The sequence below is a fragment of the Flectobacillus sp. BAB-3569 genome (assembly GCF_002270355.1).
Lineage (GTDB): Bacteria > Bacteroidota > Bacteroidia > Cytophagales > Spirosomataceae > Flectobacillus > Flectobacillus roseus.
This window is the reverse complement of sequence record NZ_NJFZ01000007.1, coordinates 1-57,671: the sequence shown is the minus strand read 5'-3', so window position 1 is coordinate 57,671 and position 57,671 is coordinate 1. Positions and strand designations below refer to the sequence as shown.

The 57,671-nt window shown below is 38.0% G+C and carries 47 protein-coding genes (1 of these 47 running past the window's edge); 19 read left to right on the top strand and 28 right to left on the bottom strand.

Features of this window, described 5'->3' with window-relative positions:
- The 6 genes from BWI92_RS08165 to BWI92_RS08140 form a co-directional block, all read left to right on the top strand.
- A protein-coding gene (locus BWI92_RS08165) for a cysteine desulfurase family protein (RefSeq protein WP_095161806.1) crosses the window boundary here: on the top strand, positions 1–854 show its 3' portion. It extends 295 nt beyond the left edge of the window; only the last 854 of its 1,149 coding nucleotides appear in the window; its start codon lies off the left edge, out of view; its stop codon occupies positions 852–854.
- A gap of 145 nt (positions 855–999) precedes the next feature.
- Positions 1,000–2,322: an ethanolamine permease gene (gene eat, locus BWI92_RS08160; RefSeq protein ID WP_229362833.1), complete on the top strand. Its 1,323-nt coding sequence runs from the start codon at positions 1,000–1,002 to the stop codon at positions 2,320–2,322.
- Between the two features lie 261 nt (positions 2,323–2,583).
- Positions 2,584–3,672 (top strand): hypothetical protein, encoded by a 1,089-nt coding sequence (locus BWI92_RS08155; protein ID WP_095161802.1) that lies wholly within the window; start codon positions 2,584–2,586, stop codon positions 3,670–3,672.
- Between the two features lie 9 nt (positions 3,673–3,681).
- Complete coding sequence (locus BWI92_RS08150) at positions 3,682–4,092, top strand: hypothetical protein (RefSeq protein WP_141234721.1); 411 nt, start codon at positions 3,682–3,684, stop codon at positions 4,090–4,092.
- On the top strand, positions 4,089–5,078 hold the full coding sequence (locus BWI92_RS08145; protein ID WP_141234720.1) for a hypothetical protein: 990 nt from the start codon (positions 4,089–4,091) through the stop codon (positions 5,076–5,078). Before BWI92_RS08150 ends, BWI92_RS08145 begins: the two co-directional genes overlap by 4 nt.
- A 176-nt stretch (positions 5,079–5,254) precedes the next feature.
- Complete coding sequence (locus BWI92_RS08140; RefSeq protein WP_095161797.1) at positions 5,255–5,629, top strand: PH domain-containing protein; 375 nt, start codon at positions 5,255–5,257, stop codon at positions 5,627–5,629.
- 89 nt (positions 5,630–5,718) lie between these two features.
- Here BWI92_RS08140 and BWI92_RS08135 read toward each other — a convergent pair whose 3' ends face one another.
- From BWI92_RS08135 to dusB, 10 genes are all read right to left on the bottom strand, one after another.
- Entirely contained in the window at positions 5,719–6,648 is a 930-nt protein-coding gene (locus tag BWI92_RS08135) for a carboxypeptidase-like regulatory domain-containing protein (RefSeq protein WP_095161795.1), read from the bottom strand.
- A 215-nt stretch (positions 6,649–6,863) separates the two neighbouring features.
- Positions 6,864–7,577, bottom strand: coding sequence for a GntR family transcriptional regulator (locus BWI92_RS08130; RefSeq protein ID WP_095161793.1), 714 nt, complete (start codon positions 7,575–7,577; stop codon positions 6,864–6,866).
- A gap of 313 nt (positions 7,578–7,890) precedes the next feature.
- Positions 7,891–11,481: a M1 family aminopeptidase gene (locus BWI92_RS08125; protein ID WP_095161751.1), complete on the bottom strand. Its 3,591-nt coding sequence runs from the start codon at positions 11,479–11,481 to the stop codon at positions 7,891–7,893.
- A 12-nt stretch (positions 11,482–11,493) separates the two neighbouring features.
- Entirely contained in the window at positions 11,494–12,366 is an 873-nt protein-coding gene (locus BWI92_RS08120) for an ABC transporter ATP-binding protein (protein WP_095161749.1), read from the bottom strand.
- Positions 12,367–12,694: 328 nt separating this feature from the next.
- A complete protein-coding gene (gene frr, locus BWI92_RS08115; RefSeq protein WP_095161748.1) occupies positions 12,695–13,255 on the bottom strand; it encodes a ribosome recycling factor in 561 nt (186 codons plus the stop codon).
- Between the two features lie 114 nt (positions 13,256–13,369).
- Positions 13,370–14,080 (bottom strand): UMP kinase, encoded by a 711-nt coding sequence (gene pyrH, locus BWI92_RS08110; RefSeq protein WP_095162017.1) that lies wholly within the window; start codon positions 14,078–14,080, stop codon positions 13,370–13,372.
- Between the two features lie 359 nt (positions 14,081–14,439).
- Positions 14,440–14,937: an acetyl-CoA carboxylase biotin carboxyl carrier protein subunit gene (locus BWI92_RS08105; RefSeq protein WP_095161746.1), complete on the bottom strand. Its 498-nt coding sequence runs from the start codon at positions 14,935–14,937 to the stop codon at positions 14,440–14,442.
- Between the two features lie 21 nt (positions 14,938–14,958).
- A complete protein-coding gene (locus BWI92_RS08100) occupies positions 14,959–15,846 on the bottom strand; it encodes a DMT family transporter (RefSeq protein WP_095161745.1) in 888 nt (295 codons plus the stop codon).
- 186 nt (positions 15,847–16,032) lie between these two features.
- Positions 16,033–16,590, bottom strand: coding sequence for a hypothetical protein (locus BWI92_RS08095; protein ID WP_095161744.1), 558 nt, complete (start codon positions 16,588–16,590; stop codon positions 16,033–16,035).
- A 100-nt stretch (positions 16,591–16,690) separates the two neighbouring features.
- Positions 16,691–17,689 (bottom strand): tRNA dihydrouridine synthase DusB, encoded by a 999-nt coding sequence (gene dusB, locus BWI92_RS08090; protein WP_095161742.1) that lies wholly within the window; start codon positions 17,687–17,689, stop codon positions 16,691–16,693.
- Positions 17,690–17,791: 102 nt separating this feature from the next.
- Here dusB and BWI92_RS08085 point away from each other — a divergent pair, with 102 nt between their 5' ends.
- The 4 genes from BWI92_RS08085 (at position 17,792) to BWI92_RS08070 (ending at position 21,035) form a co-directional block, all read left to right on the top strand.
- Positions 17,792–18,724, top strand: a complete 933-nt coding sequence (locus BWI92_RS08085; protein ID WP_095161741.1) for a CPBP family intramembrane glutamic endopeptidase — start codon at positions 17,792–17,794, stop codon at positions 18,722–18,724.
- Between the two features lie 25 nt (positions 18,725–18,749).
- Positions 18,750–18,971: a DUF2007 domain-containing protein gene (locus BWI92_RS08080; RefSeq protein ID WP_141234719.1), complete on the top strand. Its 222-nt coding sequence runs from the start codon at positions 18,750–18,752 to the stop codon at positions 18,969–18,971.
- A 161-nt stretch (positions 18,972–19,132) separates the two neighbouring features.
- A complete protein-coding gene (locus tag BWI92_RS08075) occupies positions 19,133–19,969 on the top strand; it encodes a phosphatidate cytidylyltransferase (protein ID WP_095161738.1) in 837 nt (278 codons plus the stop codon).
- A 334-nt stretch (positions 19,970–20,303) separates the two neighbouring features.
- Positions 20,304–21,035, top strand: coding sequence for a carboxypeptidase-like regulatory domain-containing protein (locus BWI92_RS08070; RefSeq protein WP_095161736.1), 732 nt, complete (start codon positions 20,304–20,306; stop codon positions 21,033–21,035).
- 354 nt (positions 21,036–21,389) lie between these two features.
- Here BWI92_RS08070 and BWI92_RS08065 read toward each other — a convergent pair whose 3' ends face one another.
- From BWI92_RS08065 to BWI92_RS08050, 4 genes are all read right to left on the bottom strand, one after another.
- Positions 21,390–22,208 (bottom strand): OmpA family protein, encoded by an 819-nt coding sequence (locus BWI92_RS08065; RefSeq protein ID WP_176464372.1) that lies wholly within the window; start codon positions 22,206–22,208, stop codon positions 21,390–21,392.
- Entirely contained in the window at positions 22,186–23,313 is a 1,128-nt protein-coding gene (locus tag BWI92_RS08060; RefSeq protein ID WP_095161732.1) for a PD40 domain-containing protein, read from the bottom strand. Before BWI92_RS08060 ends, BWI92_RS08065 begins: the two co-directional genes overlap by 23 nt.
- Positions 23,314–23,391: 78 nt before the next feature.
- Positions 23,392–24,021, bottom strand: a complete 630-nt coding sequence (locus tag BWI92_RS08055) for a 7-carboxy-7-deazaguanine synthase QueE (protein WP_229242304.1) — start codon at positions 24,019–24,021, stop codon at positions 23,392–23,394.
- 50 nt (positions 24,022–24,071) lie between these two features.
- Entirely contained in the window at positions 24,072–25,091 is a 1,020-nt protein-coding gene (locus tag BWI92_RS08050) for a glycosyltransferase family 2 protein (RefSeq protein ID WP_095161729.1), read from the bottom strand.
- Positions 25,092–25,784: 693 nt separating this feature from the next.
- Between BWI92_RS08050 and BWI92_RS08045 the strand changes: the two genes are divergently transcribed.
- The 3 genes from BWI92_RS08045 (at position 25,785) to BWI92_RS08035 (ending at position 30,041) form a co-directional block, all read left to right on the top strand.
- Entirely contained in the window at positions 25,785–28,058 is a 2,274-nt protein-coding gene (locus BWI92_RS08045) for an NADP-dependent malic enzyme (protein WP_095161727.1), read from the top strand.
- Positions 28,059–28,320: 262 nt separating this feature from the next.
- Positions 28,321–28,680 carry an Hpt domain-containing protein gene (locus BWI92_RS08040; RefSeq protein WP_095161725.1) on the top strand — a complete coding sequence of 120 codons (360 nt, stop codon included), beginning with the start codon at positions 28,321–28,323 and terminating at the stop codon, positions 28,678–28,680.
- A 149-nt stretch (positions 28,681–28,829) separates the two neighbouring features.
- A complete protein-coding gene (locus tag BWI92_RS08035; RefSeq protein ID WP_095161722.1) occupies positions 28,830–30,041 on the top strand; it encodes a glycosyltransferase family 2 protein in 1,212 nt (403 codons plus the stop codon).
- A 223-nt stretch (positions 30,042–30,264) separates the two neighbouring features.
- Here the strand turns inward: BWI92_RS08035 and BWI92_RS08030 are convergent, their stop codons facing one another.
- The 11 genes from BWI92_RS08030 to BWI92_RS07980 form a co-directional block, all read right to left on the bottom strand.
- A complete protein-coding gene (locus tag BWI92_RS08030) occupies positions 30,265–31,161 on the bottom strand; it encodes a glycosyltransferase family 8 protein (RefSeq protein ID WP_095161720.1) in 897 nt (298 codons plus the stop codon).
- 94 nt (positions 31,162–31,255) lie between these two features.
- Positions 31,256–32,419: a glycosyltransferase family 2 protein gene (locus BWI92_RS08025; protein WP_095161718.1), complete on the bottom strand. Its 1,164-nt coding sequence runs from the start codon at positions 32,417–32,419 to the stop codon at positions 31,256–31,258.
- Between the two features lie 63 nt (positions 32,420–32,482).
- Positions 32,483–33,376 (bottom strand): glycosyltransferase family 2 protein, encoded by an 894-nt coding sequence (locus BWI92_RS08020; RefSeq protein ID WP_095161716.1) that lies wholly within the window; start codon positions 33,374–33,376, stop codon positions 32,483–32,485.
- 197 nt (positions 33,377–33,573) lie between these two features.
- On the bottom strand, positions 33,574–34,788 hold the full coding sequence (locus tag BWI92_RS08015; RefSeq protein WP_095161714.1) for a glycosyltransferase: 1,215 nt from the start codon (positions 34,786–34,788) through the stop codon (positions 33,574–33,576).
- Positions 34,789–34,817: 29 nt separating this feature from the next.
- Positions 34,818–37,448, bottom strand: coding sequence for a hypothetical protein (locus BWI92_RS08010; RefSeq protein ID WP_095161712.1), 2,631 nt, complete (start codon positions 37,446–37,448; stop codon positions 34,818–34,820).
- A gap of 5 nt (positions 37,449–37,453) precedes the next feature.
- On the bottom strand, positions 37,454–38,062 hold the full coding sequence (locus tag BWI92_RS08005; RefSeq protein WP_176464371.1) for a TolC family protein: 609 nt from the start codon (positions 38,060–38,062) through the stop codon (positions 37,454–37,456).
- 318 nt (positions 38,063–38,380) lie between these two features.
- Complete coding sequence (locus tag BWI92_RS08000) at positions 38,381–39,514, bottom strand: sugar transferase (RefSeq protein WP_229362825.1); 1,134 nt, start codon at positions 39,512–39,514, stop codon at positions 38,381–38,383.
- A gap of 113 nt (positions 39,515–39,627) precedes the next feature.
- Positions 39,628–40,002 carry a response regulator transcription factor gene (locus BWI92_RS07995; protein ID WP_229362823.1) on the bottom strand — a complete coding sequence of 125 codons (375 nt, stop codon included), beginning with the start codon at positions 40,000–40,002 and terminating at the stop codon, positions 39,628–39,630.
- Complete coding sequence (locus BWI92_RS07990; protein ID WP_141234718.1) at positions 39,983–41,329, bottom strand: O-antigen ligase domain-containing protein; 1,347 nt, start codon at positions 41,327–41,329, stop codon at positions 39,983–39,985. Before BWI92_RS07990 ends, BWI92_RS07995 begins: the two co-directional genes overlap by 20 nt.
- Before the next feature lie 89 nt (positions 41,330–41,418).
- Positions 41,419–42,387, bottom strand: coding sequence for a hypothetical protein (locus BWI92_RS07985; RefSeq protein ID WP_141234717.1), 969 nt, complete (start codon positions 42,385–42,387; stop codon positions 41,419–41,421).
- 803 nt (positions 42,388–43,190) lie between these two features.
- A complete protein-coding gene (locus BWI92_RS07980) occupies positions 43,191–44,474 on the bottom strand; it encodes a cation:dicarboxylate symporter family transporter (RefSeq protein ID WP_095161700.1) in 1,284 nt (427 codons plus the stop codon).
- A 665-nt stretch (positions 44,475–45,139) separates the two neighbouring features.
- Between BWI92_RS07980 and trxB the strand changes: the two genes are divergently transcribed.
- The 4 genes from trxB (at position 45,140) to bshB1 (ending at position 49,516) form a co-directional block, all read left to right on the top strand.
- The gene (trxB, locus tag BWI92_RS07975) at positions 45,140–46,078 is read left to right on the top strand and encodes a thioredoxin-disulfide reductase (protein WP_095161698.1); all 939 of its coding nucleotides are present in this window, start codon (positions 45,140–45,142) and stop codon (positions 46,076–46,078) included.
- Positions 46,079–46,163: 85 nt separating this feature from the next.
- Entirely contained in the window at positions 46,164–47,282 is a 1,119-nt protein-coding gene (locus tag BWI92_RS07970) for a peptidoglycan DD-metalloendopeptidase family protein (protein WP_095161696.1), read from the top strand.
- 261 nt (positions 47,283–47,543) lie between these two features.
- Positions 47,544–48,653: a M23 family metallopeptidase gene (locus tag BWI92_RS07965; protein WP_141234716.1), complete on the top strand. Its 1,110-nt coding sequence runs from the start codon at positions 47,544–47,546 to the stop codon at positions 48,651–48,653.
- 143 nt (positions 48,654–48,796) lie between these two features.
- A complete protein-coding gene (gene bshB1, locus BWI92_RS07960) occupies positions 48,797–49,516 on the top strand; it encodes a bacillithiol biosynthesis deacetylase BshB1 (protein WP_095161692.1) in 720 nt (239 codons plus the stop codon).
- A gap of 247 nt (positions 49,517–49,763) precedes the next feature.
- Here the strand turns inward: bshB1 and fabV are convergent, their stop codons facing one another.
- From fabV to pdxH, 3 genes are all read right to left on the bottom strand, one after another.
- Complete coding sequence (gene fabV / locus BWI92_RS07955) at positions 49,764–50,957, bottom strand: enoyl-ACP reductase FabV (RefSeq protein WP_095162013.1); 1,194 nt, start codon at positions 50,955–50,957, stop codon at positions 49,764–49,766.
- A gap of 208 nt (positions 50,958–51,165) precedes the next feature.
- Positions 51,166–52,020, bottom strand: coding sequence for a glycosyltransferase family 2 protein (locus BWI92_RS07950; protein WP_095161690.1), 855 nt, complete (start codon positions 52,018–52,020; stop codon positions 51,166–51,168).
- A gap of 172 nt (positions 52,021–52,192) precedes the next feature.
- A complete protein-coding gene (gene pdxH, locus BWI92_RS07945) occupies positions 52,193–52,840 on the bottom strand; it encodes a pyridoxamine 5'-phosphate oxidase (protein ID WP_095161688.1) in 648 nt (215 codons plus the stop codon).
- A 260-nt stretch (positions 52,841–53,100) separates the two neighbouring features.
- Between pdxH and BWI92_RS07940 the strand changes: the two genes are divergently transcribed.
- Together BWI92_RS07940 and BWI92_RS07935 are read left to right on the top strand one after the other, a co-directional pair.
- Entirely contained in the window at positions 53,101–56,580 is a 3,480-nt protein-coding gene (locus BWI92_RS07940; protein WP_229362821.1) for an amidohydrolase family protein, read from the top strand.
- Between the two features lie 193 nt (positions 56,581–56,773).
- Positions 56,774–57,671 (top strand): hypothetical protein (locus tag BWI92_RS07935; protein ID WP_176464370.1); only part of this gene is annotated, 898 nt, incomplete at its 3' end.

The window sequence follows — 57,671 nt, the reverse complement described above, 5'->3', positions numbered from 1 at the left end:
AGCACCATGCCGTGTTGCATACCTTGGAGCATTTACAAAAGATTGGTAAAATTAAGTTGAGCTTAGTCAATGTGGATGAAAAAGGTCACATCGACTTGAATCACCTAGAGGAGTTATTGAAGACAAATCCTAATACATTGGTGTCGTTGATGCATGGCAATAACGAAATTGGTAATTTGTTGGATATGGAGAAGGTAGGGGAGTTGTGTAAAGAGTATGGCGCTACTTTTCATTCTGATACAGTACAAACAATGGGGCACTACAAACATGATTTGCAGAAGCTCAATATCGATTTTATTGTTGGGGCAGGTCATAAATTCCATGGACCTAAAGGGGCTGGTTTTCTATACATTAATGCTGATAAAAAGATTCATCCATTTATTCATGGTGGTTCGCAAGAGCGTAATATGCGTGGAGGTACCGAAAATGTGTATGGTATTATTGGTTTGGCAAAAGCTTTGGAAATTGCCTATAACGATATGGATGCTCACCGCAAGCATATCGAATCAGTAAAATCCTATATGATTGAAAAACTGAAGACATCTTTTGATGATATTCAATTTAATGGTGATTCTGATAATTTGGAAAAAAGCTTGTACACAGTACTTAATGTAAGTTTCCCACCTTCTGAAGAAGCAGATATGTTCTTATTTAATTTGGACATTAACAAGATTTCTGCCTCTGGTGGTAGTGCTTGCACGAGTGGTTCAAATATTGGTTCTCATGTGCTTGGAGGTATTGGTGCTGATCCAAATCGTCCATCGGTGAGATTCTCTTTTTCTAAGTATAATACAATTGAAGAAATTGATTATGTGATTGAAAAATTAAATCAGATTTTGAAAGTAGAAGCATAATTCATCCAGATAAGGTCTTTTTCCGTATCCAAAAGATTAATTCTTTGTAAAACCCTAGAGTTCAGGTTTGAATTCTAGGGTTTTTTTTGTAATTTTTGTTTAATGCCCTTTTTGAAACAACTTGGTATTTTTATAAAATTTATTCATGATGGAAGAAACAACAGTAAGTCAAACCTCGCAACCTACACTTAAAAAAGCAATCAATGCTATTCAACTTTGGAGTATCGCCGTTGGATTGGTTATTTCGGGTGAATACTTTGGCTGGAATTATGGCTGGCAAACTTCAGGAACGATAGGTTTCTTGGTATCAACATTGTTGGTGACCGTCATGTATATCACATTTATATTTTCCTATACCGAGTTGACTACCTCTATTCCTCATGCGGGCGGAGCATTCGCCTATGCACGGCGAGCTATGGGACCTTGGGGCGGATTTATTGCAGGTTATGCCACCTTGGTAGATTTTTTGTTGGCACCTCCTGCCATTGCTTATGCATTAGGCAGTTATACCAATTTCCTTAATCCAGCGATTCCTGTTGTGCCAACGGCATTGGGTATGTATGTCATTTTTATCGCTATCAACTGGTTTGGCATAAAAGAATCTGCTCAGTTTTCATTGATTGTTACCATTCTTTCGGTGCTAGAATTGGTCGTGTTTATGGCAGTGATAACGCCTTATTTCAAATATGAAAATTTTGTTGCCCATAATCCTGAACATATTACTGCCGATGGGATATTTGCTGGTATTCCCTTTGCCTTATGGTTTTTTGTGGCAATTGAAGGAGTCGCTATGGTAGCAGAGGAGGTCAAAAATCCACATAAAACTATTCCAATTGGCTATATTACTAGTATTGTGACTTTGGTTGTATTAGCACTTGGTGTGATGATTTTGAGTGCTGGTGTGGGTGATTGGCGCAGATTGATTAGTCTCGATCACCCTATTCCAGAGGCTTTGTCAATGGCTTTGGGCGAAAAAAATGCTTTGTCCAAAATCTTTGCTAGTCTTGGCTTATTTGGCTTAATCGCCTCTTTTCACTGCAATACAATTAGTTATTCTCGCCAGATTTATGCGCTTGCTCGTGAAGGGTATTTGCCTGAATTTTTATCTGCTGTCAATAAGAAATACCAAACCCCGCACTGGGCGCTCATCGCTGGCGGTTTGATTGGCTTTTTGGCGATTTTTACAGGGACTACCGACAAGATTATCATCATGTCAGGACTTGGGGCGGTGGTAATGTATGCTGTAAGTATGGTTAGCTTGCTGGTATTACGTATGCGTGAACCTGCGCTCGAAAAACCTTTTAAAGCTCCTTTATATCCTTGGTTTCCGATTATAGCTTTGGTGCTTTCGGTGGTATGTATGATTGCCATCATTTACTACAATCCTGAAATTACTTTACTATTTGTTGGTATCTTTTTGTTACTACTTCCAATTTTTCTTTGGCAGAAAAAAAGAAAGAAATGGTAGTGTTTAATTTGAAGATATGATGATTTCAAGATTTGAAAATGAGGTTTAATTTGAAAATTTAGTATTTGGTTGATTTGAAGATTTGATAGTTTGAAAATATGGCTTTGGGTTAAATGAGTGGTGAGCTATATGATACTTATTCTTATCAATAAACTATTCGCAGATGAGCATCTTATCGCTCCGCTCTTCCTATTTTGTTGGGTAAAAAGGTTTTTTTTTATCATATTCGAATTGTTTTGATTTTTATAGAAAGTGTGAAGTATGTCGATTTTTGATAAAATAAAGAATGTTTTTGTAAAACAACATAAAGAGGAGATAGTAGAGCAAAGTGAGCAAATTGCTGAAGTACAGTCTTTTGAAGCTTCTCCTGTAGTGGAGGTAATCCCTGTTGCGTCGTCAGAAAAAATAAAAGTATCATCAATTAACCAACCTGACTGGTTGATTAATGAGGATATTCTGCGTGATGAAGGGGTGATTTTTGGACTTTCTGGCTCAAACCCTGAAGAAAAAATTTCAATTATTCGAAGTTATTTTCATCAACAAACTGCCGATACCGAAAAGCTGATTGAACACCGTGAGGAGAAAATCGGAGAATTGAATTACTGGATCAATGAAAAAGAAGGTCTGGTAAAAGAATTAGAGCGTAAAATAGAGCTTCTCAAAGAAAAAGAATTCACCGAGCAACATCATTTACCTAGAACCATCACAGGACTTTCGTTGGCGATTGGAATTGCTGTGGGCAATTATTTTTTGATAGAAGAAGCACTTCGTGGACACTTTGAACAAAATAAATTGATTGCTTTGGGCGTATTTATGGCAGGGATGTTCAATTTGTTTGGTCGAATCTCATTTTTACACGACGATGCCCGACAAAGTAATTGGCGTAAAATCCTTGAGGAAATTGGTATGCCTTTGGCTTCTGCATTTTTTGTATTTGCTCAAATTTATGCCTCTCAACCCGCATTGAATGCTTGGGCGTTGTTTGCTTTTATCTTTTTCTTATTTATGTTTTCGGGTAAACTTCTGTTGGGTAATTTGGCAGTGCTGAAAGATGATTTGACTATTTTCCAAAAACGAAATCAATTACAACAAGATAAGGTAAAAAAAGTAGCTGAATGGGAAAAAGAGATTGAACTTCATAAAGTTGAAATCAAGGAATATCGTGCCGAGAAACAATCGATTTTACCTGAACTGAGCCGATATATCGCAGAGCGTACCCGTCTGAATGCGCATAGAGATATGCTTATCAAAGTTTTTGAAAGTGAATATCACTTGGCTTTAAATTATCGAAGTCGTATCTCTCAGAAAGATATACAGTCGATGCTAGGAGAGGAGGAAGAGGAATTTTAATAGGGAAAAATGATGGAAGAAAATAAATCTCATGCCGAAAAATATGATTTCCAACATGGTTATACCAGTGGATTGGAATCGGTAGATAAAAATAATTATGAAGGATATTTATCAAGTCAAGTCAATTTTGAATGGCTTGATAAACAGCTTCAGGAACAAAAACAAGAGTTAAATAAGCTTGAGGAAAAAATTGCTCATGCAAAGTCAGCTTACAAATCAGCTTTTGATGCGCTTCAGGATAGAGTATTGAAAGTGGGTTTGGCAGGTAAAAACAAAGAACGCCTAGAGTCGGCGCTTTTTGAAATAGATGAAAAAAGCACCAACTCGAAAAGCGCCGTCTCACCGCTGCTCATAAATATTCACTTTTTGCGGGTATTATTTACTTTATCGCGGGTGTTTCTTTCGTCGCTGGCGATTTGATTATCTCTCACGAGATTGTGGCCTATGCGCTTAATATTCACAATACGGTAGAGGCTTGGTCTTTTGCGGTTGGTTTAGCTATGGTTTCTATTTTACTCAAACCTGCTTACGAACGCTTGATTGAATCGCCGTATTCAGATGGGGAAAGTGCAAAAGCTAAAAAGACTTATGCATGGTTTAAAGGTGTAACGGTGGTTTTTGCCGTGGTGACTCTCTTTGTGTTGGGTTGGTTTAGATATGAAGCTTACAAAACCGATAAAATGAAAGAGGGTATTAATAAGGCAATAAAAAATCTTAATAATCAAGTTTTTGACCCGCTCAATCCAACTGCCCCACCACCGCCTGCGGTTCAGGCGCAGATAGAGGCGAAAATGCGTAGCTTTGACGCCCTTAATCAGGACTTGGTGAATAGTCCTTGGGCTTTAGCTTCATTTGTTTTGTCAGGCGTATTATTTGCTTTAGCAGGTGCGATCTGTTTGGGAATTGCCTTTCCTGTGTTGCAGTGTTATTGGTATCGTTGGCTACAAATCGACCCACAACTTAAGCGTCTGAATAAACAACGAAATAGTCTTCTCCCTCAAATCAAGGCAGAAGATGAAGCGCTGGCTGAGCATTTAATTCAGAAAAATATTCTCGAAAATGATTTACAACTCGTAGATGATTTTCAAGCCTTGGAAAAAGAGAGAGCTAATCTTTTACAAGAAATTAAAGAAATTTACGAAGGAATGAGACTATCGGAGACTGATGCTCGAATTGCTTCATACAACGATGGTTTTGGAAAAGGCTCGATGGTGCGCGATGCGATTAATGATGAAGAATTGTCGCAATTTGTTCGAGAAAGCTATTTTACTACCTCGAATCTCGCGAGTAAAGCGAAGTCTTCGTCACCAGAAAAGGCATTGTTTAGTCGTAAACCACAATTACGCCCGCATCAACAATTACGTAAATTGATTTCAGAGGATTTTGATTCATCGGAGGAATTGTGAGAGGTGAATGATGAATTGTGAGTGATGAATTGTGAATTGTAGGTGTAAGTTGCTGGTAATCATAGCATTGTTTTTTGTAAGTGAAAATAATATAATCATTAATACATTTTTATCTAATTCCTACGGCATAAAGCCTAGAGCCTCAATATTTATTCACTCTAAAAACTAAGAAAATTATGGGATTATTTGATGCATTGATGGGAAACGCCTCGGAGGTTTCCTCGCATAAAGTTGCTGAAGAGTTTGCACCAATTTTGATTCAAGGTGAAGAAGTTGTAAAGTCTTTTCGATTGATTCGAGATATGTTTGTATTTACCAACAAAAGATTGATTTTGGTAGATAAACAAGGTTTGACAGGTTCGAAAGTAGACTTTCATACCATTCCATACAAAAGCATTAACCATTTTTCGAAAAGAAGTAATGGTTTGCTAGATTTGGATGCAGAGCTAATTATTTGGGTAAAAGGAAGCGATGCGCCACTCATTAAAGAATTTAGAAAAGGCGAAAATATCAACGATGTTTATAAGGTTTTATCTACTTATGTTTTGTAAGAGATAGCTTTATACTTCGATAGATTAAGAAAGGATAAATATGCGCTTACTTTTAGGGGGCGACTTTAGTCGCACCCTAAAAGTAAAATCTATTCAAAAGCTGTAACGGTAACTCCGAATTTATACATAAGACCTTTTTGAAATACAGACCCATCGGTGATACAGACCCACTTCCATTTGCCGCTGTGAAAAGTCCAGTAATAACTTTTGCCTGAATCTTTTTCAGAATCTATCCTTGTGTTAGGAATATAGGGACAATTCGATTTCTCTTGTGATATATTATTTTTGTCCAATCGCCACTCCGAATGACAAAATATTTCAAGTCCCACAAATACGCCTTCCTTTGAAAATGGGATTTGATATTTACTAATATCTATTTCTAGGTTATTTGAAAATCTAGTGAAATTTATCATCAGATTTTCAGTTAGTAGATCTGTTGAAGGAAGACCTGTAATGGGATCAACTTTCTGGACTCTAATTCGAGCTTTCGGTCTCTCAGTAAAGTTCCTAAAACCATCAATATCATACTGTACATTTTTTAAGAAACCATCGATTCCCTCGTTATTGGGTATATGCACCACGTACATTTCTAACTTTGATATGCCACCTGGTCTCCATTTTGAATGTCCATGTGGTTTGGTATGGTAATAGCCTAATTCTACATCATATCCTTTCTTGGCCTTTTTTGCTTTAAAGGTTATTTCACCCAACTCGATGTTGAGTTCTTCTAGAAAAATGAGATTAGTAGTATCTTTTTTGAAGTTTTTAGAAGAAAGTATTTTTGTTTTATAACCTACACAAGACACCGCCACCGAGTCATTTTGTTTCTGAATAGACCAATAAAAGAGCCCTTCTTCATCGGTGTGAATACCTACATTGGTGTTTGGATTATAGACATTGGCAAAAGAAATACCAAGGTTGGTTTTAGAATCAACGACTTTCCCTTTTATAACTTGTGCATGAATAGGATAACTTAAAAGGGTCAGTGTAATAAGGAGTAAATGAAGTTTTGAAAACATGGAGTTAGTATAACAGGTAAAACATAGAAACTAAAATAATTACTAAGAACAGGTATTTTGATTTTATAAATGTGATTTCTGATTTCGGAAATAAAGGGAAATTCCTCTATTTTTTACAAAAAATAAAAGATTACACTTCCGAAATCCAACATCCGATATCCGAAATAGACAGCAAAGTTCTAATCCTCAATTCTTAACTCTGCACTTACAATTGCTTACACTATCAAACTACTCAACGAATACTGTTGTGTATTGCAAAAAGAAACGCTGTAGAAATAATATCCCATGCGATTGGTGGTGTATCGGCGCCATACATATACGAGTGGGCTACCCACACTGACTTTCAAGAATTGTGCTTCTTGCGCTTTTGCCAATACACAGGATACTTCTTGCTCGACACCTGAGGCTTCTACGTGATAATTCACACGCAATGATTCCATAATAGAATCATTGACAAAGGGTGTCATGATAAAACCAGGAAGGTTGATATTGGGCAAATAATAGTACTCAAACATCACGGGTGTAGTTTGCGAATGGTGTAGATTCATCGCAACGATACAGCCTGCTTGTCGTTCTGCTTCTGAGATAGGAAAGAAAAAAGCGGGATCCCATGCCTGAATGGACGGTCTACCGATGATTTTAGATTGTAGAGCTACTTCTTCGTTGGTATTGAGTTGCTTGGGGTCTCTAAAAGCCAATAATCCCACCGTTTTGCGTCGAAGATTCACAAAACTTCCTTTTCCCTTTTGCTTGCGGATATAGCCATCCTTCACAAGCTCGTTGAGGGCTTGTCGAACAGTCATACGAGTGATTTGATGCAAATCGGCTAACTGATTTTCGGATGGCAATAAATCATCTTGCTGATAAATACCCGAAATAATCTGATGTCGAAGGCTCTCGTATAGTTGTCGATATTGTGGAATTTGCATACGCTTTGAGGAATTAGGGTGCAAAAATACAATTCTTCAGCAAGACTTCTGCACTCTTCAGAAAAGGTTTCTCTAATTTGATGATATTGTGTTTTGTAATGTGTTGATAGATAGGTTTTTGTAAAAATGTTTATGATAAAAATTAGTATTCAATAGTTGATTACTGGACAAAATGGGCGTTCCTAGTTCAAGACTTTGTCTTGGACTTAGTCCTTTAACCAGTTTTAAACTGGTTAAAGGACTGAGCAGTCTAAATCCGCTTACCAAACTTACCCGTTTTGTCCAGTAATAAAACTACAGACTAATCATCTCTTTATTCTATCGAAACCTTTTTGACATTATCGATGATATGCTTATCAATTAGCTTATGAATAGGGTCTATACCAGCCTTGAGAGGCTCTTCTTTGACTGTAAGTTTGAGCGTTTGCTCCTTTTTATTGAAACGATGTTTTTTCAGGTATATTAATTTATCATTTCCTGCTGCATCTTTTCCATAAACGCCCACATCAATCCAGTCATTCATGCTAATTACTTTCTGATTTCCAGACTTATCTGCACGGCTTTTTTCTGTAGAGATTTTTAAAGTAATCTCGTAAGTGTTATTCTTGAGCTTTTTAGCTGTGGCAATGTCTGTTTTATTTTCGTATAAAGTGATTGTTTCAAAAAGGTCAGTAATCAGATATTTCAAGGAATCTGGTGTTGCCTTTTTGAGATACGATAATAAATCTAAGGTTGTTGGATAGCGCTTTTTGGGATTATCTGGGCCCGCATATTTCCAGTCTTTGGCATATTCCGACAAGGCTTGATTTACCTTCTCTTCACCGATATAATCTTGTAAAGCATACAAGCACACAGAGCCTTTATTATAATGGATATATTGCTGATTTTCACATAAATACAAAGGTTGTTCCTTCTTGCGCTCGGTGGCACGACCGTAAAGGTATTCGTCCAAATTATATTTCATGAACTTTTGCATTACCTCGGTTGATACGTGATTTTTGAGTACCATCAAGGCTGAGTATTCCGACAAAGATTCTGAAAGCATACCATTACCTTTTACATTGGCTTCGATTACCTGATGCCCCCACCATTGATGTCCCAGTTCGTGAGCGGTTACATAAAACGGAATATCTGGGTCGTCTTTTTGAATATCCATCACAAATCCCATACTTTCAGAAAACGGAACCGTATTGGCAAAAGACTGCGCAAAGGATGCATATCTCGGAAACTCCATGATGCGCATTTGTTTGTATTGAAATGGACTGAAGTTTTTTGAATAATATCCCAATGCCTTTTTCATACCATTCATGATTCTATCCAGATTTCTATCGTGTCCTTTGTGATAATAAATCTCCAGATTGATACCATTCCATTTTTCGCGTTTTACCTCATACCTTGCCGAAACTATCGAGTAGAAATTGGCCATAGGTTGATCCATGCTATAACTAAAATAGCGACGGTTGTTAGCATTCCAAGATTTTTGGAGGTAACCTGGCGCAATGGCAATTTGGTCAGATTCTGTACCAATCGTCATCGCAAATCTAATTAAATCAGCATCATCACCGAAAAGATTACTTGATAGCCCATGTGGGTCATTCTGATTGGGTAAGCGGTCTTCCTTGGGTTTTAGACCGTTATCTTCTCGGTCGTCCTTATCGCTGAGTTCGGCATCTTCAATGTATCCAAGCTGAGGGAAATAGGAGCTATTGTTGAAAAAAGTACCATTATAAACAATATTCGTACCCGTAACACTTGATAAAAAACTTTTGGCACCAACAGCCAATTTAAAGTCCATCTTAACAGAATCTTGTGGGGCAAGGGCTTTTTGTAAGTGATAAATCGTGAACTGAAAATCTTTCCATTCTTTTTGTTTCGTAAAAGGTTGGTTGAATGTCAGTTTTTCAACATTTACGTCGGCTGTAAACGAAATATAGATATCCTGAATAGGTTTTTGGGTTTTATTCTTCAAATAGTAAAAACCTTCAGTTTCCATTTTTCTTTTCGAAGGATATAATTCTACTTTGAGGTTGGACTCTACGATTTTGGGCTGTGGCGCATTCTCATATTTTTTTAAGGTTTTCTCAAAATCCGCTCGTAGTTTTTTCTCATTCTTTGAAGAACGATAGGTTTCCAAGAAATTTGTATTGTAGAAAATATACCCACCAGCGCCTACCAAAACTATCGTGGTAAGAATTGCAACCATAAGCAAAGGCCTACTAAAACGATGATTGCTAGCGGCCATACGAGTTGCGAGCAATTCGTCGGCACCTCGTACTGAGAGAATCGTTGCACCAATAAATAGAATCATAACAAAGGCAAGCCAGTAAGAACTCATCCATGAAAATGGTGTCACAAAATGCCCGTAAATATTCATATCAGAGTATTGCCCCAAACTTTGTCCTCCAAATTGTAAAAGAGGATGTTCGACTCCCATCAGAGAAAGTACTGCCGTAAGGACCAGAAAACCAACTGAGATAGCAATACCCAAAAATTTATCATTGACTATTACCTGAATAAAAAAGAAGAAAAGTAAAAATTCAATAATGGTGACAAGGGTAGAAGAAAACAATGTTCCGAAATAAACGGATAACTGAAAATCGTAGTAACCTTGTACTGCCTGTGCCAGTACACTCAGCCCAATAAAAAAGACAAAAAGCGTACAGAATACCAACACTAGCGATAAAAATTTGCTAAATATCCCGATAAAATCAGGGATGGGCATCGAATCAAAAATCAGGTTGAATTTGACAGTACGCTCTTTCCATACCAGCTCGCCAGCATAAGTAACCGCAATAGCCAAATAGAAAAACTCTAGAATACCTAAAGCTCCAAGCATATTGGCAGTGGTAGGTAGGGTACCAACACCAAACCAACTCTGGGTATTACCGACTGTTGCAATGAACAAAGCAAAGCCCGAAATGATGATAGTCAAAAATGGGACTTCCTTAAAAATTGTTCTGTAATAAAAGGTTGTCAAGCTCCCAAACTGACGTAAATAGGTATTGTTATTAAGTAATTGTTGAACTTGTGGAATAACAACATTTTCTGGTTTGATGCGTACTTCTTCCTGCTTCTTGGACTTTTTAGGTTTAAAGAGCGAACTCTTTACCACATTGAAACTAAAACTCCAGTAAGTAATAGCTAAAATAATCAGCCCTAAGCCTGTAACAATGAGTCGATTGTAAAGGAATGTCCCCGAAAGTGGAATCATCCACATATTGCGTTCGGCAGGTGACCAATAGCGAATGGTGGTATTGAGACTTGTAATCCCAAAAGGGTCGATATAACTAGCTAATTCACGGTTGTCTATTTTAAAGAGTAATTGTTGGGCAATATTATATACCACAAACAAAATAATCCCCTGTGTGTAAATCATCACAGATTTGCGAGTGAGTGCTCCTGCTGCAAAAAATAATGCCCCTGTGAAAAGTAAATTAGGTATTACTAAGACAAAAAATGGCTGAATAAAATGCAGCAAATTAAAGGGAAGTAAATTTTCAGCTTTGCGGTTTGGTAAAAAATCTCCGATAGCCAAACCTATCCAAAAACCAGAAAAAATAAAGAGTAATACTAAAAATGAGCCAATAAAACGCCCCATCAGATAGTCAAACTTTTTGATGGGGTTGCTAAACATCAATGCCTCGGTATTGTACTCAAAATCTCTTAAAACTGCTACGCCCATGACTGCGGAGGTAATCATGCAGAAAAAATAGGAGACAATTCCTTGTAAAAAAGCGATGATAAAGGGAGCATTTTCTTTGATTTGCTCACTTCGGGTTACAATGTCTTTTAGCTCTGTAGTAACAAACAAAATAGCAGTCACAAAGAGTAATAAAAAGTATATCCAAGTCGCAGGTCTTCGCTTACGATAGTTAATTTCGAATCTAATAAATTCTAAAAGCATAGTTTGAATGAGTTAGGCGTTGGCAAATATTTTCCCGAAATACACATCCTCCAAATCTGGATTTACCGCTACAAAACCAGCTTCTGGCTGAGTATCTGCCAGCACATTGATAACAGGAGTACCAGCAATCAAACGATCAGAAATTACTGTAAAATGCTCTTTATAAGTATTTAGCTCAGCTTTTGTAATGCGTTTTTGCCATACTTTGCCCTCCAATTGTGCCATGGCATCAAAGGGATTTCCTTTATATAAAACTTGTCCGCGGTTGATAATCGCCATATCAGAACATAATTCTTTGACATCCTCAACAATGTGGGTTGATAAAATGACAATGGTATTTTCGCCTAATTCAGATAATAAATTCAAAAAACGGTTGCGTTCGGCAGGGTCTAGTCCAGCCGTTGGTTCGTCTACAATAATAAGTTTAGGGCTTGCAATAAGGGCTTGAGCTATACCGAAACGCTGTTTCATCCCTCCTGAATAGCCTCCTAGATTTTTTGTGCGGGCTTCCCAAAGGTTGGTTTTTTGTAAGAGGGATTCTACTAATTCTTTACGTTCGGACTTGTTGGTGATACCTTTCAATACCGCAAGATGGTCGAGTAAAGTGAGAGCGTCGATTTTGGGATAAACACCAAATTCCTGAGGTAAGTATCCCAGAGTTTTACGCACCTCATCTTTTTGGGTAAGAACATTAATGTCTCCCAACATGATACTGCCAGCATCGGCTTCTTGTAAGGTAGCAATGGTACGCATCAGTGAGGACTTGCCTGCGCCGTTTGGTCCAAGCAAACCAAACATACCCTGATTGATGGTTAGATTAACATTATTGATGGCATGTACACCATTCGAGTAGGTTTTGTTGAGATCGGTAATTGTTAATTGCATGAGGTCAAAAGGTTTTTTGAAAAAGAATTGAGGTAATATAGCAAAAAAGTGTAGAAAAGAAATAGAGAAAAGGATAAAGTATCCAAATAGTCATATAGGTTACAGAAGAACCTTGAGAGTATGGTTAAAATCGAAGATTTCAAAGATTGAATAGTACGTACAAACTAGGTTGAGTTCCAAAGAAACGGCATATAAAAAACCTCCTGTTTTTTATATGCCTAGACATACAAAATAACAAGGAGGTTTTAGTGTTCGAACATTCTAATGATGTGCAAACGGTCTTATAATCACGGATAGGATACCTTGAAAAAGTTTCAAAACATCACTATTATACCGACATAATATCTTTTTCTTTTTCTACAAAAACAGCTTCCACTTTAGTGATATAGTTGTCTGTCAGCTTTTGTACACGTTCTTCACCAGCTTTGATAGCATCCTCAGAGACCCCATCATTTTTCAATTTACGGATAGAATCGTTCGCGTCTTGACGAACTTTTCTTACGTTAACTTTAGCTGTTTCGATTTCAGTTTTTGCCTTTTTTACCAATTCTTTACGTCTTTCCTCTGTCATTGGTGGCAAGTTTAAGCGAATTACCTCACCATCGTTCATTGGTGATAGACCAATATTTGAGTTACGGATAGCCTTTTCAATTTCTGCAATCATTTTTTTCTCAAAAGGCTTCACTACGATTGTACGAGCGTCAGGCGTTGCAATTGAGGCAGCACCCGTTAGCGGTGTCATCATACCATAGTATTCCACCTGAATCCCGTCGAGCATAGCGGGAGTTGCCTTTCCTGCACGAATCTTGGCTAGCTCAATAGTTAGGTGCTTCATAGCGCCATCCATTGTTTCTTTGGCAGCATCAAGATAAAATTCTATTTCTTCCATTTGTTGTAATGAGTGGGTTGTGAAATTCAAATAGTTCGCTAGAGACTTTCAAAAAAAATCGGACAGCCCCAAGGTAAAACTACTTTGGACTATCCGATGTTTGAAGGTTATTTGTTAGCTAATAAAAGTTCCTACATCTTCACCTTGAACAAGCCTAGTAAGGTTGTCTGGTTTGTTCATATCGAATACGATAATAGGGAGTTTATTTTCTTGGCAAAGCGTAAACGCTGTTGCGTCCATAATTTTTAGACCTTTACCTAAAGCCTCAGCAAATGAAAGCTGTGAATAACGTGTAGCTGTAGGGTCTTTTTCTGGATCAGCAGTATATACACCATCTACACGTGTTCCTTTGAGTACAACATCAGCTTCGATTTCGATAGCACGAAGTGCTGCCGCAGAGTCAGTTGTAAAATAAGGGTTACCAGTTCCGGCACTGAGAATAATAATTCTTCCTTTTTCTAGGTGACGAATAGCACGACGACGAATCATAGGTTCGCAAACAGCCTCGATTTTGACAGCAGTCATCAAACGGGTAAACATGCCATGCTTCTCCAAAGAAGCCTGAATAGCCATACCGTTGATTACTGTAGCCAACATACCCATATAATCACCTTGTACACGGTCGATACCAACTTTGGCAGCACTTGCGCCACGGAAGATATTACCGCCACCGATTACAATGGCAACTTCGACACCTAAATCGTGTATTTTCTTGATTTCTTGGGCATATTGCTCCAAAATTGAAGGTTCGAGAACTTCGCCATCTGAACTGAGGGCTTCACCTGAGAGCTTAAGAAGAATTCTTTTGTACTTGGGTTTGTCCATGAGAATTTTTTTTTCGGTCGCAAAGATAAACAAAGTTTTTTAGTTTGGAATAGCCCCGATTTGAAGTTAAATGATTTTTATCTTTATTCCTGCACCATATAAGTAACAGGAAAGCTTAAATGAAGCGTATATCTCTGGTTCACTTGGATAGTATCCCTATGATTATGAATGCAATCCAATAACTGATATACTAATAACAAATAACTTTTTCATTTATGGACCATAATCTGATAGCTTAGCGATTTGCGAACTCGCATGCACACAAAAATAGCCCAATTACACAAAATATGTAATTGGGCTATTGAGTATTTATCAAAAGTGTTAGTAAATGGTTGAATCTAGGTTTTTTACGGATGATTTTATTCAAATTCAATCATTACTTGATTTTTCTCAACATTTTCGCGTGCAGCTACTTTGATGGCTTTTACCTTACCATCGCCAGTAGCTTTTAGTACATTTTCCATTTTCATGGCTTCCAAAATCAATAAAGTATCACCTTTTTTGACAGCATCCCCAACCAAAACTTTAACATCAACAACCAAGCCTGGCATTGGTGCTTTGAGGTCATTTACTTTTGAAGAAGCGGCGTTGCTCATACCCAATTGATCAAGCAAAATATCAAAACGGTCTTTTACGCCAACCGTATAAACCGAGTTATTAATTTTTAAGACAAAACTCTTACTAGCGTAATCTGCTTCGATTACCTCGGCATTGAACGAACGGTTTTTGTACAAAATACTGAAATTTCCGTCCTGTGTTTTGGCAAAATCCCAGCCAAAAGGTTCTCCGTTGAGGAGGGTTTCTGTGGCATTTTGTTGAATATCGTAAGTCTTATTATTTACACTTGCTTTTAACATGGCTCCTTTAATTTTGTTTTGTTACGAACTTTTATTGACCAAATATACACCAACTAAAATAATTGACATACCTAAATAGTGCTCAATAAGTATAGCTTCGTGGTCGAGTGCGCCCCATATCATCGCAACAATTGGAATGAGATAGGTAACTGAACTCGCCAAAACGGCTGAAGTCATCTGAATCAGTCTATTAAACAACACCATTGCAATGGCAGAACCCATTACCCCAAGCAAGACTCCATAACCCAAAGCTGGCAATGCACCTTCCATAGAGAGCCTTTCTACAAAGTCTGAACTGAATAAAACTACACCCGATACTGGTCCAATGGTCATAAAAATGCAACTCGTAATTACCAAAGAGTCAAGACCGATATTGGTAAGATATTTTTTGGTAAACTGTAGGTTGATGCCATACAAAAGAGTTGCCAGAATAACCAATAACGCATACAGGTTGATGGAGATTTTTTCTTTTCCTGCCAAAACCAACATTAAAGCACCCACAAAGCCAAGAAGAATACCGTAGAATTGTCGTTTGCTAATACGATTTTTGAAAAATAATCCACCAATCACCAAGGTAAAAAGAGGTGTTGTTGAGTTCAAAGCTCCCGAAATAGCGCTATCTAGTTTTGTCCCTGCCAAAGAGAAAAGAAAAGCAGGAAAGAGATTTCCTAAACATCCTACAATCAGAAATTTATACCAATCCTTGAAGGGGATTTTTTTGAGATTATACAAAAAAATAGGGACAAAAAAGCAAAATGCTGCGAAGATGCGAAGTGAACCTACTTGTGACGCTTGGAATACATGAAGACTTTTTTTGACAAGTATAAAAGAGCTTCCCCAAACTAAGGCTAATAATATTAATAAAAACCAAGCAATGGCAGAAGTAGATTTGGTAGTAGTGTTGCTCATAAGAAATAATGTTGAATGAAGCTTTGACCGTACATCGTACAGCAAAACAATTAGCAATAACAAGTTAATGCTTTTTTAACAACTAAAAATTGAATTAGAGTTTCCGAAATTTGAAAAAGAAAGAAATACAAGGAAAGAAATCAACAATATAGAAGCTGCGAGTACCTAAAAGTAAGTGCGATTAAATTAGAATCTAGGGCAATCTGTGCCTTTGCGAGTGCGGGAGGGAAGTTTTATACCGCTTTTAAAACAACTCGTAATACCCATTTGAAAGATTGTTCCACTATTATGCGAAGAAGAAGATGTGCCAATTTCGAAGTGAACTCCCACAAATGAACGTACCATCACTCTGATACCCAAAAGAATACCAACAGTTGGCGCAAATTGTTTTTGATAATAATCGCCACCTAACATGGCTCCAAAATAGGGATCAATATTGGCCTCATCAGAATTGGTTAGTTCTCCAAAATGCTGGTAGCCTCTGAAACTAAGTTGCTTAAAATCGGTAAATTCTGAGGTAAATTGAACATACTGAACACCTAATCCATAGTATGGACTTTTGGTTATACGTTTTTCGAGTCCGATACTAAAGAGTTGCGGACTATTTTCGAGAATGCGAGTAGATTTATCCTTGTTTAGATCGGAGCCATGGGCAAAGTAAAGATAAATCGGGTGTAGTTTTTGTGCCTCAATTATATGGCTCAGCCCTATAAGAATAAGGGTTGATAGTATTAGCCTTTTCACAGCTTAAAATTTCTACTTAGGATGGATTCTGGGTTACAGAGCGTATGAGCCTTGAGTTCATACGCACTAAAGTAACAATGTAGTCAAAAACTATACCGAATTACTCAGCAACAAGCTCTCCTTGATTATAAAATGCTTGTACATTGGCTAATATTTCTAAGATTTCGTCATAACTAAAGGCAGTTACAAGACGCATTCTAAATTCTTTGAAATGTGGTATTCCCTTAAAGTAATTAGCATAATGACGGCGCATCTCAACAATACCGACATGGTTGCCTTTCCAGCGGATACTGAAATCAAGGTGGTGTTTACAGACATCTATGCGGTCTTGAATAGTTGGTGGCGCTAGATGCTCGCCTGTTTTTAAGAAATGCTTGACTTCGTTGAAGATCCAAGGATACCCAATAGAGGCACGGCCTATCATGATGCCGTCGACACCGTAACGATTTTTATATGCTAAGGCTTTTTCTGGAGAATCAATATCACCATTTCCGAAAATAGGAATCTTGATACGAGGATTCTCCTTGATTTTTCCAATCAAAGTCCAATCTGCCTCGCCTTTGTACATTTGTACACGTGTACGTCCATGAATCGTCAAGGCTTCGATACCAATGTCCTGAAGTCTTTCTGCTACATCTTCGATATTTTTGGTTGATTCGTCCCAGCCCAAACGTGTTTTTACAGTGACAGGTAGATGGGTAGATTCGACCACAGCTTTTGTCATGGCTACCATTTTCGGAATATCTTGTAACAAGGCAGCGCCAGCACCTTTACAGGCTACTTGTTTTACAGGACATCCGTAATTAATGTCAATCAAATCGGGACCTGCTTTGGTCGCAATTTCACCACAAGCTCTCATGGTTTCAATATCCGAGCCAAAAAGTTGAATCCCAATTGGTCGTTCGTACTCAAAAATGTCCAATTTTTGTACTGACTTTGCAGCATCACGAATCAAGCCCTCCGAGGAAATAAATTCAGTGTACATTAGGTCGGCTCCGTTGGCTTTGCAAACCGCTCTGAAGGGAGGGTCGGATACGTCTTCCATCGGGGCAAGCAAAAGTGGAAACTCGCCTAAATCTATATTTCTTATCTTTGCCATATTCAATTCTTGTCTGTATGTGCTAGGTTTTGGTAAATTCCTATAACAAACAGTCTTTTAGAATTATCAAACTCACAATTTTGCTGTAAATTTACAACCAATATGGCACAATTTGATACTTTTTCGTCACAAACTGACAGACCCCTTTTCGCTAAAGTTTTGATTTTGTTTGGATTAACCCTTGTTTTTCTGGCGGTTGGTTCGGCAATTGGGCTAGCTGTTTTCTCCAATATGACTGGTGTGCCGATGGCGCAATTCGCTACTTTTCAGGCAAATCCAGATCGTTATCCAGATGCATGGTATGCTATGATGCTCCTACAAGCACTTAGTACGCCTATTCCATTCATTCTTTCTGCCTTGGTTTTTTGGAAATACGTCGAAAATAAGGAAATCAATCAGTGGAGCCTTCGCCAGCCTACGGCGTTGGTCTGGGTTTTGGTGCTCATATTAGTTATAGGTTTTATGCCATTCGACTCGTTGTTTATAGAGTGGAATAAGTCAATTCAGTTGCCTAGTGCTCTGAAAGGATTAGAGCAGTGGATGCAGGAAAGCGAGGAGGCTGCCAAGAAAATTACTTTGTATTTTACTGACTTTAAGTCGTTTCCTCAGTTTGTAGTAGCCCTTGTGGTAGTGGCAGGAACGGCCGCTATTAGTGAAGAGTTACTGTTTAGAGGAGTTTTACAAAATATCTTATTGAAAAAGTGGAATAACCCTCATTTGGCTATTTGGGTAGCTGCATTTTGGTTTAGTTTTATCCATTTTCAGTTTTACGGATTAATCCCTCGCATGCTACTTGGTGCTATGTTCGGATATTTGTACTATTGGTCAGGAAGTTTGAGCTTGCCTATTTGGGCACATTTTGTGAACAACGGTTTTACAATTCTAATGAGCTATTTGTATAGAATTGGTGTTTTGGAAGTAAATATAGTAGAAACAGATTCTGTACCTTTGACGATAGCCTTGCCTTCGGCCTTGTTATCGGTGGTAATTTTTAGAAAAATTTATCAAGATACCGCTTTGAAAATTGAACAGTGAGTCTATAAATCAGAAATTTGAAATAATGAACGATTGGCAGAAGATATATGTGTCTGATAGTCCTTTTAAAACAGATTTGGCAAAAGCCTATTTAGTCGAGGAACATCAGATAGAAGCAGTTGTGATTAACAAAAGAGATAGTTCGTATCTATTGGGTGTATGTGAACTGTATGTGCCAGCTAGTCGTGCTACCTTGGCGAGGTTTTTATTAGAAAATGAAGGCGGTTTTCAGGATTCGCTGCAATAAAAGGTTTAATTCATATAATTATTTGAGTATTCATGCAAAATTAAATTGGAGAAAAAAGGTGTTTGTAATCAACAAACTACATTCATAATTCATCACTCACAATTCAGCACTAATACTTAAAGGCTATTCTAAATGAAATTTTTAAATTTATTAAAAAAAGGATGAAGGAAAAATTACAGGGTATGTCCAATCTTCAGCAACGTGTGATTGCTGCGGTTATTGCAATTCCATTTTTATTGTTTTGTATCATTTATAGCGACTGGACGTTCTATGTCTTATTTGCTTTGATTTCGGTATTGGCACAATTAGAATTTTATAAATTGCTTGGTTTGGATGGCAACGAGCCATTAACGTATTATGGTACTTTTTGTGGGTTTATTTTGGTCACAGTTACGTTTTTGATAGAGAAAGGTATTATTCCTTACGAAGATTATTATGTGTTGTCTCCCCTTATGGCTTTGATATTTTTTATAAAGCTTTACAAGTCAGAAGATGAAAAACCATTTAAGAATATAGCTTATACATTTTTAGGGGTAATTTATGTGGCTTTGCCGTTTGCTCTGATTATCATTTTGGCATTCTTAACACCCGATTTCAGATTTAGCTGGCAACGTCCTTTAGGCTGTTTGTTCTTGCTTTGGGCCAGTGATACAGGGGCGTATTTTGCAGGTACAAAATTTGGTAAAACAAAATTGTTCGAAAGAGTTTCACCTAAAAAATCATGGGAGGGAAGTATCGGTGGTTTTGTTGCCGCTATGTTGGTTTCCTTTGTTCTAACTCAATATTTCGATGATTTAGAGGATTGGCAATGGTATGTATGCGGTGCTATTATTGTGGTGGCTGGTACGTATGGCGACTTGGTAGAATCGCTTTTCAAAAGAAGTATTAAAATCAAAGATTCAGCTTCAACCATTCCAGGTCATGGAGGATTTTTGGATAGATTTGACGGTTTGTTATTGTCAGTACCATTTATCATTACCTTTTTGAAAATGTTTTAATTGCTAAAAACAATATAAAAAGCGCCAATGTTCTTCTTTATGAAACATTGGCGCTTTTGCTTTTATAGGGGTGAGTCATAATGATTTCTTGGTATTTGTGATAAAAGAGGATTTATGTAAAAGATTGAATCCTATTGAGATTAGATTGAACTTAGATCTGAAAAAGACGCTTTACTTTTGTCACTTAATCTGTTATTTTAGTGTTATCAAGCAAACAGAGTTTTGCTAAAACGTTAAAAACTGTTAAACCAACACAGGACTACAAGGTCTAATCCTTTAAATTGTATAAGTTTGCGTATTCAATCCGTTGAAATTTCAAATTAAATATTATACCATGCGATTAGCATTTAGATATATTACCATACTAACACTCTTCTTGACAGGATTTTCTGTTAAGACTTTTGCTCAGGGGCAGGATAAGAGTGTTATTTTTTCGGGAAGAGTAGTAGCAGACCGTAGTTCTGAATTTTTACCAAGTGCTTATGTTTTTAACCCAAATTCAGGGAGAGGTACATTGACAGATAACTTAGGTAATTTTGCCTTGTATGTATATCCTGGCGATACAATTCAGTTTTCGTATGTGGGTTATAAAAAGCGCTATTATGTCATTCCTAGAGACATTGAGCAAACACACCAAGCTTATGTGCGTATGGCTGAAGAAACGAGAATGCTCGCCGAGGTGAGGGTATATCCATATAGTACAGAAGAAGATTTCAAAAAGGCATTTTTAGAAATGCAGTTGGATAATCAGGCAGGACGTAAGGCATTAGCGAAGAATTTGGAGCAATCAAAATTGAATGTATTGGCGCTAAAAGCTGGTTTGAGTGGAGCAGGTAATTTTAGAAACTTCTCTGATCAAATGACTTACAGTATGGCCAATCGTAACTTTATTTCGAGTCCTTTGATGACCTTAACCAATCCATTTGCATGGGCACAGTTTATTCAGTCAATCAAACGTGGAGATTTGAAAAAAGATGATTATAAAAAGGCCTACGAAGATGCGCCAAGTGAGGGTGTAAGTCGTCAGAAAATTATGAAAGAAATTAAGTCTGGTGGAGGCCAGTAATATTGAGTGAATTGTGATTGAGTGATTATTTTTTTTAATTGATGTTTCACTAGCAAAGATGATATGTCTTGCCTTTAGAGATAAGTCCTTTAAGCTGTTCATTCTTGACCAAGATTCCACTTAGCGGGTGAACTTATTCACCAGTGACAAAATATTCAAATAGTTTCCTTATCAAAAAAAGCGGTCGAAAATTGTTTTTTCGACCGCTTTTTTTGACAGATACTACCAATGTAAGACCAGATTCGGCTAAGGACGCAAAGCATTGCGTCTCTACTTCTAGCACATAGATTTTTAGAATAATCACTCATTCACTCAATCTAAATTCACTCAATGTGCTAAGGTAGACCTACTTTTTTACAAAAACTTAACTTCAATCCTTCTATTGAGTTTTCTGTTTTCGTCGGATGTATTGGGTACAAAAGGTTTGGTTTCGCCGTATCCTTCAGCTTTGATTTTATTGCTCGGAATACCTTTATTGACTAGATAATTCATCACTTCTTTGGCTCGTTTTTGAGATAAAATAAGATTGTCTGCATCTTTACCTACATCATCAGTATGTCCCGAAATTTCGACCGAAAGCGTAGGGTTACTTTTTAGCAAAACCACTAGTTTGTCGAGCTCAGTAGTAGATTGAGGTTGTAAGTCCCACTGGTTTGTTGCAAAGAAGATATTATTCAAAATTTCTTTAGCATCTTTTTGAATAGGCTCAAGGCTAATATTTAATACTTTGTCGAGTGCATGAGTTTGGCTAAAATCAAAATGAAGACTTTTGAAAAAATACCCTTGTTTATTCACAAACAAGGCATATTCGCCCGAAGTATTTAATACCGAAATATACTGGCCTGTTTTAGCATCGGAGAGAAATTTCCCTACCGTTTGAGAAGGTTTTAATGCTACTAATTCTAACTCAGCAGAGAGTTTTTGCTGTGTTTTTGCATCAGTTACAATACCTTTTAGGTAGGTTGTAGCTTGGATTTTGGCTTGTAACGAGTTGGGCAATGTGATTTCTACGAGTTTAGATTTTTTATATCTCTCTCCTGTATCTTGTTCTAATGAGTAATATCCTTTTTGTCCGTCGGCAGTAATAAATAAGGCTACTTGGTCGTCTTGGGTATTGATAGGATAGCCTAAGTTTTGAGGTACAGACCAGTTAATACCTTGCTTTTGAGACATAAATAAATCCAAGCCACCCATCTGCGTGTCCTTCAGAACTAAAAAATAGGGTTTGTCCATTGGCATGAATAAAAGGCGACAAATCGTCTTCAGTGGTGTTGATGGTATTTCCTACATTTTGAGCCTTTTGCCATTGTCCTGTAGAGTCTTGTTTACTCACCCAAATATCCCTTTTCCCGATACTACCTCTTCTGTCTGATACAAAGTACAAAGTTCGTCCATCTGCCGAAAGAGAGGGTTGAGAATCCCATTCGCCCGAGTTGACGGCTTGTCCCATATTCATGGGTTTGGTCCAGTCATTCCCTTCTCGATAACTTACAAACAAGTCACAACTTCCCAAGCTATTACGACCTCCACAAGCGGTAAATACCAAAGTGCGACCGTCGGCAGCAACACTGGCGGTTCCTTCATTTTGTGAGGTATTGATTAGTTCTGAGAGGCTTTGAGCTTGTTGCCACTGTTGATCTTTCCACTTCGAAACGTATAAGTTTTCGTCTCGATTGCTATAGTTTTGTGCTGTGAATATCAACGTTTCTCTGTCAGCGGTGAGTGTGGGGAAATATTGTGTATCGAAAGCATTGATGGTATTAGGTAAGGCAATGGGCTTTATATCAAGCGGTTGCTCTACAGCTCTTAAAGCAAACTCAGCATTAGCTATACTTCTTTTGATGCGTTGAATCGTCAGGTTATTTGCGGCTGGGATTCTTGGAAGTAATAATTCAAGATAAGCTTTGGCTTTTTGATATTCCCCTTTACGCATATACAAATTCCCTAAGAATTGTAAGGCACTGTTGGCGACACCAGCCTCTTGGTTGGAATTATAGCTTTTTTCATAATTTAAAATAGCATTGCCAAACTGTCTATTTTGTTCGTACAAACGACCTAATTGATAATAAGCCTCGGCAAAAAGGTTATCTCGCTCAACGGCCTCCTCAAACTGTTGAAAAGCTTCATCTATTTTTCTTTCTTGCAAAGCCTGAAGCCCATCCTGATAGGCATTGATGGCTTTTTTATTAGTGGTAGAAAGATTTTGCTGAGCAAATACTTCGCTCGTTATGAAGCCTAAAAAGCAACTTAAAAGTGCCCAAACTCTAAAAGTATTCATAATTATTACAAGTAATAGGACAATGTTAAATAAAAGAGCCTGTCGGATAATTCATCCAACAGGCTTTTTTATTTGACCTTAAGGAATGTTCATAAATTTATGAACTTGTAACGAAATTCTCCACTTTGGATTGTCTTTTATGTATTCTATAATCAAGGGAAGAATTGTTTCCGATTTGCTCCATTCAGGTTGGAGATATAACAGACACTCTGGTGACATTTTTGCTGCATAACCTTCGGCCCATTCAAAATCACTCGGATGATAAATGACAACTTTTAGTTCGTGGGCTTTTTCGAAAATATCTGGATTAGGAGCTTTGAATTTTTTAGGTGAAAAGCAAATCCAATCCCAGTAACCTGTTACAGCCTCGCACACCCCAGATGTTTCGATATTGGTTTGAATACCTGCATTATGAAGGGCATTAGTTAGTTCGTCCAGATGGTGCATCAACGGTTCGCCTCCTGTGATTACTGCCAATTTGCCTGGATGCTTGGCTGCTTCAGCTACAATTTCATCGAGTGTTAGTTGTGGATGCGCATTTACATCCCACGATTCTTTTACATCACACCAGTGACAACCGACGTCACAGCCACCCAATCGAATAAAATAAGCGGCTTTTCCTTGGTAATATCCCTCTCCTTGTAGCGTATAAAACGCTTCCATGACAGGAAGGGTACTCTGTTTTATATTTCCTTCAATAGTTGTCATATCTTTGATGCTCAGTAGTTTACTAATTAATTTGTTGTTAGGGGACAATATCACTCAACAATATCTCCAATCATGGCCTGTAATATTCCCAATTGGCTAGAACCTAAGTGGCAATATTTGTGATAATTTCCTTTATAATAATTGACCAAAGCAGGAATAAAGCGCTTGTAACGTGGTCTAAATGGCAATTCCGCTCTTAAATTATAATGTTCATATGCTCTTGTAAGGGGCACTAGATCATCAATTTTATGAGTAGTATTCTCAAGAATATAATCTATGATCTTCTTATAAAAAACCGCTTTTTCCAAGAAGGGTTCAACTTTTTCAGTTTTAGGACGTGTAAAGCGATTTTTTAAAGTTACCTTTTCTCTGTGCGTAAATTCATCATTTTTAGCTCCCACTTGTTGAGCAGAGTGCTGACGATACCAAATTAAATCTTCGTTGATAAAGTCTATTGAATTGGTAATTGATGCCAGCATGGCAATCCAACCATCATGAATAAAATCCTTGTCAATTTGAGTAGGGAATGGAACAATCTCACTAACAAAGCTTCTACGAAAACACATAGTGCAGCCAGTCACCCTGTTACCTGCCATTAAAATTTCTGTTGAATGACCATTTCTCCAACGCTGTAATGTATGTTCTTCCAAATTGACGGTTTCCCACATTTTTTTACCCAAGCTGTTTAAATTTTCATCAACTAATAAAGCGTTTGAAAACAAAACATTTGTTTTAGGATGTTCCAGCATGTATTTACCCATCACCTCTAGTTTAGTCGGAACCCAAAAGTCGTCTTGGTCACATAGCATAATCACATCACCAGTACACAATGAAACGGCTCTCTCAAAGTTTTTGACAGTGCGCAAAGCAGGCTTGTTTTCGTAAATACGAATTGGAAAAGGAGCATTTATCGAACGAATGATCTCAAGCGTATTATCCGACGAATTATCATCACAGATTACAATTTCACTGGGTTTTAATGTTTGATTAATTAAACTTTCTATTTGGGTTTTGATATACTTGCTACCATTATAAGTGCAAAGTGCTATCGAAATGGTGGGTACGTTCATTTTAATAAAGTCTTTCTACTAAAATAATATTAGTGTCAGTCTGTTTACAGGTTATTAGTGGGAAAGAAATATGGTCTATCGCAATCAATTATTTAGCAAGAATTATATTTTAAAAAATTGTGCTTTACAGTCGTCAATCCAGAATCGCAAATTTACGGATAACTTCCGATTTTATCATGCGGATTTTGTAATTAGCCGAGTCATTAACTAAAATGGATACATCTAAAATAAAATACTTTATCATCCTCACAGATTGTCCTACATATTTTCTATTTTGTAGTCTTAAGGTACATATATATCAAATTGCAGGGTATTTAGTGTTAAAATCCTTTAAGATTGTATTTTTTCTAAAAAACTTTTCTTAATTCTTTAGTTGAGTTGCTATCGTTTTTTGCTAAAGTTTAAGGATTTTCTTTTGTTTTAGCTTTTAACTAAATGTATTTATTCTGAAAAAAGTAAAAACTCTTTCAAAATATGTGCTTTTTCAGTCTGCTATGATTTGGTCACTTAGTATATTTTTATAGACTTTTCAAAATCTATGCGCTAATTTCGCCACTCTTTTATTCATCTAAAACTAATAAACTGGCCTAAAACGTGAGGTGCTCCAAACGTAAGGCCTAACGTTCGATACTTTACAAGATCGAGCACTTTTTTAACTTAAGGTGATCCTCACAGGATTGTCGCCCAATCAACATGAAACAAAAATCTATTCGCAAGCAAGATGCCTTGGATTACCACTCCAAAGGCAGGCCAGGAAAAATTGCAGTTGTTCCGACCAAAGAAACAGAAACACAGCGTGACCTTTCACTGGCCTATTCACCAGGTGTTGCAGAACCCTGTATCGAAATTGCCAATAACGTAGAAAATGTTTACAAGTATACCGCCAAAGGAAACTTAGTAGCGGTAATTTCGAATGGTACTGCTGTGCTAGGACTTGGGAATATTGGCCCTGAAGCAAGTAAGCCTGTGATGGAAGGTAAAGGCTTATTGTTTAAAATCTTTGCCGATATTGATGTGTTTGATATTGAGCTAAACACTCAAGACCCAGAAGAGTTGATTCGTACAGTTAAAGTATTAGAACCAACATTTGGAGGGGTAAACTTGGAAGATATTAAATCTCCAGAGTGTTTTGAGATTGAAGAGAGATTAAGAAAAGACCTCAAAATTCCTATTATGCATGACGACCAGCACGGAACAGCGATTATTTCGGGTGCTGCGCTTATCAATGCCTTGGAATTAGTAAATAAGAAAATTGATGAATGTCGTTTCGTGATTTCTGGTGCAGGTGCAGCAGCTTTGTCTTGTGCGAAGTTGTACTTGTTATTAGGTGCCAAAATCGAGAATATTTTGATGTTTGATAAGGATGGTTTGGTTCACAAACGCCGTACTGACCTCAATAAATATGTTGCGCCATTTGCGACTAGCACCGAAGGTATCGAATCTTTAGCCGATGCCATGAAAGGCGCTGATGTGTTCTTAGGATTGTCGGTGGGCAATATTGTTTCACAAGACATGATTCGTTCGATGGCTAGCGATGCTATCGTATTTGCGATGGCCAATCCAACACCAGAGATTTCGTATGAAGATGCAGTGGCTGCTCGTCCAGATATTATCATGGCGACAGGTCGTTCAGATTATCCTAACCAAGTAAATAACGTATTAGGTTTTCCGTACATATTCAGAGGAGCACTCGATGTTCGTGCTACTGAAATTGACGAGAATATGAAGATGGCTGCTGCAAAAGCCCTTGCAGAATTGGCCAAAAAACCTGTTCCAGATATTGTAAATTTGGCATACAATGAGAAAAACTTATCATTTGGACGTAATTATATTATTCCAAAGCCCGTTGACCCTCGTTTGATTACCACAGTTTCTATTGCGGTTGCCAAAGCTGCTATGGAATCAGGTATTGCTCAAAATCCTATTACCAACTGGGAAGCTTATGAGCAGGAGTTAGCAAAACGTTTAGGATTAGACAACCAGTTGATGCGCTATATCATCAACCGTGCTAAAAGAACACCAAAACGTGTGGTTTTTGCTGATGCTGAAAATTTGAAGGTATTAAAAGCTGTTCAGCAAGCCAAAGACGAAGGTATTTGTATTCCTATCTTATTAGGTAATGTACAAAAAATTCAACGTATCATCGAGGAACATAATTTGGAATTAGGTGATGTGAAAATCATTGATACTCGTGATGCTCAGAATGCAGACCAGTTAAAACGTTATGGCGATATTTTCTTCGAAAAACGTAAACGTCGTGGTTACAATCAGTATGAAGCGCACAAACAAATGCAGGTGCGTAACTACTTTGCAGCAATGATGGTAGAAACGGGCGATGCAGATTGCGTAATTTCTGGTTTGACGCGTAACTATCCTAATGCTATCCGTCCAGCCTTACAAGTAATTGGTCGCGACGAAGGTGTGAAGAAAGTATCGGGTATGTATATCTTGTTGACGAAAAAAGGGCCATTGTTCTTCTCTGATACGACGGTAAACTTTAACCCAAGTGTGGAGGAAATTGTGGAAATTACCGAGTTGACTGCCAAAGCCGTTGAGCAGTTTAATATCCGTCCAAGAATTGCTATGTTGACGTATTCCAACTTTGGTACTGCCGATGGAGAGGATGCTGTTAAAATGCGTGAAGCTACAGCAATTCTACAAAGAAAGCATCCTGATATGGTTGTTGAAGGTGAAATGCAGGCACACATGGCGTTTGATACTGATTTAGTTCGTGAAAATTATCCATTCTCGAAACTAGCAGAAGAAGGAGCAAACGTATTAATTTTCCCGAACCTTTCGGCAGCAAATATTTCTTATAACTTGTTGAAAGAAACAGGTGATATTGAATATATCGGACCAATTTTACTTGGTTTGCGCAAACCTGTACACGTATTGCAATTAGGTTCGTCGGTTCGTGAAATTGTGAACATGGTAGCAATTGCTGTGGTAGAAGCACAATCAAAATAGGTCTCTATTTTTGAGCTATTAGCTATTTTAAAAGGGAGTTTCGAGGTTTTTTCGAAATTCCCTTTTTCTATTTTCAGAAATACTGAAAAACAATTAGTTGTGTTTAAATATATTTTTCCTCACTTAACTGTATTAATTTTAGTTATATCCTAGGATGTTTTTAAAACAAAAAGATAATGAAAACTGATTTTTTAGTATCTTTGAAAACAGACTCCCTTTATCCGTTCTAACGAAAACTACCTAATCAAGACAATTTATAAAGATGTATTTATTCAGACGAAATATAGACCATACTTACTTAGATGAGGTGTATGGAGGCGAACGTGACATAATAACCATGATGATGGGTGTATTTTTGTCAGATTCTGTGCCTTCATGGGAAAGTGTAGCTACATCATTGGCTAACAACGATTATGTTACGGCTGGTCAGGTCGTACATCGTATCAAGCCCTCTTTTACGATGATTGGTCTTCAAGATTTTCATGAGCCTGTTCAAGCCTTGGAACACGCCCTGAAGCATGGAGCAGCAAAATCTGTTGTACAAGATTTACACAAGCTGATTGATGAGGAGCTAGCACTCATCATTCCACAAATAGAGGCTTATCTATCTGAGGAATCATAAAATAGTTTGTTGTTAAGTATCGAGGTGAACTTGATGGTAATTGGATAGATATTTTCTGATTATTGCTTAAGTGGAATGGTGTTTGTTGGATTCGATACCAATAAAGTTTACTAAATCCTTTCTGCTAATTCTATCAAATATTCTAGGGTATGAAACAATTTATTGAAATTCTCCTCGTGCTTGCGCTGTTTTTGGTTTTTTACACTTACGTAGGCTATGGAATTGTAGCTTGGGTTTTGGTAAAAATTCGAACTTCCTTAGGAAAAACCTTCAAAGCTGAGTTTGACCCCGAATATCTTCCTGAAGTAACTTTAGTGGTTCCTGCGTATAATGAGATGAGCTGTATCGAAAGTAAGCTTTTCAACTCCTTAGATTTAGATTATCCAACCAAAAAAATCGAATTTCTTTTTGTCACAGAAGGCTCAACCGATGGCACTAGCGAGTATATCGAGTCGATATGCGCTCAGTATCCACACGTGCGGATGATTGGTGGAACGGCACGACGTGGCAAAATTGAGGCAATGAATATGGCCGTACCAACAATCAAATCTCCGATTGTGATATTTACAGATGCCAATACAACCTTAAACAATCAAGCTATTAAAGCGATAGTTCGCCATTTTAAAGATGAAAAAGTGGGAGCTGTAGCTGGCGAAAAGCGTATCCAAACCAATGATGCCGAAGCAGCTGCAGGGGCAGGCGAGGGCTTGTACTGGAAATATGAGTCGTTTTTGAAAAAACTTGATACCCAATTATATAGCGTCGTAGGGGCAGCAGGCGAACTCTTTGCCGTTCGAACTAATCTCTTTAACCCCGTTGAAAAAGATACTCTCCTCGACGATTTTGTGATTTCACTCCGTATTGCTGCTGATGGATATCGTGTTATTTATGAGCCAGAAGCTTATGCTATTGAGCGTCCATCGTTTTCTATTCAAGATGAAATGAAGCGTAAAATCCGCATTGCTGCAGGTGGTTTTCAAGCCATTGCCCGTTTAGGATTTTTATTGAATATTTTTAAATATGGCTTGTTATCTTTCCAGTATGTATCGCACCGTGCGATGCGCTGGGCTATAGCGCCATTCTGCTTACCGATTATTTACTTCCTCAATTTGCTACTAGTTTTGCAGGCAGAACAAGGATTTTTGCCTCAGTCTTTTTACTTGCTTCTATTTCTTGCACAAACAGCATTTTATGTAATGGCTTTTGTGGGATATACCTTAGAAAATAAACAAATTCGTATCAAACTATTGTTCGTACCATTCTATTTCTCGTTTATGAACTGGTGTGCTATTAAAGGCTACGCGCGTTATCGCAATGGTCTCACTTCAGGTATTTGGGAAAAAGTGAAAAGAGCGGAGTAGTTTTTTTGAGTGAACAGGGACAAAGGTGCAAAGGCACAAAGTGTTTTAGGGTATAGGGGTGAGGGTATAGGGATTAGTTTTTTCTTTTTAAGTGAACAGGCACAAAGGAGCAAAGGCACAGAGTGTTTTAGGGTATAGGGATTAGTTTTTTCTAAAAAAGTTGAAAACGTAGGTTAAATTGAGTAGATGGAGTGCAGGTTAGGGGTTTTCTAACCCCTAACCCCTACTTTTTAAAAAAGTCTGGAATTTTCTCAATGATATTCATAATCTTCTTCAAATAACGTTTGGTTTCTCCAACGGGCTTGTAGCCTTTCCACGCAGTTTGATTCAGGTAAAAATCAAAACGTTCCTTGTATTTGGGCAAACTATCGTAGGTTTGATACATAGGTTTGCGACCAATAAAGTGAATTAAGTATGGTGGCTCTGGATATTCGTCTGAGGCAAAGGCATTCCATAGCGGACTTAACTCAAGCCAGCGGTTTGCCATCACGATATTTAGTCCATATTGGTCTGGATAATTGGCATATTTTTCATTGTCTTTGATACACTGCACTACCTTTTCTGGACAATTTTCTGTTCTCCATTTCTCAATGTCTATTACCAGAATACCTGTGTTGAAATACTTGGTATCTGGCGAAAATCCTAACTCTTTATAATTGAGAATTCCTCCCCAAGAATTACTAAAGACTAGCAATCGAGGGTCGATAACCGCTCCTAATAGATTATCCCCTAAGTCGATATTCCAGAGTTCTGCAATGTCTTTTTCGACAATCATATCCACATCAAGGTAGATGATTTTGTCATATTTTTCTGGAATAAAATATGGGATAAATATACGTGTATGGATATTTTTAGGATATGAACTGCGATCAAAAGGAATATGCAAATTGTCTGGAATCGCATCGTCGAGTGGTATCCAATGTAATAGCATTTTACTGGCATCTAACGACTGTGTAAGCTTTTTACGGCTAGTATTAGATACTTTGTCTTCTACAATAAATACTTCAATCAAATCAGAACCTTTATGATTGACTTCGATAGATTTTAAAAGTGCTGCCAACAATACCAAGTAGTGGTCATCGCAGGCTACAATAATGGCTATATTCGTATTTTTTTCCATGATTGGATCATTAAATTCTTGCTTAGAAATAAAAGGGTTGTACTCGAAAAATGGTTATTGGGAAATATTTCTTCAAAAACCATTAACCAATATCCTATGAGTCATGTGGTGTATGAAGGAATTTCTTCTTGGCTTCACCCATTTTTAAAATCGCACGAATAAAACGGAAAAATAAAGAAGGCAACAACATGATTTCCTTCCATGTAATCAGACGTTTAAGAAAATCTGGCGTTGAGATATAGAAAGTAAATAAGAGCGTCACAAGCTGTCCCCATGCTAATACTTTGAAGTTGAAATCTCCAGAAAAAATAGACACAAAGGCAAAAAACATAAGCATACCCAATAAGATAATTCGAGGAGGTAATAGAGCCTGAAACACTTTATTGGCATAGTCAATATTGCCTTTAAACAAGTGAACCACGCCCGAAGCAAAGTTTTGTTTTAAGTATTTGAACTGTGCTGCAATCCAACGAGTACGTTGTTTTTCAAAAACCTCTGCATTTTGTACTTTTTCGTCATATACAAAAGCATCTTCGATATAGTCGAATACGATTCCTCGCTTGAGCAAACGCATTTCGAGTTCTTTATCAAAACCACCAATCGCATTGATTTCGGACATTACATCCACAAAAAGTGCATAATCAAAAGCCATCCCTGAGCCAATCAAGGCCGAGGACAAACCCAATGCTCGATGTCCTTTGCGGAGGATATGATTATTGATTTCTTCACTAATGGCGTCCAAAATAGCCGTTGGAGAGTTGGTGTTTTTGGCAGTACGGTGCCCCTGTACAACCTGATAACCTAAATCAAAAGTAGCATTGAGTTTGGTTATAAAATCGGTTGCCATGATATTGTCAGCGTCCAGAATAAGCGCTATATCATATTGCTCCGTTAATTGAGACATTGCATAATTCAAAGCTTTGGCTTTGGTCGAAGTTTCAAATGTAACTTCATATGTGGTGATGGGAAGCTCTCTTAATTGAGCGACTGTTTCGGGCTTGAGAGAATCCGCAATGACGATTACATCAAAAAGTGCTTTAGGATAATCCTGAATCAAAGCCCTTTTGGCTGATTCCAAAATCACTTTATCTTCTTTATACGAAGGTAAAAATACCGCAAATTTTCTCTGAGTTTTTGGGGTACGAGTAGTAGTATTGGCGCTAGTTACTTTACCAGCAATAGCAAATACCAGTAGATATAGGGTGAAAATGCCCAAAAGAATCAGGAAAAGAATAGCTAAGTTCAGAATGATACCCATCTGCTTATTGGTTTATAAATTTGAAAATTATCTATCAAAAATGATTAGGAAAATATGGTATTGTTAGCCTTTGAAACTTTGCAAATAACCATTTAAGAATGGCTTGAAATATTCGAACTGTCTATTTTTTAAAAAAACTAAAAGATTTTTCGGAATAGAAACAAACGTGAAAAAGCTAAAACTAATGAGCCATTGCCAAATCTTAAAGTTGCGTTTCATAAACCAAAGTCTGTTACGAGTCAGATAAAACATCTTGAGCGGGCTATTTCGTCCTGTCGAAACAGATTCTTTATGTAAGACGGTTGACTCTGCAACATACCAAACCAAGAAACCGTCGTTTCTACAGCGTTTACACCAGTCTAATTCTTCATAATACAGAAAGTAGTCGTCGTGCATAGAACCTGTTTTTTCAAGTACTTTTTTTGAAACAATGACTGCCGCACCATGTATGTAGGAGGTTGGCCCACTTTTATCATATTGACCTTCGTCTTTTTGCTTTTTGCCGTAAGGTTCACCCCGCCCTGTAAGTACACTTATTTCAGGTGCACCAGCGTATTGAATCAGATTATCTTCGTAAAAATATTTGATTTTTGGACTGGCCATGCCAATCTGTGGATTGCTCTGCATGACTTTTACCAATGGCTCCAAAAAGCCCTTGGGCACTTCCGTATCGTTGTTGAGCAATAACAAATATTCGCCTTTAGCTAGTTGGATAGCCACGTTGTTGCCACCAGCAAAACCTAAGTTTTCTTTGCTGTAAATAAACTTTACCCATGGATAATCAGGCTCTAAGGGTTTTACATCGTGTTGTGGACTACCATTATCCACCACAAAAACTTCGTAATTGGGATAGGTGATTTGATGAAAGGAATCTAAAAATTCGCGAGTGACCTGCGGTTGATTATAATTCACCGTAATGACCGACACGAGGGGATATGTGGAAAAAGAACTATGCATATATGGCGGTATTAAGTATGAGTGCTAAGTTTTGATTACAATTTTATGATTACTAATATTGTACCCCATTAATCTATCAAACTTAATTTTACACGATTACTTAAGTAATCGCGCAAAATAAGATTTGATCAATTGGAAATGTAAGATGTTGATAATTAAAATTTTACATTCACAATTCACAATTCACAATTCAACACTCACACTTGGCTAGAATATTTATGGTAAAGTGTTTCTAGTAAATGGTTTAGCTGAGCTCCTCGTTGTTGCCATGAGTTTTGTTTGGCAATTTCGACTCTTGCCAATTGCTTATGGTCAGAATCTTTTTCCAACAAATCTTTCACTGCTTGGATAAAATCAGCCGTATTGGTTGATACGTGAATGGCCTCTCCAAATTCTGAAAGTGGGGCAAAATCCGTTGCCACAACCCCTAAACCTGCGGCGAGATACTCATTGATTTTCATGGGATAAATCGCTGCGGTTTGCTCATTTTTGACAAATGGAATTATGCCAATATGAAATTCTTTGAGGTATTCCATCAAAGCGGTTGGAGGCTTAGCTCCTTCAAATCGGATATTTGGTATTGTCCTAAGTGGCTCTGTTTGTTCTTTTACTTCCGACATATCATCAAGCACGCGTCCTACTATGATGATTTCTGTATCTGGAAATTCGAGAGCTAATTGTTTGAGAATATCGTAATCAATCCGTTGGTCAATAGTTCCAATATACCCAATTTTTTTCTTAGCGTTTTTCTGAGAAAGGGGTACAAATGCCTTGTGAAAAAGCTCAAAATCAACACCATTTTTAACGGTATCTATATGATTGTTAAAAGGCTTTTTGGAGTTTTGCAATCCCTCCGAAGATACAATCACATGATCGACCATCTTCATATATTGCGCCTCCAATCGTGGTCCGTGGTCTTTTGCCCAATAACTTGCCCCAATCTCATCATAACAATAATAGGTCTGTATATGTGGTTTGAAATTATCATATAAACCTATGCCATAGCTTGGGTTGAAAGCATTGACCACTATATAATTTTTGCTATTCAAGTCCTTTAAGGCTCTTTGTATTGTACTAGCTTGCCAAAAAGAATTGAAACGCAATAGCTTTTCAAACAAGGGTACTTTTTTGATAAAATTAATAGGAATCACTGGTGGCGTCGACAGTACATAAATCGTTGCCCCATTTTCCAATGTGATATTTCTTAATCGTTTTTTTAACCCTAAAATCCTTGAAACAGGAATGTGAAAAGGATTTTTGAAAATAGCCTGAACAACATCCTTGACCGTGTATTGATAATCGACGTACAGCACCCTTCTATGAGCCGCTAACTCACTCATCAATTGAATAGTACTTTTGACGTAATCGCCTTCCCACGAGGGAAAAGCTACGCAAACAACATCGAACTCCATATACTTTGAGTGGTTTTATAAATACTATTTTACGGTTGAATTTCTTTCTGACGAATAAGCGTTTTGACCGAATCATGGCGTACCGAATCAGGAATGGACTCTAACTGTGATGGGTCAATAATAATCGAATCCAAATTCGGAACCAGTCTGGTGCTTCTTACTTTCGCCAATGAGTCGACTTGATTGCCTACTACAAAGTCGGTGAATTTTTCGTATTGAGATTCTGGAGTAGTTTTCCAAAATAAATACAAGGCGCAAATACCCACAAACCCCATAGTACCTAACCCCGCAGCGATTTTTATCCAACGATAGCGGCGTTTTTGTAATACGCGATAATAGCCCAAGCTTTTGCCTTTCTCGGCTTTGATTCTAGATTGTCTATTAACAGCATCAGGTATCTCGACACGTGTTTCTACAAAATCAGTCAGTCCATTTTCTGTAAACCAAGCACTTTCTTCTTCCTTCTTGAGCATTTCGTACTTCAATTTGACATTAGTACGTTTGCTTTGATGACGTTTGATGAGTAAATCCTTGAATTTTCTTCTAAACCAAGAGCGCACTTTCGGAATTTCTCCAATAATACCTTCCAAGAAATCATGTTTTACCTTATTGAGCAGTAAACCAATCGGGTTTTGGGTGTTTTCGGTATAGGTTTGAAATACATATTGATCGGCACTATCCCACACACGGGTGGAGTCAGCCAAAATCAAGGTAAAAGCAGCTTGTTTGACCAGCCCCACAGGAATTGGATGACTAATAAGCGGAGGCAATTCGAAAAAGATATATTCACAATCGTCAAAAGTATCGGTAATGTCCACATCGTTTAGAGAGGTGGTACTTGCAAAATTACCTCTCAGTGTGTAGGCGTATGCAAAATCTCCATCGGCATAATTATGAGGATTGAGCCAAACCGACTTGGCGCCACTTTCATTCAGTTTTGAACATAGTTTACTGATGAAGTAGCTTTTGCCTTCGCCTTTTCGAGTACTACAAAGGAGCACAAGTTTGGGGATTTTGATATTGTCGCCATTGAGCCTTTTTAGTCTCGAAATACATTGATTGAGCGTGTAAGTTTCAATGACATTGAACAAAATATTATGTTTTTGTGGATCTACCAGCGGTAAAGCACCTACAAACGGAACGCCAATTTCTTTTTCTGCCTTAACGGGATGTTTGAGGGAATTGTCCAAAAACTCTCGACCAATAATCGAAACAATAACTAGGATTAATCCAGCCATAAATGCCGCCACAATCAAGGTTGAACGTTTGGATGGTTCGGCTTTGGTTGGGTAAATAGGAGGGTCTATCACTCGTAGGTTGATAGACATCATAAGGTTTTGTTCTCTAATTTTACTCAGATTCAAGCTTCCTAAGATGCTTAGATATTCTTTTTCAATAACACCAATTTCTCTTTCGTAACGACTAACGGTTGAACCAAGCGGAGCAAAACGATCGTATTTTAAATCATATTCATGTTTAATATCCTTTAAAATCAAAAGTCTAGCTTGGCTTTTATCAATAGAAATAGTAGCATTAATCCATTCGGAGAAGTACATTTTTGCAGGGATACCTGTTTTGGTATTGCTCAGTTCATAATACTCGATCACATTACTTTTAAACTTGTTTTCGAGCTGATTGAGGCGTTCTCTTACTTGGGCAATTTCTTGTTCGCGAGGTTTACTTTCAAACTCCATCAAGGTCAATCTTGTCGTGTAGAAATTGATAGAATCTCGTAGAGAAGCAAACTTTTTGCTTTTTGCTACAAGGTCATCCTTGAATCCAATTTTGTTTTCTAAGTCTCTTAAAACAGCTCTATTTGATTCTATTTCAGAGATTAATGCTTGAATACGCTCTTCTAAATCACCATCTTTTACGGTGACCATTTTGGTTTGCTCGTAGTAGTTGATGATACGATTTTGGCTTGAAAAATTAGTAAGCTTGTCTTCGGAGTTCTTTAATTTGGCACTGACATTACGAAGTTGCTCTTCAAAATAAGCCACAACATTGCCCGTTTCATGAATTTTGATTTGTTTGTATTTACCAATGACCACATGCGTAATAAGTTCCAGAGTTTTCTTGACAACCGCAGGGTCGCTGGCCGAGTACGAAATTTGAACCATATCACTATTGTTTTGGCGATTGACGCTAAAACGCGATAAAATACCAGGACCAGAATAAATACCTTTTTCGGCACCCATTAAGACTTTGGCTATTTTGCTTTCGGGCTTAATGATGTCGTCGTACACATTTTGCAAGGTTTTTTCGTAGGTAGAATCAGCGAGAGCACGAATTTCTTTTTCAGAAAGAACCTCTCTGAGTTTACCAAAAGTATACTTGCTTGCCACTGCCGAGTCGGGCTTTGTGAGCATAATATGTTGTGCAAGTAGGCGCAATCCTACCTCTTCCATGGAGCTTTTAGACTTCATGGTATTGAATAGGTTATCGAAAGCGTTGCTTACTGTTACGTTGTCGATTTTGGTAGCACCACTAGATTCGATATTATAACCCGATGCCAAACCTGTATACAAAAGAGAATTGGCTGTATATTCTCGTACTTCATTTTTCGTTAGTCGAAAAACCGTAGCCGCAAGTGTAATTGGTAGAAGAATTACCAACCACTTGAACTCAATTAACAACCGAACAAAGCGAATCAAACTCATAATTTTTAAAATAGTCTTTTACCTATCAATACCTCTAATAGCCTTACATTCATGATAAAAGTTTGTTTGGCATTTTCATAACCTACAGCTGCACTCGATGTCGACTCAAGGATTCTAGCCATATCTGCCACATTGATTTGTCCTTCAGAGAATTCACGTTCTGCCATTTTTTTGTTGACCAATGATGATGTTTTCATCTCAATTGCGATTTTGAGCGCTTCATGAGCACCTGCTACTGCATAGTATTTGGCTATTACATCGTTCTTGATTTGGTCAATTGTTAGCTGTTTAGATTCTATGGCAATTTGTTTATCGGCTTTTGCAATTTTGGTAATATTTTTCTGCGTAATAATCGTATTAATCGAAAATGCTGCACCAAGCGACAGTCGATAACCGTTGTTATAATTGGAAAAAGCTTCCAAATTCCCTGTGGCTTGTTGTACCAAAAGCGATTGATTTCCTGCTGAATAACTCGTTCCTAAGCTAATACCACTTGTCCAAGATTTTTTCTGAACCATCAATTGTTGGTTAGCTTTGTTGATAATTTGCTCTTGCTGCTTTAGGGCAGGTGAATACTGAATAGCCAACTCTATTATCTCATCAAGTGGAGGCAATTGAAAATCTGTTTCAGGCGATTTAGGTGTTGAAGCTTGAGCAAATATATCCCTATGGCTGAAAAGTAGTAGACAGCACACACTCAGAGCAATTGACCAAGTTTTCAACAAAGTAAGTTTTATATTAATCATAATATATTCCAAATTAGTACTTTACGAAGGATTTCTAACTATTTCAGATTTGGGATTTCTGATGTCGGAAATAAGGTTAAATACCTTTATTTTTTACGAAATATAATTGATTACACTTCCGAAATCTAACATCCGATATTCGAAATATACCGTTTCTATAATCCTTCATACAACCCTAATTCCAAGTCAGACATTCTCAGATTGTAATAATGCAGGGAAGGTCTTCAGGATAATCATTAAGTCCATTTTGAAAGAAAAGTTTTTGGCATATTCTATATCCAATTGAATTCTTTCTTCTTCAGTCATATCCGTTTTGCCTTTTCCTCTTTTGGTTACTTGCCAAAGCCCCGTCAAGCCACCCGGGCCTGCAAAGCGATAGATATAGTCGTCTGTTGTCAACTTTTCGGCTTCGTACAAGGGTAAAGGTCTATTACCCACCAGTGAAATGTCACCTGTAAAGATGTTGAACAACTGCGGTAGTTCGTCGATACTCGTATTTCTCAAAAACTTACCTAAGCGAGTAATGCGAGGGTCATTTTGAAACTTCATAAAAGCAACTTTGCTATTTTTTTCTTGTAAATATTGCTTCTCGCAAATGCTTTTACCATCCAAATACATAGACTGCTCACATTTGACGCCTTTGATACGGCAAGCTTCACACAAGCCATCGCTCGTATTTTCTGAAGGCTTTTCTTTAGAATACATATTCAAGTCACCCATGTTTTTGATGAGTTGATCGGCATCTGTTCGCATGGTTCTAAATTTGTATAGATCAAAAATCCGATACCCTGCACCCACACGCTTAGACTTGTAAACAATAGGGCCTTTCGAGTCTAATTTTATCAAAATAGCAACAATTATTAATAAAGGCGAAAGCAACAAAATAGCTGTTCCTGTAGAAATTACGTCAAAGGCACGTTTCCACCAAGGAATTTTTACGTCAAGTACATTGGATTTAGTTTGTTGCATAGCCACATAATGACGTCGGCGTACAAAATAATCTAAGCGCACCAAAAGGTCTCCTTTATCAAATGTACTGGTAAAAACATCATCTCCTTTTTTGGCGAGTACTTCCTTGATAAGACCTTGATTTAGGTCGGCTGAGGTGATGATAACAGGTAAAGCCTTCGTCCAAGCATTATCACGAACCTGTTCTAAAAACTTTAGTCCTCCTAGATATTTGCTAATAATAACGGCATCTGGAGAATAACTGGTTTTGAGTAACTCTAAGGCTTCGTCGGATGAGCCAAGTACTTGTACTTGAATGTCTTGTCCGAATTTTTTAAGGAAATTAACTACAACGTTTGAATCATTTTCCACAAGAAATATTTTTTTTTGTGGAGGGGTATATTCATAATTTTCCATATCAAATATAAAGTCGGTGGGTTAGCATAATGTGGTTTTTGGAAATATAATGCCGAAAGACTATGTTCTTACAAAGGCTGCACTCGTCGCATAATTGCTCTAATTTTGGCTTGTACTTCCATCGGGTTGAAAGGTTTTAGCATAAAGTCGTCTGCTCCAATATTCAGACAATCGATGCGCTCTTTACTTTCGTCGGTACCCGAAAGGATGATGACTGGGATTTGCCCAAAAAGATTACTTGCCCTAAGAATTTTCAAAAATTCTTTTCCACTGAGGTTAGGCATATTCAAATCAGCTATGATAAAGTCTATATCAAATCCTCCTTCAAGTAAAGAAAGTGCCTCCATACCGTCACCTTTTACCACTACATTGAAGTCTTTCTTAAGAAAATGCTCCAATACAATGCGTGTGCTTTGTTCGTCATCAACGATTAGTAGTGTCAACTGCTTGCTCATAATATTCATCTTTAGTAAAAACATACAAAAACGAGATACTCAAATATATTGCCACATTGGTAGGCAGTTGCCCAAGGATTTGGTTGCCATAACAAGCTACCAAGATACCGAACATACCACTGTATAGTGCCACCAATTTGTCTCGTAACAGACAGGGGGGGATTTTCCAGAGCTTTAATCCGAAATAAATCATAAAGGTGAGTAACATTCCAATATGCACATAAAGTCCAACTACACCACATTCTGCCCAAATTTTGACATACCAACTATCTAGGGCGGTTACTGCTAGGAATGTTCCAGGAGAAAAACGTGTCCCCCAAAAACCTGCTGACCCAATACCACCGCCAATGGGTCTGGATGCAAGATATCCTCTTAGTTTTGCCTGATTAATCAAGCGTAACTGCAACGAAGGGTCATTTGGGTCAAGCCCTGTGCGCATACGGTTGATTTGGTAATTACTCTGCCCAATTTTGGTAAACTTGAGCATCCCAAAAAACATTACGGCTGCGATTCCTCCAATTACTAGCATTTTGTAGTTTCTGGACATTCCCAAATATGCCATAAAGCCCCCCATAACCACAAATAGTGCCCCTCGTGTACCTGAGATGGACATCCCCCACAAACAGAATAATCCTCCTGTGAGGTAAAAAAGCTTGAAGTTTCGATTGCCAAAGGGAGAAAGACTTAATAAAATACAAATCAATCCTATATGTCCCATGGCTGCACCATATTGCCCCGCATCAGAGTAAAAAGAAAAAACTCTTAACTTCCCAAACAACATATGTGTGGTAGCATTGCCTGAGTCCATCCAAGCTTGTTCAAAGCGGTCAAGGCCTACAAAAAGCTGTCGAGCGCCCCATAACGTTGCTATACAAGAAGCTATCATCCAGATTTTTAATACTCGGTCCAAATGCTTTTCTGTGCGCATAAGTACGATTCCTAAAACAACTATCAGAATTAGGTACAAAATCACCGCACGCATCGCATAAAACCACGCCTCCTTACTTCTAGCTTCTGGGTTGAAAAACTCTAGCATACAATAGGCTCCCCATACATAAATCGCAATCAGAATAGGGTTGCGCTTCATGTCAGGCCAAGGATCACCTTCAAATCCTTTAAAGAACTCTGCTAATAGGGCTATTACCAAAAAAACGTCAACAGAAAGCCCCAAAGGGCCTGCATTGGCGTATCTTCCTACGCCATTTACAAAAAATGAAAAAACTAATACTGTATAAACCCCCAAAACTGGATTACGAAAAATGGCAATCAAATATCCAATTACAAAGGGTAAAGCAATAATGGTTGCTGCTCCCATAATTTGGGTTTTGGCAACAAATATCCCAAGAATAATACCGCTAAAAATTATCCCTGATAAATATAAAATTTGTTTAGTTGTAACTCCCATTAAAGCGTAATAATTGATACTTGGTTGCCATAACTAATTCCTTGGGAATTAATGGCATATGCTCGAACATAATAAGCTGTTTTTGAACTTAAGCCCGACAACGCACTGCTAAACGCTCCAGCAGAGCCTTGTTTAAATATGGTTCGAGGATTGGCAGTAGTAGGGTTGGGAGTAGTACTCCAACAATGCCCATATTCTGTTACTTCCGAACAACCAATATTAGAAATAGTCCCGTTGGCTATCGCTCCTTGTGCCGAAATATTATCAATGATATTAGATACGACTGTTGGTGCTGATTTACAAGACGTTATATAAGTTATTTCATTTCCGTAGGATACTCCTGTGGCATTTTTTGCATACGCTCGAATGACATACTTAGTATTGTTACTCAAACCACGAAGTTGACTAGTAAAATTTCCTTGAGATAGGGTAGACGTAAGAATGGTACGCTGATTGTTTATGGTAGGTGTTGAAAGCCCCCAGCAATGTCCATATTCAGTAACAACAGAAGCGCCTTGTAGGTTGAGTGTCCCTTGAACATTTAAGGTCCCTATCCCTTCATCGGAGGCACTGCCTGTAGATACATTGGGTAATTGAATGGGTAATGTCTTGAGCGTTATTTGATTTGAGTAAGAAGTTTTTAGCCCAATTCTTGAAAATGCACGTACATAATAGGTGGTAGCAGGCGATAAATTACTCAAGCTACTCGAAAATACTTCTATCAATGGTTGCCCCGAATAACTTATCAAGGAGTCACGTGTAGTGGGCTCTCCAGTCTTGTTCCAGCACATCCCATAGACATTAATGGACGCATTTCCTAAGCTGACAAATTCAGCTGTTATGGTGGCATTATAGTCGGTTACAATCCAATTGGGCCTTATCGTTAATTCAGGATAAACAAGTTGGTCTTCCAACTTACAAGCTCCTGTAATCAAAATAAGGAGGATTAACCATGAATTTTTTAGCATCTTAAACAAAGTATAGTTCAATAAATCATTGATTGACAAAAACCTTGCCAAGCCTCAATTACGTACAACACCGAAATTGTTTGAATATACAAAAAATTCAATATTCAGCACCAAAAGGTAGAAAATACTTACAAGTTTAAGTGTGATTTTATGATCATTTGAAATACTGAATTGCTAGTGAACAAAGGCAGAAATAGTGATAAAATCCGCAATCTGAACACTGCTAATATATACAAAATGGTAGTCGTATTTTTTCTCGTGTTTAAGCCAAGCGTTGACAGTTTTGATGAAAACGTATTTAAGGATTTGTATTGATACTACTTGGGCGAATGGAATATACTAAGCTAGGAATAAATTCAAGAAAAGTCCTTATCAGAACTCATAGATTAGAGGTAACATTAGTCATTTGTTTGAACTAAAATAATACATCCTAAGCTATTTTTTAATCTTTTCACTCAAAAACTTTAACTATGGCTACACATATTGCCATGTTGTCGCAGTGGAGCAACGTTTTCTATTTTGGGGATGTCTAAAAAGGTATAGAATCACTACAAACATACTTACCTATGGACCAATTGTTAATCATTATTCAGATTTCACTATTGATTTTTTCAGTAATATTTGTGTTGAAACCTACACAAAATGCGGAAGAAAAACAGAGGACTATCAAGGATAGAAAGCCGATAGTAGGATTGAAAGCAAGGTATTATTTGACAATTATCAACCGAAATCATAGAGATTAAAAGACTCATAACCGAAGGCTTTTGGGGCTGAAAGTCTTTTAATCTCCGCATTATTTTTTGCTAAGACAAAATACCTTCTTGGTCGAAAGCTTTTTTCATTTTTTCGTGGTCAAATTCTCCTTCATTATTGGCCAAGAAAATCGTAGCAACTCCATTGCCTATAAAATTGGTAATGGCGCGAGCCTCAGACATAAAGCGGTCAACACCCAACAGTAGAGCTAGTCCCTCTACAGGAATCACATGCACTGCAGTAAGTGTTGATGCCAATACGATAAATCCACTTCCAGTAACGCCCGCAGCTCCTTTGGAAGTTACCATCAAGATGCCAATAATAGTAAATATTTGCTCCAAACTCAGGTGAACATTGAAGACCTGAGCCAAAAAAATCGTTGCCATCGAAAGATAAATGGTTGTACCATCCAAGTTAAAAGAATATCCAGCAGGTACGACCAACCCGACTACCGATTTGCCACAGCCCATTCTTTCGAGTTTTTCCATTAATGAAGGTAATCCAGCTTCGGAAGATGATGTCCCTAACACGATAAGAAGTTCTTCTTTGATGTATTTCAAAAACTTCCAAAGATTTACTTTGTAATAACGAAGAATAAAAAACAGTACCACAAATACAAAAACGCCCATCGTGATATACACCGTAACCATGAGTTTGGCCAAAGGAATAAGGGTTTTCAATCCGTATTTCGCAATGGTAAATGCCATTCCTCCAAAGGCTCCAATTGGTGCTAATTTCATGACTGTATGCAGACCTGCAAAGATGTATTTTGATACCTTCTGAAATACCTCAATAATTTTATCCTTTCCACTAACATAGTTTAATACTGAGCCAAGGATAATTGCTAATAACAAAACCTGCAAAGTACTATTATCCCAAAAGAATTTCATCCAACTAAATTCAGAAGCGCCTTTGGTGTATTTGGAGATATCTCCGCCTTTGATGGCATCGGTCACCACGCCATCTCCAGGACGAATCACATTGGCTACGATAATCCCAACTAGCAAGGCGATAGTTGTTACTATTTCAAAGTATAAAAGTGCTTTTCCTCCTAATTTTCCTACCTTTTTTAAATCACCCATACTCACGATTCCTAGAGTGATGGTCAAGAATATGATTGGGTTAATAAATTGCTTGACAATACTGATAAAGATCCCACTCAAAAATTCGCTAAAGGTATTGCCAATACTGACTTCGTTGCCCAAAAGCTTGAATTTGATAGCATTTTCAAAAAGCTTATGTAATGCAATGTCTGGTGCAAAATGCCCTAACAAAATACCCGCTGCAATCGCAGTAAGCACCCAGAATGTTAAATTGGTCAGTAGTTTTTTCATAAAATTGGATAGTGATGATATATCTCTTGAAAATAGTTAATTGCTTGCTTTTGTGCTATTTTTCGCTCTCTTCATGCCCTCTATTTACAAATTTGATTAATTTTTGCACTTTTTTTGCATAGAACACTACAGATATGCAAAAAAACTAGTCTTTAAGTTAGTGGGCAAAATAAAATTTAAGATTGTACTTTGGGCTTTCGGCTATGGGCTTTCAGCAGTGGGCTTTGGGAAAAATGCATGTCTGTGGTCGTTAAAAAACATTGCTACCACTCTTTGCCTTGTGCCTGTTGCCTAAACACATAACTTATAATCTTATTTTGCACGATTACTTAGTTAATAAATGATTAGTTGTTGGTAATTGGTTCTAAATATATTCGGTCGCCTAATTGATGGATAGAGGAATTTTTTGAAAAACGGATACTATTTTTTCCTAATCTGATACTGAGCTCTGAAACTCCAAAGTTATTCTCATGGCTTTGATTCAAAAGAATTTGGCGTTTTGGCATTAATCTGCAATTTTTGTATTCTCAAATGTGTTTATTCTGTAGACATATATTTGGGGGTAGGCCTTGCTGGATGCCATTTCCCTAATGTATAAGTCAAAATCTTCTGATTTTTAGAGGTTTCTAATAAAAATCAATCCAGTAAATATCTTAAATATTACAATGGCAGAACATATTAAATGCCTTATTATAGGCTCAGGGCCAGCAGGTTATACTGCGGCAATTTACGCATCACGTGCAGGTTTAGCACCAGTAATGTACCAAGGTAGTCAACCTGGCGGTCAGCTAACAATCACTAATGACGTTGAAAACTTCCCTGGCTATCCAGATGGTATCCAAGGCCCACAAATGATGCAAGATTTAGAAAATCAGGCTCGTCGTTTTGGAACTGATATTCGTTTTGGTATGGCTACTTCTGTAGATTTCTCAGTTTCTCCTAAAAAAGTAGTAATTGACGAAAGCACTGAACTTACTGCTGATGCGGTTATTATCGCAACAGGTGCTTCAGCAAAATGGCTTGGTTTAGAATCAGAAAAAAAATATAACGGTTTAGGGGTATCAGCGTGTGCGGTTTGTGATGGTTTCTTCTACCGTAACCAAGTAGTTGCTATCGTAGGTGGTGGCGATACGGCTGCAGAAGAGGCTACTTATTTGGCCAATATCTGTTCAAAAGTACACATGATTGTTCGTCGTGAAGAACTACGTGCTTCATTGATTATGCAAAAACGTGTATTGAACAATCCTAAAATTGAAGTTCACTGGAATTCAGAAACTGATGAGATTTTGGGTGATGCTTCAGGTGTAACAGGTGCTCGTTTGAAAAATGTGAAAACAGGTGAAACGACTGATTTGACACTTACAGGGTTCTTTGTAGCCATCGGTCACAAACCAAATACAGATATCTTCAAAGACTATTTGAATTTAGACGAAGCAGGATATATCCAGACAATTAAGGGCTCAACAAACACTAATATCGAAGGCGTTTTTGCTTGTGGAGACGCACAAGACAACATTTACCGTCAGGCAGTAACAGCCGCAGGTACAGGTTGTATGGCCGCTTTGGACGCTGAACGTTGGTTGGCTGCAAATGAATTACACTAGTTATGAAATTTTGGGTAGTAGATGCGAATCAGTTCAATAATTACGTTTACTACTCAAATTCCTCGATAACTATAAATACAATACAATGAATATAAGAAGTAATTTTCTTACTGCATTTTTTGTATGTACAGCTATGGTGGCTTGGTCGCAAGAGAAGGGTAGTTTTAAAAACAATCCTAAAATTAAAATCAAGGACAATACTGGACTTTACAAGGAAAAAGAAAAAAAGCAGGACGATTTGCTTGATGAAATGCCCAAACTTCAATTCAGAAATGAATTTGAAGTAGTAGAAAAACAAGCTACTACCACGGCGGGAAGTCAAAAATTTGAACCTGTGAGAGAAGTTAACGCTACTGTAAGTGCATTTGATACTACATCAATTGACGAAAGAGAGCCTTTAGTGATAGAGATAGAGGAGGAGATGAAACCTTCAGGAAGTGACGACTTTGTAACGGTTGCTTCTTATTTTTCTATTTGGGATACCAACACTATTGACCCTTATGGAATCGATGTCAAAGATTTTGATGATGTAGTTGACCTTGAGCTTTTTAATAAAGAGCAAGGGCGTTATTGGAGTGCCCCTACCAATGCACCAAAATTGACCTCTCAGTTTGGCCCACGTTGGGGTCGTTTGCACGCAGGTGTAGACGTAGACCTCGAAACGGGAGACCCTGTTTATTCGGCATTTGATGGTATCGTAAGGGTATCTGGCTACGATGGTGGTGGTTACGGAAACTTCTTGGTAGTAAGACATTACAACGGTTTAGAAACACTCTATGGTCACCTTTCACGCAAAGGTTATGAGTCAGGAATGTTTGTAAAAGCAGGAGACGAAATCGGAAAAGGAGGTAATACAGGTCGTAGTACAGGTTCACACTTGCACTTCGAAACACGTTACGAAGGTAACCCTTTCAATCCTACATATGTGATGAACTTTGCAGGCGAAGGCACTCAGCCAGTGTCTGACCACTTGTTGGTTTCGGCGCGTGTATTTGATACTTATGGCTTGGCTTTGGGTAACGAATATGGCGATGCTGGTAACAAAGTTGTTACTCGCCGTACTGCATGGACTGTAGCTCGCTCGGGTGATACGCTTTACTCTATTGCTAACCGTGCTGGTATTTCGGTAGAACGTTTAGCAAAAATGAATGGAATGAAGTTAAGCTCAAACTTGCGTGCAGGTCGCCGTTTGCGTATTCATTAGACAAAAAGATATTATTAATTTCTAGTATAGAAGCGAAATTACCCATCGGGTAGTCTCGCTTTTTGTTTTCGGAGAATCTAGTATTTCTTTACTTTTACCTCTCGACCTTTTTTCATTAAGATTTCCTTAGACCAAATACTAAAACTCTTTTATTCTGGTTTTACTTGTATATCACTAATTGAAAACAAAGAATTGTTTATCAGAAAAAGCTTGCTGATTTGTGAGCAATTTATTGGAAATCAGACCCTAGAGTTAATTTTTATGAAAAAAGTAATAGTATTGTCTTTGGTATTGCTCGGTTTTTGTCAAGTCAAATCTTTGGCTCAAAATGAGAATGGACGTTACAAAAAACAGACAAAAATCAATAAACAGACTGTAACTGCACCCGCTAAAACTACCAAACAAGAAGAATTCCTTCCTCCTTTACAGCTCAAACCCGAATACGAAACCTCTGCTCAACAAAGTGTTACCGACGGCTCACGCAATCGATATGAGCCTATCCGTGCAATCAATGCTACGGTAAGTGCCTTTGACACAACGTCGGTGGATGAAGGAGATATTCGTCCAGTCGAGGTAATAGAAACTGTTAAAATCAATGGTTCAGATGATGTGGCTATGGTGGCAACGTATTATTCGATTTGGTCTTCCAAAAATATTGATCCTTATGGAATTAATGTCAAAAACTTTGAAGGTGTCGTTGACATCGAATTGTATAATGATGCGATGGGATATCATTGGTCATCTCCTTTGAACTCTGGAGACATTACCTCCAATTTTGGTCCACGTTGGCGTCGCTTGCATGCGGGAGTGGACTTAGATTTGAATATTGGCGACCCTGTATATTCTACTTTCGATGGGATTGTAAGGGTGTCAGGATACGATGGGAGAGGTTATGGGAAATACTTGGTAGTAAGGCATTATAATGGTTTGGAGACGCTTTATGGTCACCTATCACAGAAGTTTTTAGAGTCGGGTACTTATGTCAAGGCTGGTGATGTCATCGGAAAAGGGGGGAATACAGGAAGAAGTACGGGGTCGCACCTTCATTATGAAACCCGTTACGAAGGAAAGGCTTTTAACCCAACCTATGTGTTTTCATTTTCAGGAAAAAATACCAAGCCTGTTGATCAACATGTCATGATTTCGGCAAGGGTATTTGATACTTATGGGGAAATTTTACCCAATGAGTTTAATGAAAATGTAGAAAATGAAGAAGAATATCGTACCACAACATGGGTAACGATTCGCGAAGGAGATACTTTGGCATCTATTGCCAACTTTGCTAATATTTCAATACAACAGCTTACAAAGCTAAATGGGATGAGTTCATCAACAAAATTGAAGATTGGACGAAGACTAAGAATCAATTAAAATGAAAAATTTTAATGGCAAGTGGATAATGGTCGAATTTTTGATTTATTTTATTTGTTCAAAAGAAATTGAGCTTTAAGTTAAACATTGTCTCAATTAGATTTTTCAAGTAATTCAAAATTGTTAGATAGATATTCCATTAAATGAAATTAGATATTTTGGTGATGGCTGCGCATCCAGATGACGCAGAGTTGAGTTGTGCAGGAACAATTTGTTCTCATATTGCCCAAGGTAAAAAAGTGGGTATTGTTGATTTTACACGTGGAGAATTAGGTACTCGTGGAACGCCTGAAATCCGCCAAGCCGAATCAGATGCGGCATCAGCGATTATGGGAATTCATGCTCGTGAGAATTTGGGCTTTAGAGATGGTTTTTTTGTCAATGACGAAGAACATTTGATGAAGTTAATCCGCGTAATTCGTCGTTATAAGCCTGAAACTGTATTGGCAAATGCTATATTCGACCGTCATCCCGACCATATCAAAGGTGCTGAATTGGCGGCAGATGCTTGTTTTAAAGCAGGTTTGCGCATGATTGAAACCTTCGAAGACGATGGTACACCACAAACTGCTTGGCGTCCAAAAAATGTCTATCATTATATTCAAGACCGTTATATTCAACCAGATTTTGTAGTAGATATTACGGCTTATTGGGATAAGAAAGAAGCTTCAATTCGTGCATTCAGAAGTCAATTCTTTGACCCTAGCTCGAAAGAACCAGAATCTTATTTGTCTTCTCCAGAGTTTTTGAAATTTACAGAAGCGCGCAATCGTGAGATGGGACATGCCATTGGCGTTACCTTTGGCGAGGGCTTTACGAGTTATAAAAGAATAGGAGTAAAAGACCTTTCAGCGTTAATTTAATTAGTGAATTGTGTATTAGTGAATTGTGAATTAGTAGTGTACGAAGGATTACAAAAACAACAATTTCAGTTATTGCATCTTGGATTTGAGAGGTAAAATATCCTTTTTTGAATCCTTTTCTACAATATTTACGAAATCGGAAATCTTAAATCCGAAATTGTTTAAAAATCTTAATATTACCCTAATTAGTGAGTTGTGAATTAGTGAATAATAATCTTCCAATTCACTAATTCACAATTCACTAATTCTATACCTGTAAGCCTGGGATTTCTACTACTTCATTAGTATCTGCAGTGTAATCTACACCGCCTACTTTGAAGCCAAATAAATTGTAGAAGTCATTGCTATATCCTTCCAAATCACCAATGCTTGGTAAGTTTTCGGTAGTTGCTTCTTCCCAAAGTGCTGCCACTTTAGCTTGTACATCTGCACGCATTTCCCAATCGTCGATACGGATACGACCTTTTTCATCAACTGGTACGTTGCCACCGGTGTAAAGACGCTCGCTATACAAACGTTGGATTTGCTCGATACAACCCTCGTGAATACCTTCTGCTTTCATTACTTTGTACAATAACGAAATATACAAAGGAATCACAGGAATCGCCGAACTTGCTTGGGTTACCAAAGCTTTGTTTACAGAAACATACGCATTACCACCAATATCGCTCAATTTATCAGCAATAGTGAAAGCCGTAGCTTCCAAATGGTCTTTAGCACGACCGATAGTTCCTTTACGATATACTGGCTCTGTCAATTCTGGTCCAATATAAGAATAAGCGATTGTCAAAGCATTTGGCGCTAATAAATTAGCCGCTTTCAAGCTATCAATCCACATTTCCCAGTCTTCGCCACCCATTACTTTGATTGTATTTTGGATGTCTTCTTCTGTACAAGGGTCAATAGAGATTTCAGTTACTTTTCCAGAGTGGAAATCAACCGTTTTGTTTTTGAAAGGAGCACCGATTGGTTTCAAGACCGAACGGTGAGTAATACCTGTAGTAGGGTCGGTACGAACTGGCGAAGCCAAGCTATATACAACTAAGTCGACTTGACCTAAATCCTCTTTGATAAGGGCAAGCGTTTTTTCTTTTACCTCGTTAGAAAAAGCATCGCCATTGATACTTTTTGCATACAAACCAGCCTCTTGAGCGTGTTTTTCGAATGCAGCAGTATTGTACCAGCCGGGAGTAGCCAGTTTGCCTGGTGAAGATGGTTTTTCGAAGAAAATACCAATTGTTGACGCATCTGACCCAAAAGCACTGGTAATTCGTGATGCCAAACCAAAACCTGTCGAAGCTCCGATTACTAATACACGTTTAGGACCGTCGATTTTACCTTTTGATTTTACGTAGTTGATTTGGTTAATTACATTTTGTTCACAACCTACAGGATGTGCTGTTAGGCAGATAAATCCGCGCATTCTTGGTTCGATAATCATTCCAAATATTGTTTTTGTGATTGATACAATGTTGTAATACTTGACATTAAAATTGAGTGTTTCTAAAATAGTCAAGAAATTACCCTAAGCTTACTTCTAAGATTTTGTACAAGACCTTGAGGGGTTTTTATCCGATAAAAGTACAAAAGTTGTATCGAGCTGACAAATTTTAATCAATTTTCCGCCATTTATCAGCCTCACAAATTCATTAAGAGGTTTTGGTATCGTGTGGTTTGAGTGGACTCAAATAGGTAAATATCCTTTTTATTTCTTTCACTATTCTACTACCCACCATATTAAAAAAGCTTCCATCTTTGTCTAGCGTACGTGTGCCTGTCCATACCCTGATTTTACTACTTTTTACCTGAACTACCTTTCCAAACTGCATTAAATCAAAGGTCAAACGACCATCTTCGCCGCGTACATGACGCATCACATAGCCAACCTTCAGTGCTTGTGCCGTTTTGTACCCCATGGTCATTCCTAAGGTATTGAGATAAGGTCTCTTGAACTGACGTATTTCGGCCATAATATCCTTCATCATTTCATAGATGGCAAGTTTCCAACGCGGCGTTTGTTCATTGGCAATAAATGAATATCGGCCATAAACCACAGCCACATCGTCTGGACGAAGCGCATTAATCATTTGATCTATCCATTCGGGTTGATACATACAGTCTGCGTCAGCGGATAAGATATATTTGCCTTTGGCTTGTTCCAAACCCATCTGACGAGCAGGGCCACAACCTTGAATTGTCTGCGTACAACTACGAATATAGAGCTTGTCTAATACTTCCTGTGTGCGGTCGGTAGAGTTATTATTGACTACCAAAATTTCGAAAGGAATCTTTGTAGTAGAGTCTGCCAAAGAGCCAATGGTTGGGAGCATATTCACCTCTTCATTCCAAGAAGCAATGACAATGCTTACCTCTGGTTTTTCAAAATCAACAAGTTTATGGAGTTTTTGATTGATAGTGGCATATACCTCTTCAGGAATATCATCTACGGTAGCGTAAGGATAGACATATTTCGTAAGCCAAGCTGGATTTTTAAAAAAGCTCATGTCTCTAGTAGGTTGGTATGGTATAAGAGCAATTTAAAGACTATTTGATAGAAATACAAATACCTTGCCAATGGCTAGAGAAGAAAAAAAGGATGAAGAGAGGTTATTTAGTGATTGATTGAATGAGTGATTTTAGCATATTAAAATCACTCATTCAATCAATACCAAATCCCTACGGAGAAAGTCTTTCGATTTTCCAATTACCTGATTCTTCGAGCGTGTAAGCAATTCGATCGTGGAGGCGTGATGGGCGACCTTGCCAAAATTCGATATAAGTTGGTACTAATCTGTACCCGCCCCAATGATCAGGACGTGGTACTTCTTGACCTTCAAATTTCTTAATAAAGGCTTTTTCTTTCTCAATCAATACCTCACGATTTTCCACCACCTGACTTTGGTTAGATACCCATGCACCAATTTGGCTACCTCTTGGTCGCACGGCAAAATAATTGTCAGAATCTTTAGCATCAACCTTCTCTATCGTTCCTTCAATACGTACCTGACGCTCTAGTTCACCCCAGAAAAATGTCAAACACGCGTTAGGATTCGCATCCATTTGGTGTCCTTTACGGCTTTGATAATTAGTATAAAAAGTAAAACCAGTGGCATCTAAGGTTTTTAGGAGTACAATTCTAGCGGATGGTTTGCCATCGGGCGAAACCGTACAAAGGTGCATAGCGTTAGGTTCAAGAATCTGGCTATCAACGGCTTGATTAAACCATTTATGAAACTCTTGAATAGGAGAGGGTAATACATCTGACACATCCAAACTCCCCTTGGTATAATTCTCTCGCAAGGCAGCAAGGTCAACTTTGTTCATGATTTGTTGGGTTTACTGTTTTCGAAAACATAAAGCTATTTATTCAACCTAAAATAATAGCTTGTTGTTTCATGAGCGCAATATTACGGCCTTCTCCCAATTTTAACAATGATAAAATACTGATTTTAGTTGGCTGGTAAGATGATTGGAATTTGGAATCACTTTGAAAGTTCTCGAACACCTTGTATTTTAGACTTATTGTTATTTTAAATGAATAAATCTAAATCTCATCTCCATTCACTTTAACTTGTGATTTCATCATGAATCCTACCTTTATCAATCAAACTAAACTAAAAAACCTTGCCCTTGCTCTTGGATTGAGTGCCTTTGCGGCGGTCGGCATGACCGAAAGGCAACAGCGTCTTTCTCTAACCAAGGAAACGGGCGACAGTGTCAAAAAAGATACGACCAAGTATGTTCGTTATAAAGATTTACCGCTAAAAGCTTCTCGAAAATTCAAATACCAAACTGATGAAGGTACTTGGATGTCATTGGATATAAGTCCAGATGGGAAAAGTCTGGTATTTGACCACATGGGCGACTTGTATTCGATTCCTGCTACTGGTGGAAAAGCCCAAAATATTACCAAAGGTTTGGCTTTTGATACTCATCCACGCTATAGTCCTGATGGGAAAAAACTTTTGTTTATCTCTGATAGAAGTGGTTCGGACAATGTTTGGATGATTGATTTTGAGAAAAAAGATACTGTTCAAGTGACCAAAGACCGTGACCAAAACTACGAAGCAGCAGATTGGACGCCAGACGGAAACTATATTGTATTTGCCAAAGGCCGTATGAATGTCCAACTTTGGATGGTTCATAAAGATGGAGGAGGCGGTGTTCAGTTGATTGATCAACCTGCTACCCTAAAAACTATCGACCCTGCGGTTAGCCCTGATGGACGATATATCTATTTCTCGCAACGCAATGGTGCTTGGAATTACAATGCCATGTTTCCACAATACCAAATTGGGATGTATGACCGTGACAACGGCAAACGCACTACCATTACCTCTCGCTATGGTTCGGCATTTACCCCAACGATTTCGGGTGATGGCAAATGGCTAGTGTATGGTTCTCGTTTTGAAGATAAAACAGGTTTGGTACTTCGTAACCTCGTTTCGGGCGATGAAAAATGGTTAGCGTATCCTGTACAACGTGACGACCAAGAGTCAATCGCCACGATGGGCGTTTTGCCTTCGATGACTTTTACGCCAGATAATCAAGCTGTTATTGCTTCGTATGGTGGAAAAATCTACAAAATAGCTTTGAATGGAGGTGCTCCAACGCCGATTCCATTTACAGTAGATATGGATATCGAAATGGGACCAAGATTAGAGTTTAAATATCCTATTAGTGATACTACTCGTACATTGGCAACCCAAATTAGAGACGTAGTGAGTTCGCCAGATGGTAAGAAAATCGCTTTTACAGTACTAAACAGATTGTATGTGGCTGATTATCCCAAAGGTACGCCAAAGCGTTTAACTAATTTGGAGTTTACAGAAGCTCAACCAACTTGGTCAAACGATGGAAGTCAAATCACTTTTGTGACATGGACTGCCCAAGGAGGAAGTTTGTACAAAGTTCAAGCAGATGGAAGCAATCTACAGAAAATCACCTCTGTGCCAGCCCTTTACAGTCAACCAGCATATGCTCCGAAGGATGATAAAATAGTTTTTATTCGTAGTAAAATGCGTGCTTACAAAGAATCTGTAGGTCCTGTGGCTAATGGTTCTGAAGATGAATTATGCTGGATTGAAACCAAAGGCAGTGATATTACCGTAATCGACCAAGCTAAAGGAAGAGAATATCCTCATTTTGTCGAAAAACAAACAGATAGAATATATCTCAGCGGAGCCGATGGAAGTGTAGTGTCTATCAAATGGGATGGTACAGACGAAAAAACTCATGCGAAAGTTTCGGGTATTACTACTTACGGAATGAGCATCGAGGGAGAAGATTTTGTGCATAACTGTATGCTTTCAGAACGTACAGCTTCGGCAATGGAAGTGAATCGTGCATCAAACGCATCCAGAGTATTAATGTCCCCTGATGGAGAAAAAGCGTTGGCGCAGATTAACAATGATATTTACTCGATGACGATTCCTCAAACGGGCAAAACGGTTTCTATTTCTGTAGCAGATGCTTCTTCAGCGCAATTTCCAGCCAAAAAATTGACTGATTTAGGTGGGGAGTTTCCGTCTTGGTCAAGCGATTCTAAGAAAATCCGTTGGGCATTAGGGCGTTATCATTTTGAGTATGACTTTGATAAATCGGTGGCTTTTGATGATAGTGTAAAAGCAGCAAAGAAAGCACAAGAAAAAGCCAAAGCTGATTCAATCAGTAAAGCAAAAACAGATACCGTAAAAATCAAGACTGATGCCAAACCAAAAGTTGCTAAAGCTCCAGTCAAAAAAGCTGACGATACTTACAAACCTTTAGAAATAGAGATTAAGGTATATTACGAAAAAGATATTCCTCAATCTGCCATCTTGTTGAGAGGTGGTCGTATCATTACCATGAAAGGAGAAGAGGTAATTGCCAATGGGGATGTATTGATAGAAAACAATCGAATCAAAGCTGTAGGAAAAAGTGGGACGCTCAAAGCATCAGGTGCCAAGGTTGTAGATGTGAGTGGAAAAACGATTATTCCAGGTTTTGTAGATACTCACTCGCACATGTGGCCACAATGGGGTATTCAAAAAAATCAGGTTTGGATTTATGCTGCTAATCTCGCTTACGGTGTAACCACAACTCGTGACCCGCAAACTGCCACTACTGACATATTGACTTATAGCGATATGGTAGAAGCTGGCAAAATGGTTGGACCACGTGTGTACTCAACAGGTCCAGGGGTTGGTTTTTGGTCCTATAATATCAAAGACTCAACAGGTGCAAGCAATGCCCTCAAACAATACAGCAAGTATTTTAACACTAGATACATCAAAATGTATTTGACAGGTAATCGCCAGACTCGTCAGTGGATAATTAAGGCAGCGAAAGAACAACAATTGATGCCAACGACCGAAGGTGGTTTGAATCTCAAATTGAACATTACGAATATGTTAGACGGATACCCTGGACATGAACATACCATTCCCGTATATCCATTGTACAATGATTTAGTAAAATCTATATCATATTCAAAAATGGCGGTAACTCCGACGCTATTAGTATCCTATGGTGGTCCATTTGCTGAAATTTATTACTTCGAAACAGAAGACCCTTATCATGACAAAAAGATGCAATACTTCATGCCGTATGAAGAATTAGCCGAGAAAACTAGACGTGTGAGTGGTTGGTTTTTACCAGAAGAACACGTTTTCCAAAAACACGCCAAATCTATGAAATCAATGGTAGAAAATGGTTCATTGGCAGGTATTGGTAGTCATGGAGAGTTCCAAGGTTTGGGTTATCACTGGGAACTATGGTCGATGCAAAGTGGAGGCATGAAAACGCATGATGCCTTGAAAGTAGCAACTATTCTGGGTGCTACAGCCTTAGGTTTGGATAAAGATTTAGGAAGTATCGAAAAAGGAAAACTAGCCGATTTGTTGATTTTGGACAAAAACCCTTTAGAAAATATTCGCAATTCGAATAGCATTAAAATGGTTGTGAAAAACGGACGTGTGTACGATGCCAATACGCTAAACGAGACTTATCCTAGCAACACCAAACTCATTCGCAGTGAATGGGAATTTGAAAAACCAGCCAAGACTACGAATATTGATGAGTAGATGCAGTTGCGTCTGAGACGTTCCAAATTGAGTGAGTTTTGATTGAGTGAATGAGTGATTATTACTCTATGTCTCTCAAACAGATTCAATATCAAACATGAGTCATCCCGAATTTTTCGTGAAGACTTTTAAAAACGAAACCTCCTTGTTTACTTTGTGAATTACGACAAACACAAACAAACAGGAGGTTTCTATGCATAAAGCATTTCTACAAAATAATGACATAAAATCGAGTAAGTCAAGACTCTCTCATTTACTTCTTCATAAACTTGATCTTTATCTTGCTGACGTCCAGTTATCGTTAGATTCTGTTCTGGATAAGCGTTTAGTTCGTACTTTTTACGATTTAATAGTTGCCATTTTATTGCATCGACACAACTCTATGGGCTTATTGCTTAGTGAGTTAGGTGGCTATATTTGCGGTTTTTCACATGCTCCCGCTGGGACAAAGCGCATCAGTAATCTGTTACGCTCCAAAAAATGGACATCTACTATCATTGATAATTTTCTCTTTAGTCAAACTCGAAAAAGGCTTGAATCGTTAGTAAAACAGGGAAAACGTCCGCTAATGCTTTGGGATGATAGTCGGCTAGAAAAGGCTGAATCTTGGTTTTTGGAAGGGCTTTGTAGTGTAGAAAGCTCAAAGGCAAAACGACTAACACGGATAAAAAAAGGATACTATTCTCCTCCTAATAAACGTATTTGTGTTCCTGGTTATCATTGGACAAGTACGTTGCTCTCAGCTTTGGGTGAGTCTGTAAGTGTATGTCAGATGAGTTGGTGGACTACCAGAGGTAAATACAAGGAATATGGTCGAAACATTATGTTTCGGATGCTAGAAAAACTACAAGCACAAGTAGGAAAAGGCATCCTACATGTGCTTGACCGTGGTTACGCTAATGAGTGGACCATCGAGTGGTTTACGAACTTCGAACAAGATTTCCTAGTCCGATGGAAGAAGAATCATTTACTTATACACTCAACTAAAGGTAAAAAGCAAACCCATCTTCTAGCTCGCTCTTTTAAAGCTAGAAGTAAAAAGATTGTGCTCGATTCTCAGAGAAAGATTCTCAAGAGCATTTCTATTGCTT

What these genes read in the sequence shown, in the direction of transcription:
- BWI92_RS08065 (WP_176464372.1), bottom strand. Translation starts at nt 22,208, where the DNA reads ATGTCTCAAAAGCAAGGTATTAACTGGTCTGTACCTCAAAACTTAGGC.
- BWI92_RS08150 (WP_141234721.1), top strand. Translation starts at nt 3,682, where the DNA reads ATGATGGAAGAAAATAAATCTCATGCCGAAAAATATGATTTCCAACAT.
- BWI92_RS08020 (WP_095161716.1), bottom strand. Translation starts at nt 33,376, where the DNA reads ATGCATAGTTCTTTTTCCACATATCCCCTCGTGTCGGTCATTACGGTG.
- bshB1 (WP_095161692.1), top strand. Translation starts at nt 48,797, where the DNA reads ATGAAATTAGATATTTTGGTGATGGCTGCGCATCCAGATGACGCAGAG.
- BWI92_RS08125 (WP_095161751.1), bottom strand. Translation starts at nt 11,481, where the DNA reads ATGCTTTTAGAATTTATTAGATTCGAAATTAACTATCGTAAGCGAAGA.
- eat (WP_229362833.1), top strand. Translation starts at nt 1,000, where the DNA reads ATGATGGAAGAAACAACAGTAAGTCAAACCTCGCAACCTACACTTAAA.
- BWI92_RS08050 (WP_095161729.1), bottom strand. Translation starts at nt 25,091, where the DNA reads ATGAACGTACCCACCATTTCGATAGCACTTTGCACTTATAATGGTAGC.
- BWI92_RS07965 (WP_141234716.1), top strand. Translation starts at nt 47,544, where the DNA reads ATGAAAAAAGTAATAGTATTGTCTTTGGTATTGCTCGGTTTTTGTCAA.
- BWI92_RS08100 (WP_095161745.1), bottom strand. Translation starts at nt 15,846, where the DNA reads ATGAGCAACACTACTACCAAATCTACTTCTGCCATTGCTTGGTTTTTA.
- BWI92_RS08155 (WP_095161802.1), top strand. Translation starts at nt 2,584, where the DNA reads ATGTCGATTTTTGATAAAATAAAGAATGTTTTTGTAAAACAACATAAA.
- pyrH (WP_095162017.1), bottom strand. Translation starts at nt 14,080, where the DNA reads ATGGACAAACCCAAGTACAAAAGAATTCTTCTTAAGCTCTCAGGTGAA.
- BWI92_RS07970 (WP_095161696.1), top strand. Translation starts at nt 46,164, where the DNA reads ATGAATATAAGAAGTAATTTTCTTACTGCATTTTTTGTATGTACAGCT.
- BWI92_RS08080 (WP_141234719.1), top strand. Translation starts at nt 18,750, where the DNA reads ATGAACGATTGGCAGAAGATATATGTGTCTGATAGTCCTTTTAAAACA.
- BWI92_RS08060 (WP_095161732.1), bottom strand. Translation starts at nt 23,313, where the DNA reads ATGAATACTTTTAGAGTTTGGGCACTTTTAAGTTGCTTTTTAGGCTTC.
- BWI92_RS08070 (WP_095161736.1), top strand. Translation starts at nt 20,304, where the DNA reads ATGCGATTAGCATTTAGATATATTACCATACTAACACTCTTCTTGACA.
- BWI92_RS08030 (WP_095161720.1), bottom strand. Translation starts at nt 31,161, where the DNA reads ATGGAAAAAAATACGAATATAGCCATTATTGTAGCCTGCGATGACCAC.
- frr (WP_095161748.1), bottom strand. Translation starts at nt 13,255, where the DNA reads ATGGAAGAAATAGAATTTTATCTTGATGCTGCCAAAGAAACAATGGAT.
- fabV (WP_095162013.1), bottom strand. Translation starts at nt 50,957, where the DNA reads ATGATTATCGAACCAAGAATGCGCGGATTTATCTGCCTAACAGCACAT.
- BWI92_RS08040 (WP_095161725.1), top strand. Translation starts at nt 28,321, where the DNA reads ATGTATTTATTCAGACGAAATATAGACCATACTTACTTAGATGAGGTG.
- BWI92_RS08140 (WP_095161797.1), top strand. Translation starts at nt 5,255, where the DNA reads ATGGGATTATTTGATGCATTGATGGGAAACGCCTCGGAGGTTTCCTCG.
- BWI92_RS08010 (WP_095161712.1), bottom strand. Translation starts at nt 37,448, where the DNA reads ATGAGTTTGATTCGCTTTGTTCGGTTGTTAATTGAGTTCAAGTGGTTG.
- BWI92_RS08075 (WP_095161738.1), top strand. Translation starts at nt 19,133, where the DNA reads ATGAAGGAAAAATTACAGGGTATGTCCAATCTTCAGCAACGTGTGATT.
- BWI92_RS08135 (WP_095161795.1), bottom strand. Translation starts at nt 6,648, where the DNA reads ATGTTTTCAAAACTTCATTTACTCCTTATTACACTGACCCTTTTAAGT.
- BWI92_RS08015 (WP_095161714.1), bottom strand. Translation starts at nt 34,788, where the DNA reads ATGGAGTTCGATGTTGTTTGCGTAGCTTTTCCCTCGTGGGAAGGCGAT.
- BWI92_RS07950 (WP_095161690.1), bottom strand. Translation starts at nt 52,020, where the DNA reads ATGAGCTTTTTTAAAAATCCAGCTTGGCTTACGAAATATGTCTATCCT.
- BWI92_RS08035 (WP_095161722.1), top strand. Translation starts at nt 28,830, where the DNA reads ATGAAACAATTTATTGAAATTCTCCTCGTGCTTGCGCTGTTTTTGGTT.
- BWI92_RS07940 (WP_229362821.1), top strand. Translation starts at nt 53,101, where the DNA reads ATGAATCCTACCTTTATCAATCAAACTAAACTAAAAAACCTTGCCCTT.
- BWI92_RS07990 (WP_141234718.1), bottom strand. Translation starts at nt 41,329, where the DNA reads ATGGGAGCAGCAACCATTATTGCTTTACCCTTTGTAATTGGATATTTG.
- pdxH (WP_095161688.1), bottom strand. Translation starts at nt 52,840, where the DNA reads ATGAACAAAGTTGACCTTGCTGCCTTGCGAGAGAATTATACCAAGGGG.
- BWI92_RS08085 (WP_095161741.1), top strand. Translation starts at nt 17,792, where the DNA reads ATGGCACAATTTGATACTTTTTCGTCACAAACTGACAGACCCCTTTTC.
- BWI92_RS07985 (WP_141234717.1), bottom strand. Translation starts at nt 42,387, where the DNA reads ATGCTAAAAAATTCATGGTTAATCCTCCTTATTTTGATTACAGGAGCT.
- BWI92_RS08120 (WP_095161749.1), bottom strand. Translation starts at nt 12,366, where the DNA reads ATGCAATTAACAATTACCGATCTCAACAAAACCTACTCGAATGGTGTA.
- BWI92_RS08130 (WP_095161793.1), bottom strand. Translation starts at nt 7,577, where the DNA reads ATGCAAATTCCACAATATCGACAACTATACGAGAGCCTTCGACATCAG.
- BWI92_RS07980 (WP_095161700.1), bottom strand. Translation starts at nt 44,474, where the DNA reads ATGAAAAAACTACTGACCAATTTAACATTCTGGGTGCTTACTGCGATT.
- BWI92_RS08025 (WP_095161718.1), bottom strand. Translation starts at nt 32,419, where the DNA reads ATGGGTATCATTCTGAACTTAGCTATTCTTTTCCTGATTCTTTTGGGC.
- BWI92_RS08055 (WP_229242304.1), bottom strand. Translation starts at nt 24,021, where the DNA reads ATGACAACTATTGAAGGAAATATAAAACAGAGTACCCTTCCTGTCATG.
- trxB (WP_095161698.1), top strand. Translation starts at nt 45,140, where the DNA reads ATGGCAGAACATATTAAATGCCTTATTATAGGCTCAGGGCCAGCAGGT.
- BWI92_RS08045 (WP_095161727.1), top strand. Translation starts at nt 25,785, where the DNA reads ATGAAACAAAAATCTATTCGCAAGCAAGATGCCTTGGATTACCACTCC.
- dusB (WP_095161742.1), bottom strand. Translation starts at nt 17,689, where the DNA reads ATGGCAAAGATAAGAAATATAGATTTAGGCGAGTTTCCACTTTTGCTT.
- BWI92_RS08105 (WP_095161746.1), bottom strand. Translation starts at nt 14,937, where the DNA reads ATGTTAAAAGCAAGTGTAAATAATAAGACTTACGATATTCAACAAAAT.